Origin of the sequence: Nostoc commune NIES-4072, assembly GCF_003113895.1 — a bacterium.
Lineage (GTDB): Bacteria > Cyanobacteriota > Cyanobacteriia > Cyanobacteriales > Nostocaceae > Nostoc > Nostoc commune.
In genome coordinates this window covers 1-57,671 of the sequence record NZ_BDUD01000001.1, presented here as the reverse complement: position 1 = coordinate 57,671, position 57,671 = coordinate 1, and the positions used below count along the sequence as shown (strand labels likewise).

Sequence of the window (57,671 nt, the reverse complement as noted above, 5' to 3'; positions counted from 1 at the left end):
ACGGCAGATAACTGTCAGGTCTTCTTGTACCTGTGTTGCTAAAGCATCAAGGGTAGAGGCGTAAGCTGGAACAACTGAACTACCCTCGACTTGCTGTAACTGCAATTCTGCATCTAAATAGATGGTTTCTTTGGTAAGTTGGCTGTGAAATGCCACAGTGTTATCTATTGACTTTTGACAGTGAAAGTGATGTGGGTGTTCTTGAGTGAGGCGATTAATCATTAAACCAGCGATCGCACCTGCCACAGCTTTAGAATAATTGCAGGTTTGGTAGTACTTGCTCAACCGTTCCCCACGAACTAAAAGTTTAGCCTGACGGTAGTGGGCAAAATTATCATCAATTTGAAATACCTGCTGATCAGCCTGAGTGTTACCAAAACAGGAACCAAAAGCCATCATCCCTGGCTTGACTTCGTAGCGTCCACTTATCAGAGGGAAGTAGTAAGCCGCACTATTAGAGGCTTCGACTGTCTTAGTTTCCTGAAAGAAGTTGTCTAAAGACACAGATTCTATGATGCTTGTTTTTTATTTTCCTCATTTCCAATATATAGGGATGAGGAAGAAATAACTAATGCCCAATGACAAATGACTAATGACAAATGACTAATGACAAATGACTAATAATCAATTTCTCTCCACCCATGCATGGCTGCTAAACTTTTTGTAACCCATTCGATCACAACTGGGGGAGCTTCTGATATCAAAATGCTAGGATAAACTGCTGCACCCCAATCGGGATGCACTAGGACACGGCATTGATTTTTAATCACTGGATAGTTAAGCAAAGCTTTGACAACTGCTGTGTCATCGTGAGGAATTGCTCCGGGATGAGACAGTAAAGGATAGCCTGTACGAGGGTCGATTAGGTCAGTAAGATAGCCGCGATCGCGCAGATTAAATGCCAAATCGCAGCCAAATCTCATAAACTTTTCTCGCAAGCGTTCTTTCTCTGTCTCTACTTCTGCTGTCTTTTCGACTAGTTGATAACGTGATTGCTGTAAGACAATCACTACTCGTAAAAATGGTTGCCGTTTCCAATCTGGTAATATCCGTTCGCAGTTGGCACAGATATATTGACTGGGAGCATGAATTGAAATTTGAACCGCTTGTCCTGTTTCGCCAACTAAATTAATAGGACAGCTTTGCTCCGAAGTGTAAACCTTGGGATAGTTCACTAAATTGATTCGGTTTTGGCAAGTTTTTTAATTTAATCTCCGGTATAGATGATAGCTCTTAAAAGTTCAGAAAAATCATCAATTTATTAGAAAATTTTACTTTTTTTGGCAGCAATTGCTAATAATTTGATAATTTTAATCCGAATTTTATCCTTTATTAACCTGTTCTCATGGGATTTGTTGCGATCGCTGTAGGCATTTGCATACATTCAGCATCTGGTAGACAAGCGATGCATATAACGGGCTACGCCTACGCTCCTGAAATCTCTTCGATCAAAATACCAAAAAATAACCTCTATCTCAGAGAATTTACAGTAGGGTTACACAGTTAGCTATGCAACCCTACGATGATTCATATTCATCTGTGGTTAGTTGTTTTTTTCTGTACCTTAGCTTTGCTGGAACCGTTATAAGCTATGCAGTCTACTTTCGATAGCACTCAATCTCAATTAATTGAGTTTTAAAGAATTCACTGGCACTTCATCCCAAGAATTAACTGTCCGCAATCGCGCTACCCAACCTGCTGCCTTTTGCGTCTCGGTCAAATTATTCTCAAATGAATCATGACAATCTTTGGCTTGAGATTCATTACAAGTGGCAATACAGGCATGAATCATCCCAGACGGATCAATTTGCTCATTTACCCAAATAGTCATGGAATATTTCCTCGAAAACTGTAGCGAAAAAAGCTATTCGTCATTTTAGAATACTATTAGAGCCAATCAATTTTGGATTTTGGATTGCCGATTTTGGACTTTGGCATAAGCGCGGCTCAACTGAGCGATCGCCCAATGTCTCAGTCGAACTATTTTGGATTTATTTTGAATTGTAAATTGTTATCTCCTCTTTCGTAGCGACGGCGGTAGAGTAATTCTAACTGTCCACCATATTCTTGAATCCAGGCAATCTGGCGCTGGTAGAGTCCCCGGAAGGTGTTGGCAAATAATAGTGTAAAGATTGCCACTACCAACCCTGATGCTGTAGATACTAAAGCTTCACTAATTCCAGATGTTACACCTGCTGTTTTAGTACCTCCCACATCTCCGATATTTAAAGAGGCAAAGGAGTTAATTAATCCTAAAACAGTGCCGAGAAGTCCCAACAGGGGCGCAAGACCAATAATTGTCTCAAAAATATTTTGAGATCGCTTGAGTAAGGGGATTTCGGCTTGTGCTTCACTTTCTAATGCCAAACGAAATTCCTCTGGTGTCGGCTCCTCCAATTCTAAAGCTGCTAAAAAAATCCGAGCAATGGGTAAATCAGAATTTTTCTGCAATTTATCTAAAGCACTAACTACATTATCAAGGCGATAAAGCTGTAGCACCTCTCGCACTACCTTGTTTTGCCGATTATTTATCCTTACCCAAAAAATGATCCGTTCGATAATCAGCGCCACCCCTAACAAAGAGAACGCTAGCAGAGGCCACATGACTATGCCACCTGCTGTAAACAGATTACTAATTTCCATCTATTATTTTTTAACTCATCAACAACGCTAGGTTAACAGATCGTTGTTTGAGGGAAGTTGATATCATTTCCCAAAAGTAACTCTAAGTACAAGTTTTTAATTATACAAGCAAAAATTAATCTTCAACATCTGAATAGCGATTAACGACTGCACTCACCTCAAACAAGTTTTTGTCAAACTGTGAACCCAAATAGGAATACACGCAAAAATTAATTGCTGGGATTCCTAATTAAAGATTTTTAGTCCTAATGTAAAGAAATAGTTATTTTAAGGATGAAGTAGATTGTTGACAATTACAGGTACTTGTCTTTTTCGCAATAAGATAAACAGACATACCTGTTAAAACAATAAAACAGATAATACTTGTCCACCAAAATAAACTTTGTTTACTCAGTTGGCTCGGTTTTGTATTTGGTTTAGCAAAACTGTATACGTAATCAATAGCAAGAGGTAAAGACACTTCATCGAGTTCAACCCATTCCGTCAACACATCTCCATTTTTAAGATTAGCGTATAGGTATCCAGGCTTTATTTTATGCTCTCGAATAGTGAAAGTATAATTATCATTTAGTTTTACTACTAAGTCTAATTTACCTCCTATTTTTCGTTTCTCAGGTTTTAACTGCCGTGACTCTAACAAACCAATAACTTTTTCTTGTAATAACATATTTACTTTTTAATAAATTGTACAAAAACTTTTAATAACTCGTATTGGTAATTTTTATATTCACCCTCTTCCTCTGCTTCTGCCAGATTTGATTGTGGGGTTACTTTCCATATCTGCTCGATAATTTCGTCATCTGACTTTCCTTCCAATCTCAATATTTTCACTTGGTTTCTTTCTTTTTCTAATTTATCGGATTTTTTAATATTTTCAGCAGCATCTTCCAGTAATCTTTTGGGATTGTCTAACAGGTTTTCTACTTCAGGTGCGATTAATACCAAAGTCTCAGGAGTGTAAACGTTGTTTCCCCTTCTATCATTTTCATTACTAGAGTTGATGTTGTTTGGAACCTCTCCGGTAGTTCCTCTATAAAGGTGAGATATTTTATTTCTTGTTTTATAAATAATAATTGTGACCATCCAATCAACACTTAGTTTGTAATACATCTCTAACCATGTTCTGAGAGCAATTTCTTTATTGGCTTCCTTTCCAAAAATCCTTCGAGTTTTATCTAAGTCTTTCTCCCACACTGGCACTCTACTTACTAAACGGCCAATATGAGCTAAACGTTTTTCCATCAACTCACGAAGAATATCTACCCACCATTTGCCAAAGCGCTCATAAACAGTAGGTTTTCCATAGTCTCCAAGTTCATCACAGCAGATGTAGAATTCTTCCATTTGATCTACTGTAGCTAAGTGCAAGCCGTCAAAATCAGTTGGTGTTACACTGGCTAGTTCAATCTTTTCTTTTGTAATAGCGATCACTTCATTGGTATCGGCTGGTTTTCTTGGTTGCGCTAACAGTATTAATACAACATCTTCTAAAACTATTTTGCTATTCCCACCCTTTTCATCAGAATATATCCGCACGTCATGCTTAACACCTACATACCTGTTGTAGAAGGGAAAAGATTGGATTATTATGCTCATTTTTTGATTTTATCTGTGTTACGCAATATATATACTACAAATATAGTACATTAGTACGCCCACAAATTTACGGCTAATATCTAAACATATATTATAAAAAACTTGCCAAAAAGCGCATAAGTATACTTACTGAGATATTGCCCCAGCCCCAACTAAGCGCTTCAGAATGAATTTATGGGTTTCATCCCTGAAGCCTTCTAAAAGAATACTAATCAAGGCTTTGAGTCCACTTGAGTGGACTTTGGCTATGAGCCTCAGCATTTTGAAAAAGGTACGAGAGTAATTCATACTGCAATTAAGGAATGCCAAAGCCTTTGATGTAAGACTATCGCAGGTTGATATTACTCCTACTTTTTCTCTGCTATCCTCAGTTTGGCCGATCGCGATCGCGGATTTTTCCCAATCTCCTCTTCTTGAGCAATAATAGGTTTTTTTGTCAAGACCTTTAATAAAGGTGAATTTCTTAAACCATGTTTCACCGGACGGTCTTCTAAACTATGAAAACTGATAATTGCAATTCTGCCGCCAGGGACAAGGGCATTTGGGGCTTTATCCAAAAAGGTTTCTAGGGATTTTAACTCATCGTTGACGACAATTCGCAGAGCTTGAAAAACACGGGTAGCGGGGTGAATTCTCCCATAACGGTATTTCGGGGGAACTGAAGAAGCGATCGCATCAGCCAATTCTGTTGTCGTGTGCAACGGCCGCCGTTCTACAATCCGACGAGCAATGCGCCGCGATAATCTCTCCTCACCGTATTTAAAGAAAATATCAGCTAATTCTGCTTCATCCCAATTATTAATCACATCAGCAGCAGTTAGCGATCGCCCTCGATCCATTCGCATATCTAAATTTGCAGCTTGGCGAAAGCTGAAACCTCGTTCTGCTTGATCTAAATGGTAAGAACTTACCCCCAAATCGGCTAAAATACCATCGAAAGTGTTGGGGGGAAATTCGTAGTCAGCAAAATTGCAATGGATAAATTGTATGCGATCGCTAAACTCAGCTAATTCTTTCCTTGCTGCTGCTAAAGCATCTTCATCTTGGTCAACTGCCGTTACCCGTACATCTCCAGAAGCTTCTAAAATCAAGCGACTATGACCACCACCGCCTACCGTTACATCTAAATAATGTCCGCTTGGACGCACCGCCAAACCCTCAATTACCTCCCGACCCAACACGGGAATATGGGAAAAAGGAGATCCTTCTAAATTAAGCAGCGTTTCCGAATCTGATTTCATCTTTAAATTGGGGAATGAGGAATAGGATATAGGTCAAAGAAAAAGGACAGAGAGGCGAGCTTTCAAGACTGGGATGCTTAAAGATAGATTTGAAAACACGCTCTAGTCCCCAGCCTCCAAAATGATTTACGAGGTTAAGATAAAGCCGATCTTACAATAATTTTCTTGTTCATCAATCAATTAATATTGCTTTGTAGCTTGAATTATATTATGAAAATTTCATCGCTTTTTATTCTGACCTCACTCTCAGCTTTGGCAATTTTATCTCCACCTAAAATTACTTTATCTCAATCAAATCGTACACCGATATGTCAATATCTTGTATACGGACAGTGGGCTGAAATTAAAAAGCTTTTAGAAGTTAGTACTAATCCGAATGAATCGTGCAAGTTTGGAAATCAGGTAATTATTTTACTGCATACTGCCATTAATCAAGGTGATGTCAGTTTAGTAAAATCATTAATTGCTAAAGGTGCTGACATTAAAGCCAAAGACTCTGATGGGAACACAGCATTACACTTTGTGGGTGGTTCATTAGAATTAGCCAAGCTATTTATTGATCGGGGTGTGGATGTTAATTCTAAGAATAATTTGAATGGCACACCTTTACACAATCAGTATGGTAAACTATCTAAAGAGGTTGCAGAATTATTCATTGCTAAAGGTGCAAATGTTAATCTTAAAAGCGATGATCAATTCATCCCTTTACATCTGACAGCAAGCCACGGCAAGTTAGAAGTAGGGCAACTTTTACTCGATAAAGGTGCAGATATTAACGCCAGAACAAATCAAAATTTTACACCGCTACATTATGCGATCAATCGCCCAGATTTTGTTAAATTACTAATTGACCGTGGTGCTAAATTAAATATTATTAACGATAGAGGTCTAGGGGCAATCCATGAACCAGGCTTGCAGAAAGGAGTATTACAATTACTCCTAGCTAAGGGAGGAAATGCGAATTTAAGAAGTGCCGATGGAAAAACACCACTGCATTGTCACGTTATAACTCCAGAGTTGGTGAAAATTCTCATCGCTAAGGGGGCAAATGTGAACGCGAAAGATAATTTAGGCAGAACACCCTTACACTACGCGATAAAAGAGCCAGGAAAACTTTTGGTAGCCAAAGGTGCAAATATTAATGCTACGGATAATTCCGGTAAAACTCCTTTGCATACTGCGGTCATTGGAGAAAATCTGGATCTTGTCGAGTTTTTGCTGATGAAAAAAGCTAGAGTCAATATGCGAGATAAAGAGGGCAAAACCCCATTACAGCTAGCTTTAACAAAAGGCGATAGTAGGATGATTCAACTGCTGAAACGCTATGGTGGTAAAGTTTGAAAAAAATCGAGGGTCAAAAGTTCAAAGTCCAAAACTTTTAGATAAGTATTCCAAAATCATATTCAGGTATATGCGAATATATGGATGGGAATTCTAACCAATCACCAATTTTGACGCTTGACTCTTGTGAAAAAATTCCTGCACTTCAATTCGGTAGCATCTCAACCTCAATATAATAATTGAAGAAGTGCAACAAAATGAAACATCAACCAAAAGCCCTTTGCTGCCATCTTCTCTCCAACGTACCCCTGTAGGGGCAATGCCTGTATTGTCCCGGCGAAACTTATTTTGGCAGACATATTCAAGAATGCAGAGGGCAGAGGGCAGAAGGTTCTATTTAGAAGGAGATTCAGTCCCCTCCTGAATAGGAGCCACCAAATTAAAAATTTGGTGGAGGTCTTGAATCCAAGTTCGCTCCGGTCAAGGGCTTCAGTGCTGGAATCAGAATTTCCTTCTGCCTTTTGCCTACTGTCCTCTACCTTTCTTGATAAATTGGGTCTAGTTGGCATTTAGGCGGTTCAATTCAAAATTTTCACGAACGGAGAACACGAAATCTATGACCAGACTAGAAACCCGCACTGAACCAATGGTGCTAAACATGGGGCCACACCACCCCTCAATGCACGGGGTTCTGCGGCTAATCATGACTCTGGATGGCGAGGATGTCGTTGACTGTGAACCAGTTATCGGCTACCTGCACCGGGGAATGGAAAAAATCGCCGAGAACCGCACTAATGTAATGTACGTCCCCTACGTTAGTCGCTGGGACTACGCTGCGGGAATGTTCAACGAAGCCGTTACTGTTAACGCCCCAGAAAAACTTGCAGGTGTAGCTGTTCCCAAACGTGCTAGCTACATCCGCGTCATCATGCTGGAGTTGAACCGCATTGCTAACCACTTGCTGTGGTTTGGCCCCTTTTTGGCTGACGTAGGCGCACAAACTCCCTTCTTTTACCAGTTCCGCGAACGGGAGATGATTTATGATTTGTGGGAAGCTGCCACAGGTTATCGGATGGTGAATAATAACTACTTCCGTGTTGGTGGAGTAGCAGCCGATTTACCTTACGGTTGGGTAGATAAGTGTCTGGAATTTTGCGAGTACTTATTACCCAAAGTTGATGAGTACGAACGCTTAGTAACTGATAACCCCATCTTCCGGCGACGTGTTGAGGGTATTGGGACTATCACCCGTGAAGAAGCAATTAACTGGGGACTTTCTGGCCCCATGTTACGCGCATCTGGCGTGCAATGGGATTTACGGAAAGTTGACCATTACGAATGTTACGACGATTTCGACTGGGATGTGCAGTGGGAAACCGCCGGTGATTGCTTTGCCCGTTACGTAGTGCGGATGCGGGAAATGCGCGAATCTGTGAAGATTATTCGCCAAGCAATTAAAGGACTTCCTGGCGGCCCTTACGAAAATCTAGAAGCCAAGCGTTTAGCCGCAGGTAAAAAATCCGAGTGGGACGCATTTGATTACCAATTCATCGGCAAAAAAGTTTCGCCTACTTTCAAGATACCCAAGGGTGAAATCTACGCTCGTGTAGAAAGTGGCAAAGGTGAATTGGGAATTTATTTGGTTGGTGATGATAATGTTTTCCCAGCACGTTGGAAGATTCGCGCCGCAGATTTCAACAACCTTCAGATTGTCCCACATTTACTGCGGGGCATGAAGGTTGCAGATATTGTGGTGATTCTCGGTAGTGTTGACGTAATTATGGGGTCTGTAGATAGGTAGAGAATATCTATTTAAGTAGTTTTTAGAGCAGTTGTATTATGCAACTGCTCTTTTTTTTATAATTTTTGAATATGCGATAAATCTTTGAATACGTTATAAATCGCCGTCTCTACAAAGGATTGATTATTGTACAGACGGCGATTTATCGCGTCTCTAATCTAGCTAGAAAAATTTTTTACTCATATAACAGATGTACGAAATATTTATAGAGTTTTAAATAATGCCACGCATTTTTGACAACATAGATTTGCAACTGCTACCGATTTTACGAGAAACCCTCAAAATCTCTTATCGGGCAGATTTTTGTGTTGGCTACTTCAACCTCAGAGGTTGGCGAAGAATTGATGATTTAGTCGAACAGTATGTTGGTAGTGAAAATGCTTGTTGTCGTTTGCTGATTGGGATGCAAAGCTTACCCAGTGATGAAGTTCATGCAGCATTTACCCTTAGTAGTGGTGATGGAAGAATTGACAACAGTAGCATTGTGAGGTTTAAAAAACGCATGGCGTTGGAATTTCGCCAGCAGTTGACTATCGGTGCGCCGACTAATCAGGATGAAGCGGGGTTACGGCGGTTAAGTCATCAGTTAAGAACTCAGAAACTAATTATTAAGTTGTTTTTGCGCCATTCTCTGCACGCTAAGTTATATCTTGTGCATCGTCATGATCCCAATACTCCCATAGTGGGATTCTTGGGTAGTAGTAATTTAACCCTTCCCGGACTGGCGAAACAAGGGGAATTGAATGTTGATATTTTAGACCATGATGCTTGTAATAAACTGCAAAAGTGGTTTAGCGATCGCTGGCAAGATTACGGTTGTGTAGATATATCCCAAGAATTAGCGGAAATTATCGATCAGAGTTGGGCAAGAGATGAGTTAGTCTCACCTTACTACATCTACCTGAAGATAGCTTACCACTTATCCCATGAAGCGATCGCCGGACTTTCAGAATTTCGTATCCCCCGCGAATTTAACAACTTATTTGATTTCCAAAAAGCCGCCGTACAGCTAGCAGCACGTCATGTAACTAGGCGTGGCGGCGTATTAGTAGGTGATGTGGTCGGTTTGGGTAAAACTTTAGTTGGAACCGCCCTTGCCAAGATATTACAAGAAGATTGTTTTTTAGAAACACTAATTATTTGCCCAAAAAACCTAGTTTCAATGTGGCAAGAATATAAAGATAACTATCGGCTACTTGCCGAAATTATGCCAATTAGTCAAGTACAAAATAAATTACCAACACTCCGGCGTTACCGAGTTGTGTTAATTGATGAAAGTCACAATTTACGGAACCGCGAAGGTAAACGTTATCGAACAATAATAGAATATATTGCAGCTAACGAAAGTAAATGTATTTTATTATCTGCTACTCCTTACAATAAAAGTTATCTTGACCTTTCCGCCCAACTCCGGCTATTTGTGCCAGAAGACCAAGATTTGGGATTAAGACCAGAAGCTTTAATTAATGAACTTGGCGGCAGTTCTATAGGAGAATTAGAGTTTATTAGAAAGCATCAATGTTCTGTGCGTTCTTTAGCAGCCTTCGAGAAAAGCGAACATCCTGATGACTGGCGAGAATTGATGAAGCGTTACATGGTGCGACGGACTCGCTCGTTTATTAAAGATAATTATGCCCACACAGATGAAACCGGGCGTAAATATTTGGAATTTTCTGATGGGAGACGTTCTTATTTTCCTCAACGTCTACCTCGGAGTCTGAAGTTTCCTTTAGAAGTTTCTAGCACTGACTTTTATGCTCGTCTTTACTCTGAGTTAGTCGTAGAAGTAATTAATCAACTGAATTTACCTCGTTATGGGCTAGGAAATTACGTTATTGCGAAACACAAACAGCCGCCTACAGATATCGAGCAACGCTTTATTAATAGCTTATTTCGTGGCGGTAGAAGGTTAATGGGTTTTTCTCGCACTAATTTATTTAAACGTTTAGAAAGTAGCGGCGTTGCTTTTATTCAATCAATTGAACGCCATATATTACGGAATTTTATTTATTTATATGCTTTAGAACAGGGGTTTGATATCCCTATTGGAACTCAAGAAGCTGAATTATTAGATACAAATAATAATGATGAAGATGCCGATTCTGTAGCAGCAGCTTTGTTTGATACAGAAACCGAAGAAGATGATTCTGACCTAACCCCCCAACCTCCTTCCCTACTAGGGAATGGGGAGAATTCAAAGCCTCTCTCCTTGCAGGAGAGAGGTTTGGAGAGAGGTTTTCCAGATTCCGCAAAAAGCCAAGAAAAAGCTTTTCGTCAAAGAGCAGAATCAATTTACCAAGAATATAGAACTCGATATCAACGGCGATTTAAGTGGCTGCGGTCTACACTTTTTGATATTAAAAAGCTGAAACGGGATTTGCTAGAGGATGCCAAAGCACTTATTAATATACTGCAACAGTGTGGTGAGTGGAATCCTCAAAAAGATGAAAAACTTGCTGCTTTAATCAAACTATTAACAGAAATTCACCCCAAAGATAAAGTACTAATTTTCACACAGTTTGCTGATACAGTCCGCTACCTTGCAGACAATTTGCAGTTGAGTCATATTACTAATGTAGCATGGGTGACAGGTCAATCTAAAGACCCGACAGTGATGACAGGAAGATTTAGCCCTGTGAGTAATGGAAAACGAGAGCAAATTTCATCATCAGAAGAGTTGCGGATTTTAATCGCCACCGACGTTTTAAGTGAAGGTCATAATTTGCAAGATTGTGCAATTATCGTCAATTGGGATTTACCTTGGGCGATTATTCGCTTAATTCAACGTGCGGGAAGAGTAGACCGTATTGGACAAAATGCTGATAAAATTCTCTGTTATTCTTTTTTACCAGCCGAGGGAGTAGAACGGATTATTAATTTGCGGGGACGACTCCGCAAACGACTGCAAGAAAATGCTGAAGTGATGGGAACTGATGAAGCTTTTTTTGAAGATGATGATGCACGGGTAATTCTCGACCTCTACAACGAGAAATCTGGAGTTTTAGATGGTGAAGAAGATACAGAAGTTGATTTGACATCAGAAGCATTTCAAATTTGGAAAAAAGCCACAGATAGTAATCCGGGTTTGAAAAAAACGATTGAAGAAATGGAAAATGTAGTTTATTCTACCCGCGCCCATACTCCGCAACCTGTGCAACCAGAGGGAGTATTGCTTTATATGAAAACCACAGAAGGGAATGATTCTTTAATTTATGTTGACCGCGATGGAAATAGCGTTACTCAATCACAATTAGCAGTGCTTCGCGTGGCGGCGTGTGAAGAATCTACCCCAGCGATACCGAGAGATAAACAACATCACGAATTAGTAAACAAGGGTGCTGAATTGATTGCTGAAGAAGAGAAAAATGCAGGTGGTCAATTAGGGCGACCATCAGGTGCAAGGTTCCGCAGTTATGAACGGCTGAAAAGTTATGTTCAAGAAATGAAAGGAACACTATTTGTTAGCGAAGAACTTTTAAAAGCAATTGATGAGATTTACCGTTATCCTTTGCGACAGTCAGCCATAGATACTCTCAACCGTCAACTGAGAAGCGGTATTAATAATCAACAGTTAGCTGAGTTAGTGGTGGCGCTATGAATGGATGACCGTTTGTGTATTGTGACAGAAGAACTAGAGAAGCGAGAACCTCAAATTATTTGTTCATTAGGATTATTTTCTAATTCGTAATTTTTAATTAAGGTAATAGACGCGATGAATCGCCGTCTCTACAATAATTAACCCGTTTGTAGAGACGGCGATTTATCGCGTCTTATTTATCGCGTATTATTTATCGCGTTTTTATTATTCGCAACACACCCTACAAAGGTTTAAAGATATAATTAAATTATTTTAGGAGTAATTTTTATGGTTATATTATCATCTAATCTTTCTTTAACAGAGTTTCTGCAATTACCAGAAACTAAACCAGCTAATGAATATATTGATGCAAAAATTTACCAAAAACCAATGCCGCAGGGAAAACATAGCAGAATCCAAACTCGTTTATCAACCGAGATTAATCAGGTAAGCGAACCTGAGCAAAAAGCTTTAGCGTTAACTGAATTACGCTGCACATTTGAGCCCTATAGTAGGTTGGGTTAAGGCTTTGCGAAACCCAACAAAGCTTTGATATATCTTGGGTTTCGTTCCTCAACCCAACCTACGCCTTACGTAAAATACTTAAATAAGAAAGCAAACTGAGGTTTGAATAAGTAAAAGCTGATTTGACTTACGTAAAATACTTAAATAAGAAAGCAAACTGGGCTTTGAGAAAGCAAAAGCTAATTTGACTTGCGGAAAACACCAAAATGAATAAGTCAAAGCTGCTTTTGAGTAAGTCAAAGCCCAGTTTGCTTGCGGAAAACGCCAAAATGAATAAGTCAAAGCCCAGTTTGCTTGCGGAAAACGCCAAAATGAATAAGTCAAAGCTGCTTTTGAGTAAGTCAAAGCTTGTTTTGAGAAAGCATTTCAGTATTTTGAGAAAGTAAACGGGCATTTTGATAAAGTAATCAGCAAATATACTTGACAATTAAAAATCATGGTTGTACAAATAAAGCCGCCGCCTAGAAAAATCGGTAATGTTTCAGTAATATTTCTCAAGCGCAACAAAGATAAAGGATTTATAAAGTATAAAAAGCATGGTAAAAATTTAACTCCTATAAACAGGGTTTATTAAAGTCCGTTAGCGCAGACTTAATTTTTAAAGCCACAGAATTATTTTCTGAATGGCAAATTTACCATACTTGTTTTTTATTTTTTAAGCATGGTAAATTATGTCACTCAATTTTCAACGAACACGCGATTTACTTTCTAACTTTCAATTTAGTAATTTGTTTATAGAAGAATTAGGTTGGTCTAAACCTTCCAGACAAAAAGCTGTTACTTTAAAATTTGATAACAAAACCTATCAATACCAAAAAATTGCTGAACTTTCAGGTGTTGCAATCTTTGAAGTCACCGCAGCAGATGGGAACATACCAGAAGCTAAAGTTAGAGTTGCTATTCATCAAGAAATTACTAAACTGATAGCTGAAAATCTACTCATCTTTGTTACCGAAGAACGCACACGTAGTCTTTGGTATTGGGTGAAGCGAGAAGGAAGCAAAACCTTCGTTCGTGACCATTTATATGTGAAGGGTCAACCCGGAGACTTATTTTTAAGTAAGCTTGGTTCTTTAGTAATTGATATTACTGAATTAGAACATGGGGAACCGACTGTTGTCGAAATTGCTTATAAGCTACAACGAGGTTTCGATGTTGAGCCAGTAACTAAGAAGTTTTACAAGGAATTTCAAGAACAACATCAGAAGTTTTTGCTATTTGTAAAAGGAATTGATAATGAGACAGATAGACGTTGGTATACATCGGTAATTCTCAATCGCTTGATGTTTGTTTATTTTCTCCAGCGTAAGGGTTTTATTGATAATAAAGATTTAAATTATCTGCAAAATAAGCTTGAGCAAAGCAAACAGAAAAGTGAAAATCATTTTTATAGTGAATTTCTCAAGGCTTTGTTTTTTGAAAGCTTTGCTAAACCTGAGATTGAACGCGATTTATCTGTACAAGAATTGGTAGGTAAGATTAAATACCTGAATGGTGGACTATTTCTCAAGCATCATATTGAAGATAAATATGATATTTCTATAGTTGATGAGGCGTTTGAGCAAGTTCTAGATTTATTTGGGCGTTATTCTTGGAATCTAGATGATACGCCAGAAGGCAAAGATGACGAGATAAATCCAGATGTGTTGGGTTATATTTTTGAGAAATATATTAACCAAAAAGCTTTTGGAGCGTATTATACTAGACCCCAAATTACAGAATATCTTTGTGATAGAACTATCCACAAGTTAATCGTAGACGGCGTAAATGATGCGCTATCTGATCAGTATAAGCCATTTGAGGATATCAATGAACTTCTCATTAAGCTGGATACAAATGTTTGTCGTCTATTAATGGATGATATTCTTCCTAATTTATCAATTCTTGACCCAGCTTGCGGTTCTGGTGCTTTTCTTGTAGCGGCGATGAAAACGCTAATCCAAGTTTATAGTGCGGTGTTCGGCACAATTAAATTGATGGGTGATGACACTCTCAAAAAGAAGCTTGAAGATATAGAAAATTTACACCCGTCACTACCTTATTTTATCAAAAAGCGGATTGTTTCAGATAACCTCTATGGTATAGACATCATGGAGGAAGCAACGGAAATTGCTAAACTGCGCCTTTTTTTAGCTTTGGTTTCTTCTGCTAACGATGTGGAAGAGTTAGAGCCATTACCTAATATTGATTTTAATATTATGGCGGGTAATTCGCTGATTGGTTTAATGAAAGTTGATGATACTGCTTTTGATGCGGTGGGAAATTCACTACAAGGAAATCTATTACAGTCTTTAGCCGCAGATAATTACAAGAAAATTTTAGAAGAAAAGAATAAATCTGTTGATTTATATAAGAAGCACGCTTTTTTACCGAAAGAATTAACCGATACAGATACACCTCAAGATACTCGATTGAAACACCTCCGCAAAAATATTGAACAACTCAACAAAAAATCGCAAGAAAAGTTAAATCTTTTGCTATTGGATGAGTTTAGTAAGCGTTTGGGTATCAAGTATGAAGAAGTTCAGTTAACTGGGAAATCACAAAAGCGGGTTTTGAAGGTTGAGGATATTGCAGCCTTGAAGCCGTTTCACTGGGGTTATCATTTCGACAAGGTTTTAGAACGCGGCGGTTTTGATGCAATTATTACTAATCCGCCTTGGGAGATATTTAAGCCACAGGCTAAGGAGTTCTTTGCACAGCATAATGAACTGGTAACGAAGAACAAGATGGATATTAAGGATTTTGAGAAAGAACAGAATAAATTATTACAAAATCCTATAATTGCCAGTGCTTGGTTAGAATATCAAAGTCAATATCCTTATGTCAGTGCCTATTATCGTTCATCTGAACAGTATAAAAATCAGATTTCTATTGTGAATGGTAAAAAAGCAGGTACGGATATTAATCTTTATAAGTTGTTTACAGAACAATGTTTTAATCTTTTGCGTTCAAGTGGTGAGTGCGGAATTGTAATTCCTAGTGGGATTTACACTGATTTGGGGACTAAGCAATTGCGAGAGATGTTGTTTAGTCAAACTAAAATTACTGGACTTTTTTGCTTTGAGAATCGCAAGACAATTTTTGAAGAAGTTGATAGCCGTTTTAAATTTGTTGTCCTTACTTTTGTTAAAGGTAGTACAACAACTGAGTTTCCATCGGCATTTATGCGTCATGATGTGCATGAACTTGAAAAGTTTCCTAGTAAAGATAGTTTACAGATTAATGTTAATATGGTTTGTAAACTATCACCTTATACGTTGTCTGTAATGGAGTTTAAGAATGAAGTAGATATCCGTATAGCTGAGAAAATGACTCAGTTTCCTTTATTAGGTAAAAAGTTTGAGGATAAGTGGAATTTAATCTTTCATAATGAATTTCACATGACTAATGATAGCCATCTCTATTTTAAAGAGCAAAAACCAGAGATGCTTCCATTATATGAAGGTAAAATTTTTCATCAATTCACTCATCAATGGGGTAAACCTAAGTATTGGCTTAATGAAAGTGAAGCAGCTAAACAGTTGTTATCACTACGTCAAAGACATATAGATAAAATTAGTAAAAATCGTTATATTAAATTACCTGAGAATTTAGAAATAGCTCTTGATTATAAATCTTATAGATTAGCTTTCCGTGATATAGCTGCTAGCACTAATGAGCGTTCTATGATTATGACTATATTGCCAAAAAATGTTTTTTTTCCGCATACAGTTTCTCTAGAGCAAGTTTATGATGTTCGTGTCGAAGATGGAAAAATAAACCCTAATTACCAACTAATCAGCAATGCTGAAAAACTTTATATTTGTACAATAATGAATTCGTTTATTATAGATGCCTATTTAAGACGAAGTATTACTAATCATCTTTCATTCTTTTTCGTATATGCAACGCCAGTCCCCCGTTTAACAAAAAACGATCGCAACTTCAACGATATTGTACAACGCGCCGCCAAACTCATCTGCACGACACCAGAATTTGACGAACTCGCGCAAGAAGTTGGTCTAGGTTCCCATCAACAAGGCGTTACCGACGAAGCAGAACGCGCTAAACTACGGGCAGAACTCGATGGAATGGTAGCACACCTTTACGGTTTAACCGAAGATGAATTTAGCTACATCCTCACCACATTTCCGATTGTTAATGCAACCGTTAAAGAAGCAGCATTGTCAGCTTACCGTACTTTTGTCCCAATGTTTGGAAACTCAAAAATAGAACTTACGCAAAAGTAGACGCTGTAGGAGCAATTCATGATATTACTGTATTAAAGAATCTCAACATAGTCCGATATTAAAGAATCTCAACATAGTCCGATAACTACCAGCAATGCCTGTCCAACGATAAATTCAAGAGCATGTTGACTCGGCGGCTCAGTGCTAACATGGCCTTCGTTGACCACAATCCTCAATTAATGGAGATACCCATGAAAGAATTAATGAAACAGCCTTCATCTTGGCTACCAAATGGAATAAAACTTAATCTTTCTGATCAATTTCGTCCTTTTTCTTTTACTGAAGAATTACAATTTCGTTTAGAAGAACTATTAGAAAAAAATAAAGAAAATTTACTCAATCCAGATGAACAAGCAGAATTAGCTGGTTTATTGGAATTAGAAAAAATTTTCAGTTTTATCAACGCTAAACTTGCTTCTTAATTGTGGTGATCAACAATTTTGTTGGTTTAAATGTCCGTAAAAGGGCAAAATATTTGTGTGAATATTGTCACTCTCCAGAACGTTCAAATACAACACCTTTTACCATTGATCACATTATTCCTCAATCTTTAGGAGGATCAGACGATCTCAATAATTTGGCTTTAGCTTGTCATCGTTGTAATCAAAGACGGTATAATTTTACAACTGCAATTGATCCAGAAACACAAACAGAAGTTGCATTATTTAATCCAAGAAATCAAAATTGGTCAGAGCATTTTACCTGGACAAAAAATAAGTTAAAGATCATTGGCACAACTCCTATAGGTCGTGCAACTTGCAGTCGTTTTGATTTTAATGATCAAGACCACGATGATGGGTTTATTCTAAATTCCCGTCAACTTTGGTTAACAGCAGGTTGGCATCCACCTATTGGCGATCTATGTCAATAACAAAAGAAGCAGCACTGTTAGTTTACCGTAACTTTATCTCAATGTTTGAAAACTTAGAATTAGTCTGTAGTTAGTCTCTCGTTCCCATGCAAACCATAAAAACGAGGATTACTAACAGCGTGACAAATATCTGTAGCTATAAATACAAACTTAATTGTTACATTACTGCTTAAAGTATATTTATTGCCTCAAGTTATAGAAAAACCAAACATATTATTTGTAAATTTACAAAATTCTTAATTTTAAATTTATAATATTTAATTTTCTCTGGTACAAATTAAACAAAAAAGATTTCTTAATATTATTTTAAAATTAACCGGAGAAGTTGACTAGTATTATGTTCTGTTAAAATTGAATTGCTGCTATAAATACAAGAATGTATTTAAACAAGGTCTAATAAATTACTATATAAATCCGGTAGCATTTACTTAGTGGTAATTTTAGAACCGTGCAAATTCATCCTCACTCGGAATTGAACCATAGCCGCGATCGCCGTGAACAAGGTTTGCAAAATTTGCTCGATCGCCTTGTTAAAACAATGCAGCGCGATGAGTTAGTTCGGCAAACAACCAATCAACTCAGAGAATCGCTTCAGGTTGATCGGGTGGTGTTGTATTATTTTTACAGTCAGTGGCAAGGACAGGTGACTTTTGAATCTTTAAGTTCTAAAGAATTATCAATCCTTGGTTCCACTGGCCCAGATGATTGTTTTAACAACGAGTATGCTGCTTTATACTTAGCAGGACGAGTAAGAGCGATCGCTGATATTGAATTAGAGCCAATTCAGCCTTGTCATCGAGATTTTCTTCGCAATTTGCAGGTTCGTGCCAACTTGGTTGTACCAATTGTCACACCTAAAGGATTATGGGGATTGCTAGTAGCACATCACTGTCAAGGGCCTCATTATTGGTCGCCATCAGATATAGAAATGATGCAAACAGGGGCACAAACTCTAGCAACAGATCATAATATTCTGGAGAGTTAAGTCACTGTGTATTCAAATCGCCTACAGTAAAGTAGCAGAAATCCTCGCCAGCACTGATTTTTCTAGTTAAGGAGAAAAAACTGTGAAATTTGGTTACACGGTTATTTGGGTAGACGATGTAGTTAAAACCGTTGAGTTTTACGAAAAAGCCTTTGGTCTAGTTCGTCGTACCCTCGTGGATAACGGGCAATCTATCTGGGCCGAAATTGAAACCGGAAACACTACACTAGCTTTCTCCTCTAGTAGCGAAGCGAAGAAGTTATTTCCTGGTGGCTGCCATCCCAACGACGTTACACAACCACCAGCATCAATCCAAATATCATTTATTACTCTTGATGTTGGCAGCGCTTACATGAGAGCGATCGGAGCAGGCGCAAAAACACTAGATGCCCCTAAAAGTCAGCCTGGGGGACAAATGATTGCTCGTGTCCGCGATCCCAATGGTGTGCTAGTGTCATTGGTGAGTGGTTGATTAGGGCATCAAACAAGCAAAGCTATAATTACCGTAGCCTCTAGCAAGTTCCATACTTCTATGACTCATCTTTTGACACTGGAACTCAACGATCAGATTTTCACTGCAATTGCGCGACAGGCTGAGGCAATTGGCGTTCCTCCTGAACGGCTAGCTGCAACCCTTTTAGAGCAACAGTTTGGACAAGTTTTTAAATTGTTGTCTGAAGCAGAAAAGGAAACAGCACGAGCCAGATTTGAACGCCATTTTGGGGCACTTCATTTCGAAGACACTATTGATCTGAACAATGAAAGTATTGATATAGATTTGGCGAGAGAGTATGCGAATAACCACGAGGAAGGTTAATGCTCCTCGATACTTCTGGATTACTTTGTCTACACTAGGACTTACGCAAAAATTGCTAAAAAGCTTAATTTCTCGAACCGCCAAGACGCCAAGAGCGCCGAGAATTCGTAGAGTGTGCGTAAGTCCTATACACTATCAGACTGAGCCTTTGCATACTGAAGCCATTGCTGCCTATAAAAGAGCAACAATACGATTAACCCACAGCTATGTGATTGCTGAGTACGTCGCGTTAGCCACTGCAAGACGTTTTCCGCGTTCGTCCGCCCTTACTTTTGTGGTTGACTTGCTGGATAACCCAGATATAGAAACGGTTTGGGTGGATGAATTATTGCACCGGACAGCAGTCGATCTGCTAATAGAGCGGGAGGATAAAACTTACTCTCTATGTGATGCACTAAGCTTTGTGTTAATGCGCCAACGCGGGATTACAGAGGCATTGTCTACCGATCGGCACTTCGAGCAAGAAGGGTTTATCCGCTTACTGCAAGCAGCAGGCTAACACGACAAACTAAACAACAGGTTTCAAGTTTTACACTTCGGTTAAATTAGATTGTGTTGCTGGTAAGCATTTATTTTTTTTACTCCCCAGTATCAAATTTTATGGATTCAAATCCAGCATTGTGTGCAGCGATCGCCAACCACATTACCACCTCTCCACAGCAGCGAATTACTTTTGCCCAATTCATGGACATGGCATTATACCACCCTGAATACGGCTACTATTCCAGCGATGCAGTCAAAATAGGTTTTAAAGATAGTGATTTTTTCACCTCTCCCAACCTCTGTCCTGACTTTGGCGAGTTACTAGCAGAACAATTTTTGCAAATGTGGGAAATTTTAGGAAAACCTATACCATTTTCTTTGGTAGAAATGGGAGCAGGTCAAGGATTGCTAGCTTTGCATATCCTTGAATATCTTCAACTGCACTACCCAGATTTTTTTACCGCGCTGGAGTACATCATTGTTGAAAAGTCCCCAATTTTAAGACAAGAACAGCAGCAACGCTTGCAAGATTTCCCGGTGCGTTGGTGCAATTTAGAGGATATACCACCGAATGCGATCGCTGGTTGCTTTTTCTCTAACGAGTTAGTTGATGCTTTCCCCGTCCATCAATTTATCCTAGAAACGGGCGAACTCCGAGAAATTTATGTAACCACAGATAGTAATGAGAAAGAAACCTGCTCATCATTTGTAGAAGTCACAGGAGAACCTTCAACGCCCCAACTAGCTAAATATTTAGACTTAGTAGGAATCGATTTGACCCAAAGTGTATATCCAGATGGCTACCGTAGTGAAATTAATTTAGCGGCTGGTGACTGGTTGAGTATAGTAGCCGACCGCTTGCAACGCGGCTATGTGTTAACAATTGATTATGGCTACCCAGCCAGTCGTTATTATAATCCCAGGCGATCGCAAGGAACGCTACAGTGTTATTACCAGCATCGTTTCGATGATAATCCCTATATTAATATTGGGCGACAAGATATCACAGCCCATGTTGACTTTACGGCTTTGGAACGCTGGGGTGAGCGGTGTAATTTAGAAAAAGTTGGTTTTATCCAGCAGGGATTATTTTTGATGGCGTTGGGGTTAGGCGATCGGATTGCAGCCCTTTCTTCTCAACAGCAACCCCTCTCACAGTTACTACAGCGCCGGGACTCACTACACCAGCTTATAGATCCCACAGGACTCGGCGGCTTTGGAGTCTTAATTCAGAGCAAAGGTCTGGACAATACAGAAATTTTTCAACCACTACTCGGATTGACCCTGCCAGAGTAAACGTAAAGAAAGAAAAGTTAAAACTCTATTTAAGAATGCAGTATCAGTCTTATTTAGACTAGCATAACAGTGATTACTGTAAAGCTAAACACAATACCAAAGTAATAATTATGTCCACTCATGATCTGTTAATGCTAGTAACCTTACTTACTCCAGGGATTTTACTTTCAGTGATAATTATGATGACTTTTGCGGCTGGTGGTTAATCGCCAGAGACGTTAGTCACTAATCAGTGAATAGCTATCAGTATTTAAAGATAACTGTTCACTGATAACTGATATTAAAATCAAACGATGGAAACGCGATGTCTACAACAGGCTACGCCTACGCTGTACCAAAGGAACGTAAAAAATGAAGGTGGCATTTCTGGGAACTGGACTGATGGGACTACCAATGGCTCAAAGGTTATTAGCCGCAGATATACAGCTAGTTGCCTATAATCGCACCCCAGAAAAATTAGCACCACTACAAGCAGCTGGGGCTGAAATTGTTACACATCCCCGCCACGCCATTCGTGCTGCTGAGTGCGTAATCCTCATGCTGACTAATGCCTCGGCCATTTATAATGTGTTGCTTTCAGACACTGCTTGGCAAACTCTGGAAGGGCGCACAATCATCCAAATGGGAACAATTACTCCTACAGAAAGCCAGGAAATTAGGGATGCAGTTGTTGGTGGTGGTGGTGAGTATTTAGAAGCACCTGTATTAGGGAGTATCCCGGAAGCAAAGGCTGGCGAGTTGAGTATTATGGTAGGGGCCGAGCCAGAACAATATCAACGCCACTTAAAATTACTCCAAAATTTTGGGACAGAACCTTTACTTATTGGGCCAGTGGGATCTGCGGCGGCGCTCAAATTGGCACTAAATCAACTAATAGCTTCCCTGACAACTAGCTTTGCTTTGAGTCTGGCTTTTGTGCAGCGTCAGGGTGTCGATGTGGATGTGTTTATGCAAATATTGCGCGAGAGTCCACTCTACGCACCTACCTTTGACAAAAAGCTACAACGGATGTTGGATGGCAATTATGCTGAACCGAATTTTCCCACAAAACACTTGCTTAAAGATACAGAATTATTTATCTCGGAAGCGAAATCTCGGAGTTTGGATCTCAGCAGTATTAAAGGTGTTCGGCAAATCTTGCAAACAGCCGTGAAAATGTCATTTGCCGATGATGATTACTCATCACTATTTTCTGTAATAAAAGAATGGGGAGAGTGATTGAGGAATAAATTTTCGTAAGGTAGCACAGCTAGCTGTGCTACCCTACTTGAAAAATATTTTTGAGACACATTGAGGAAATCTCCCCACACCCCGGTATCCCTGATATGCTTTTTGAAAATGCTGAATCAAAAGGTTTTAACTGAATTGTTAATAAGGATATTACTGCCCAGTAGTAGTTGATTGAGGAAATGGTAAAGATTCAGGCTGAGGCTGAGGTTCTGGTTGAGGATTGAGAAATTCTTGCCAAGCCCTAATTTGCTCTTGCGCCGCACTATAAGCAGCACTACCGCGTGGAATCGATTTGGCAATCTCAATCCCTCTGCCAATATCAGACTGACCTTGAGAGCGTGCTATTTCTAACAATTGCTGACTCCACAGGTCAATAGCCTGATTCGCATCCATACGTAAGATGCTATTATTTGAAACCCGATCTGCCAGCCGAATTGCCTCAACCAATGCTTCTGGTGTGCCAGCTGCGCCCACTTCCTGCGCTTTTTTCCAGTTTTCCCTGGTGCGGATTTCCCTTTCCCAGCTATTTATCGCAGTTTGTGCTTCCCCAGAAAGCGCCCTTCCTGAGGAGGCAATTTGTTGAGCTGCGCTAATGGCGGCGGTGAGATTTCCACTCTGAGCCAGTTCTTGTGCCTGATCTAAGTAGGGTTGGTCTTGAATTCGCTGAATCTTTGCTACCCAATTACGAATTTTTTTCTGTGCTTCTGGATATAATGCACGACCTCTACGAATTTCGCTGGCTTGGGCGATCGCAGCTTGCAAGGAGTTAATATCATCGAATATTGCTATCTGTTCGGCGCGTTCTAAGTAAGGTTGGTCTTCAATTGTCTCCACTTGGGCACGCCAGCGACCCATTTCTTGCCTAGCTTCTGTGGCGCGGGGATTACTCGCAGGAATCAGCTGCACTTGAGCGATCGCTGCTGTTAAATTAGGCACTGTTCCCTGGCTAGCCAATGTTCTCGCTTTTTCTAGATTGGCAACATCTTCAATTTCCAACTGCCAACGAGCAATCAGTTGTTGTGCTTCGTTATACACTGGTCTGGATGGATCAATTTGTTGTGCTTGAGCGATCGCAGCCTCTAAACCAGAAACATTACCTATCCAAGCACTTCTTTTCGCGTCAGCTATAGCGATAAAGTCATCTGTTTCACCCTGTAGTTTCGCAATCTCTGGTATTTGTCTAGCAATATCTAGTGCTGCATCTGCATCCTGCTTGTCTAGTTTTGCCTGTGCCAATTCCAGCATTTTGCGTCCAAATACCGGAATCGCTTCCTGAGCTTTTTGATAAATGTAACTTTCTTGCCCAATGGACTGAGCTATCTTGATAGCTTCTAATAAATTATCGACAACTTTGCTATTTGCTAAATTTTCCGCTTTTCCTAACTTATCGCCATCTTCCCGCGCTGTGGCAATTAGACGATTCAATTGGTCGTATTTAGTACCTGCCCAGTACTGATTGTCTACGCGCAGCATTTTGGCGGATAACATAAATGCTGATTGCCATCGCCGTTCTTTAACTTCAGCGATCGCACCATTGTATGTGGCTTCTGCCTTTGACCAAATTGACTGCCATTTGTCAACTTGTTCATCAACTAATTTATAAGCTGCCACATCTTCGGGTATCTTACGAGCAGTAGCGATCGCTTCCTCTAAATTACCTGTTTGGAAACTTTCATCAGCTAGCTTCAAAATATCCCGTGACCATTCTTCGATGAAACGATCAATTTCTCCATGCAACGGGTGATTTTGCGGTAGTTGCTTCACCAGAGCGATCGCTTGCAATAAATCTTTCACTGTCTGTTTAGAAGCCGCCAACTGAGCGCAGTGTAACCGTACAGAAGCACTAGCTAGCGGCCAGAAAATCGAGGGACAATTAGGGGCGGCTGGCAACTTTAGCAACATTGCCATTGCTAAGAATCCTACACTGCCAGGAATCAACATTAGTAGTACCAGCCACAATGTCCAGCTTTTCATCCAGCGTGGCCATTTCCCAGTACTACTGAATTGGGCAGTTTCTTTTGAATTACTATTTATAGGTAATCCTTCCCTATGGTTTTTTTTTCGCCGCTTCACTGACTTGGAGTTAGAACCAGTAGCTGGGGAATCAAATGGCTGAGTTTCACCGAATTGTTCTGTTCGGGATAATCTTTTGTTTTGATCTGGCTCTCTTCCACTGGCTGAAGACCAACTGTCTGGAATATCCCGCTCTGTCATCTCTCACACCAAAATAATTGAATAGCGCTCTGTTTTAGGTTGATAATTCCATTGTTGACATAGTAACTTTCTCATCATTAAAAAGCTACTTTTTTGAATATCTCTCTCCAAAGAATATCATTATCAAACTAAAAAATTAGTGTTTTTTTATACTTTATCCTAAAACACTAGATTCAGCTTGTAAATCGGCAATTAGTTGAGCTAACTGATCGCTACTTGCCTGGTAAACGTTGCCGCAAAATTCGCAAGTTGCTTCAGCACCATCATCTTTAACAATCATATCTTGCAGTTCAGCTTCTCCCAAAATCTTCAGTGCCCCCAAAACGCGATCAAAAGAACAACCACAGTGGAAGCGCAGTATTTGCCGTTCGGGAAAGATTACCAGCCCCATGTCTCCCAACAAGTCATTAAAGATTTCAGGTAACGTCTTACCAGCTTGCAACAATGGCGTAAATCCTGCTAGACCAGCAACCCGTGATTCCAACGTTTCTACTAAAGCTTCGTCTCTAGCAGCTTTGGGCAATACTTGTATCAGTAACCCTCCAGCCGCCGTTACTCCACCTGCTCCTACAAACACACCTAAAACTAAAGCTGAAGGTGTTTGTTCGGAATTCACCAGATAATGAGCCACATCATCGCCAATTTCCCCAGAAACTAGTTCAACAGTACTAGAGTAAGGATAACCGTAACCAATATCCCGGACAACGTAGAGGTAGCCGTCACCCACTGCACCACCAACATCTAGCTTACCTTTAGCATTGGGAGGCAATTCCACCGATGGATTCCCGACATACCCGCGTACTGTACCATCTAAGCCGGCATCTACCAATATGCCACCTAAAGGCCCATCGCCCTTCACCCGGACGTTGACCCTTGACCCAGTACGCTTCATACTAGAAGCCATTAATAAGCCCGCCGCCATAGTTCTACCTAGTGCTGCCGTTGCCACATAGGAAAGCTTGTGACGTCCTCGTGCTTCTTCTGTTAAACGTGTGGTGATCACACCTACGGCACGAATTCCACCTTCGGCTGCTGTTGCACGAATTAACTGATCCGCCATGAATAACCTTACATTTCTTAACAAGTTCACTTTTTCTATTCTAAGTTCTCTGTTGCGAGAAAAGTGACCCTGCAATAATCAGTGATTGTATTTGCAATATTAGAAGTAGCAATGTCTCACCTTTAGGTAATCCTATAAAAATGCTGGGTAATTTTCAACAAAGCCAACTGCGGATCGAAATCGAAGCATCAACAGATGCAATTCGTGACAGTCTGCTGCATCCGGTGCAACTCGAAAAATGGCTCTTAGGGCAACGCTTTGCGCCAGGAATGCCAGAAGAACTGCTTCCAGGATTCCAGTTTACAACCTGGACTGGGCCAGTTGCGATTCATCATCAAGTAGATGTTGTCAAATCAAACTGTCTGCGCTTGGTACTTAGCGGAGGCATTGACGGGTTCCACGAATGGTACTGGGGAGAAGGTTGGGTACAGTCCCGCTTGGAAGGAGTTTCGCTTTTGCCCTTGAATTTGGGTCAAACTTTGAGTTTGTTGAGCTTGCGTCAGTTTTTGGCAACTCAAGGACGTTGATTTGAGTAAAGGGATTGGGGATTGGTTATTCTTTGCGTCCCCAGTCCCCAGTTTATGAACCAGAAATAATACCTACAATAATTTTTACCAACATAGATAAATCTTCTGGAACTTGATAACGTTTCTGGTCTTGAGTCACCTGACGATTTGCACGATGGTAAACTCCAAAACGCCAGTCCTCACCAGTCGTAACTGCACCATATAGAAGTTCAGATGTGGATTTAGTCCATTGATCAAGTGCTATTAATTCAACAGCGAGTTGAGTAAATCCTCTAACTAAATCAGATTGTTTGGCTTCGATTACTAATAAATTTTGAGGAGCTGCAATATAGTAGTCGAGAGTCCCTTTCAGATAATTGTTGACAGCAATAGAATATTCTATATTGAGTCTCTGATTAGTTAAAGCACATACTTCAAACAAAATTGGGCCAATTAAAGCTTCCCGTCTAGTAGTTTCATTAACTAAATCAATATAAGATAAATTACGGCGAAGTTGCTGCTGTAAAAATTGGATGTCTAAAATTTCTGATGATTCAGGTAATGTTATATTTTTCCTTTCAATAGTGCAATTTAATTCGGTCAGAATATCATCAATCGTGAAAGGCAATTCAAAATATCTGCTGAAAGTATAAGATTCACCAACTTGAAGAATGCGGCGGGAACTCATAAAAAACCTAAGCCAAATTTATCTTCCTATTTTAGTTCCTGGGCGATCGCCACATTAGCATCACTGCGATTCAGTCCCGCCTTAGCCCGTTATAGTCTAGCAACATCGCCCCCGTATTTCCCATCTGCTGATATTGGTTCATAGATGCGATCGCTTGTCACATTGCATTCAACTCAATAGCCATTCTCTTCAAAAATCAAATATGAGTTATAGAAATGTAATGTATTGAGTATTAAAATATCAAGTTTATATCCAGCTAGATTAATATAGAAATTATACCATTGCACGAGCAAAAAACATTTTACTTTTCTTAAAAAAAATTTTTTTGATTTTTTTAGCAAGAACCCTAATAATACTTTTATCGACACAAAAAATTTACAAATTATACTCTTTGTCTATTTGTAATTTTAAATGTGACGTGGCTTTAATCCAACAATCAAGCGAGAACTAAAATTATGACAAGCACATTATTTACTCCATTACTCACCAACGAAGAAGCTAACTTGTCTGGTGGTAAAATCAAAAGCGTCACAGGCGGCAGAGGCGGTAGAGGCGGCAGAGGTGGCGACTCTAATACTATATCGATTATCGTAATTGCCGGCATTATTAATAATAGCTATATTACTGGAGGAACTACAAATGGTGGAAATGGTGGAAATGGTGGAGGTGGTGGAAATGGTGGAAATGCTAAGGGATAGAAAATTCATCGCCATAAGTAAACCTGTGAAGTTTACTAGAAGGGAAATAAAAATAATAAACATCAATAGACGATTAACCTCGCCTTTGAAGAAATAAAGTGTCACGTTTTAAATAATTTACCCTGTCGCAGCAGGTTAAGTTATTTTTATATATGCCTCAATTTCTAATTTACCTACCAGCCATTAGCTAGTTATTGCTAAGTAGATAATCGTACATAGTTTTTTGTTACTTATCTACTTTTATTAAAGAAACTACTTTTGATTTTAGATGACTAAATTGTGTTACTTAACCCTGTGAGTGAAGCAGAGGTTTTAGACAAGCTACTATTTTATTGCCAAGGCAAATTAAAAATACAAGCCTCTCTAAATAAGTTATCTCACCAAGCCGGTGAGCATTTAGATTTTTAAAATCCTTCAATTATTTTTAATCTTCAAGCGATGGCTTTTGAACACAACATGTTGTGCCCCTACGATTATCTGTACCTCACCAAGTTGCAATCGCTGTAAGTGCCTTGCCTATAGGAATCCGAGTTGAATTTTGAAAAAATCTAATACCAATTTGAAAAAAGAATGCGACAAATAGACCATTTGTAGAGACGCGATTCATCGCGTCTTTACCCAAGGATGTGTTGCAATCATTAATTGAATTAGTATAAGTATTTGTGTTACACGGAACGTAATAACGCACCAGCACTTTGGGATGATACGTTACGCTACTGGCGTGACAAGCCTAAATTGATGCATTAGATAAAGAGGTAAAACTTTGATAATGCTTGGACTAACGTCATTATATATTTGCACTATTTTAGCTTTGACACGCTACTACGTGTATTTAAAAAACAAAATATGAGTCCTATATGTATTGACTATGTAAATATCAAGCTTATATACGGCTATACTTATTTAAGAAGCTGTCACATCTTTAATATTCAAGAGTGTTTTCGTTGCAACAAGGGTTACAAGCCATAAAAAGTGCAAGTTATACGCACGAGAGCTTATAGCAGTTAGCACATTTTAGTACTAGCATCAAATCTTTATAATTTATATCTATAATTTTATCTTTTCTTTATTCACTTTATAAAAATTTGTATTATGAGAATTAAAGATTTTTTGGAAGTAATTAATAATTAAGCAAACTTAGGAGTTTGTCTATCAAAATAAATTATATATTGCAAGCCTATAGATGTATATACTTACCTAAGTAACCACATTTTTTTATATAAAAATACTTATTTAACAAATAAAAATCACAGTTTGGAGTTGTATAAATTTATTTAAGCATGACTCGTATAAAAAGTTGTTTGATTTTATTAATTAAATCTTTAATCCTTTGCATTTTGGTTATTTTATCAGTATAAATATTTAATAGAATGAATTTTATAAACTTTTTGAAAAAATAAAAATAAGTTTTTAGAGAGCCATACTTGTATCAATATACATATTGAAGTATTCACGACTACATTTATTTTTAATTTAGATTTGTACTAAATGTTACTAAGTACGTGCATCCTGAAGACGTGTAATACATATTTCTTAAACAAATAATTGCTTGATATATTCAGCAAAGACCTTATAATACTTGTAGCGACACAAAAAAGTTACAAAATATACTTTTTGTATATTTATTACTTTTGAGTGACGTAAATTTCATCCCAATAATCAAGCGAGAACTAAAAATATGGAAAGCACATTATTTACTGCATTAAGCACCAACGAAGAAGCTAACTTGTCTGGTGGCGGCGATGCCAATGGCGGCGCTGGCGGCGGTGCCGGCGGCGGCGCTGGCGGCGCTGGCGGCGCTGGCGGCGCTTCTACTACCAATGGTGGCAATGTTTTCGGAAACAATGTAGTTCCTATTGGTAGCACTATTAATGGAGGAACTACTACTGGTGCTGCTGGTGGTGCTGGTGGTGCTGGTGGTCGTGGTGGTGATGCTCGTGGTGGTCGTGGTGGTCGTGGTGGAATTGGAATCGTCTAGACGTAAGTTACGTATAGAAAACTGATCGTTACACTATGGAATTTAGTAGAAGAGAAACAATAAGCTTAAGGCAGGATTAACGGTGTCTTTAGACAATCGAAGCTTTGCATTTAAAATAAGCTACCCTGTTGCAGCAGGTTAACTTACTCTGGCAGATGCCTAAATTGTTAATCGACTTAATTCTACCAGCCATTACCTACTTCTTCATGGGAATAAGCTTAACATAGGTTTATTGTTTTCCATCTACTTTTCTTAAACAACCTTAATGTTAAGGTTGCCCACCAACAACATTCGATAAGTTTTAGCAGCGCTTTTCCATAAAGATAACTGTTCACCTTTGAATAGTTAAGTAGTGAAACAAGCGCTGCTACTTGATGAATATTTATCATAGTCTAATAATTTTTAGATAACGAAAATCTTTTTACCTTACTGACTGCAAACGAATAGATAAACTAGGTTATTTGGTTGCAGTAAGTAAGGCTATTGCTTTCAAAGTTACTCGTAAAATCTATTATTTTTTCTCAGCCATCTCTGTACTTTAAGCAGTTTAAAAGTATTTTTTTAACTACATAGGTGCAGATAATACATAATAAAGAGCTTATAGAGGAATTTAGGGTGAAATTCATAAATTATCCCTAAATTATAGGTGTGGTATAGGTGTGGTTTTATAAAATCACCCATATCTAGTCTTTACTATCAAAGCGTAAGTCATAGTAAAGTAAACATACCAAAATTACCAATATTTTTCCATTGAGATATAAAATACAATCATTTTGGTAGATATTTACCCTCGTTACTTAAGTGAAAATAGCTTTATCAAAGTTCAAAACTGATAATTGGTAACTTAGGTTAACTATGAAAAGCACTCAAACATCCCCAATGTTTATCTCACTAACTAAAACCCAAGAAGCAAACTTATCTGGTGGTCAAAGTGGGGTTATAACAGGAGCAAACGGAGCAAACGGAGCAAACGGAGCAGACGGAGTAGGAGTGAAGGGAGCAGACGGAGCAGACGGAGCAAGTGTGCAAATCGGAGCAAGTGTGCGAATCGGATCAAGCAAGCGAATCACACCATCTAGAATCACACCATCTAATAGAGGAAGGCTAACAAATCAGGTGAGACTTACTTTAGAAAGGCTACTCTCGCGACTACGAAATATTTAACGATCAACCAGTTCTAATTTTAGATGAATCAAATGCGGGAATCGACCGTATGAGTGAAGCGTAAGTTTTAGACACGCTTTTGTTTTGCCGTCAAGAAAAACTACAACCCAGATCACTCACTATATTAGAGTCATCAATCGAGAGTAGTGGATTGTCGAAGCAGTACAATCCAATACTCTCGAATATTTATTTAAAAACTTATACTCAACTCTTTTGGCTCGATAATTTACAATATTGTTGGCTCACTAACGACTTCTACAACCAACAAGGGGGGTGGTTCGTTGATGTTGCACAACATAGTGAAGAAGATTGTGGAGCAAACTTTTTTTAATTTTCAGCCGTCAACACTTGCTCTACTGTCAATTCTAACTCCGCAAAAGTTTGAGATTGAATGCATTGAGTACCAACAAACTCTACTGGTTCGTATAATTCTTCAATCAATGTGAAAACAGTCACTTTGTTCGTTAATGGATCGACAATCCAATACTCTGGAATATTTAAAATGTTATACTCAACTCGCTTGGCTCGATAATCTACAATCTTTGTTGACTCACTGACGACTTCCACCACTAACAAAGGGGGTGGTTCGTTGAGTTCAATAACTGCCTCTGGGTTTCTCAACTCTCGCCATTGAGGTAATGGAATCACAACTACATCTGGAATCCTTGAAGTATCCCATCTGCCAGCACGGGGAGAACGAACACCGATAACCATTTGTTTAGAAGTCCAATCCCACTTTAGCCGGAGAATTTCTGCTCGGAAAGAAACATTGAGAAATTCTGTTACCGCCCCATGTTGTCCACTTCCTAGACTCATGGGAATTAATTCTCCATTGACCAATTCATAGCGCGTATCAGTGCCATTATCATAAGCTAGATACTCTTCAAAGGTTAGTTTTGGGGTGGTTATAGTCATTGCTTCCCCTGACAAATTTTTACCTTGGTTTGACGACTAACACCGAACAATTAGCCTCTTCCACAACTTGACTGCTAACAGAACCCTGGACAATTCGCTTCATCCCCATCAATCCCCGACTGCCAATTATAATCAAGTCAGTTTTGTAAATATTGGCAAGCCTAATAATTTCTTCGGCAGGCTCGCCAGTTACCAATTCTAATTCACTGCTGACTGATAACTTTTCCTGATAGGATTGCAACTGTTTTTCAATTTGAAAATAAGAAAATGTTGGCGACTCTTGCTGAGGACGATCAGCAGGTAGTTCCATCTCTGACTCTGGCGTAAGGAAAACATGACACAGAATAACCTTGGCATCTTTTGACAACGCTAAAGTATCTAAAGTCTCAATTACTCGTTCTCCCATTTCCGAACCGTCCAGAGCTACCAAAATATTCTTTAGCACCGCTCTCGTCTCCTAAAGAGTAGACCCCTTACATAAGTATGTAGCAAAACTTGTTAGCAGCTACACTAAATTATTTTTCCATCTGCCTACTTACTTTATATATTCGAGACTGTGCCATAGATCGGTTTCACTTCACTTTGACGCTAGTGAGTTGTAGCAACTGGCATCGAGAATATTTTTACCCGTTATTTGAAGAGGGTTATCTTTCTGTGAACTGTTTGCTGGCTGACTACGCAAGTAACTCCTTTCTTAATAGCCGATGGATTAGGCGGGCAATGCCTAACTTATAGACGCCCGCCAAAAAGGCTTAAATCAGTTATCAGTTATCAGTTATCAGTTATCAGGCGTATGGTGGGGGATTTAGACCCGCCACCAACGCATTCCACCTGGAGGTGGGGGACTTAAACCCAGGGATAAATAGATCACTGATAACTGTTTACTGTTCACTGTTCACTGTTAAAGCATGCTAGCAAATAATGTGCGTAGACGCAAAACGGCTTGCCGTCAGACATCGCCATCCAAACTTTTATCCATCACCTATTGAGTAACTTTTGCCAACAGTATTAGGAAAAAATTAACCATTTTAAATCACAACAACATTGTGGAACGCGTGGAAGCCACTTGACTTTCAGGCAGTGGAGGAAACGCGCCACGGGTGGTTTTAACCACCGTGAAAAATGATAATATTGTTGTGCGAGTAGGAATAATCATCTGCGCTAAGAAGTGTTTTGTAAGGAGTGACCCCTGACTTGCCTCGTACCTGCACAAATTGCAGCTCTGGGCAAACAAGTAATGGGAAAGCACGGAGCGCACCGAACTGGCAAGTGATGAACTCGGAAAGCATTCTAAGTAAGCGCAATTGCAATATCTCTCGTACTGGTAGTTGTTTTGAGCGTCTAGGGGGATATTTGACTATCCCTTTTAAGCTAAGTCTTAGAGAATCTGCGTGTCTTTAGACCGCAGAGTGTCAATCTTCTTGCTGAATTCGGCGTCGGACTGAATCAGCATGGGAAGGTAAGCCTTCTGCTGTTGCTAGCACATCAATGGCACTAGCGACATTTTGCAGCGCAGTTTGAGAATATTGAATAATACTAGAGTGTTTGAGGAAAGTTTCCACCCCTAATGCCGAAGCATAGCGGGCAGCACCAGAAGTTGGCAAGGTGTGGTTAGGGCCTGCCAAATAGTCTCCTACAGCTTCTGGTGTGGAGTAACCCAAAAAGATTGCCCCAGCATGACGAATTTGTGGTAAGAGTGCCCAAGGGTCTTTAATTTCTAATTCCAGGTGTTCGGGGGCAAATTCATTTGAGAGTTCTGCTGCTGCTTCGAGCGATTCCACAAGGACAATCAAGCCATAGTGAGCGATCGCTTTTTCTGTGTCTATTCGCCGTGGATGATCTACTAGCTGTCTTTCCAAGGCTAATTGCACGTTTTTTGCTAAAGCCGCATCTGTCGTCAACAAAATTGCTGCCGCCATTGGATCGTGTTCAGCTTGGGCTAGCAAGTCAGCAGCTACATGCACCGGATTTGCAGTTTCATCGGCAATCACCAGCACTTCGCTAGGGCCTGCCAAAGAGTCAATGCCAACGGTGCCATAGACAAGTTTTTTCGCTAGCGTGACATAAATGTTACCAGGGCCAGTAATCACATCCACTTTCGGAATCGTTTCTGTGCCATAAGCTAAAGCAGCGATCGCTTGTGCGCCCCCAATGCGATAAATTTCTTGCACTCCTGCTTCTTGGGCAGCTACCAAGACTGCTGGGTTAATTGCACCCCCTGGCCCTGGTGGTGTCACCATCACTACGTGAGGTACAGCAGCAACATGAGCCGGAATTGCATTCATCAGCACTGTACTGGGATAGGCGGCACGGCCACCAGGCACATACAACCCCGCCCGATCTACGGGGGTATAGCGTTTGCCCAGCACTACTTCATCGTCGCCAAAGTGTACCCAGCTTTTTGGGACTCGCTGACGATGAAACGCTTCAATTTGGCGGCAAGCTAGCCGAATCGCGCCCAACAACTCTTTTGACACCTGCTGATAGGCTGCATCTAGTTCCGAGCCTGTGACTCGGAGTTCTTCTGCTTTCAGGGTTTGTTTGTCAAATTCGGCTGTGTAATGCAATACAGCTTTGTCGCCTTGGCGCTTCACTGCTTGCAAAACTTCCCGCACCGTTGCTTCTTTGTGAAGCACCTGTTCGTCATGGGTGCGATCGCAGATCCGTTGTAGTTCTGCTCTAACGTCTGCCTGCTGAGTAATGATTCGCAGCATGGAGTAAGGACAATGCCAAAATTATAATATTCACACCTGAGATTTAGTATTGCTCTTGACCCACTGGGGTGTGCAAGCTGACTCTAATTCTCTTCTCTAGCTTAACCTGGATTTTTTTGATACTCTCAAGTCTGCCAGGATCTAGTTTGCTTGAGAAGGCCACTTAATTGCTCAGTCCAACTAGCCAAAACTTGGCTAGCGGCAGGAAGCAGGCGTGCCATTTCCCGCTACTCTTACGCCCTTACCCTCACTCCTTGTGGGTTGCGGGTGGTGTATTTACACATCCAATCCCCCATATTTACAGGGGGTAGGGTCTGAGTATTATTTTTCTTTTCCTAACTTTTAGCAGTTAAAAACTGTACAGGACGATAATATAGTATCGATTCTATACTTTTAAACCCCTGAAATTTAGCTATTTACAGTTCCTTGCCTTTGACAATACACCTGTTTTCAGGACAGATTGATTATATTGGCAATCACATTGCTTAACCAGGTGATGAGTTAGGGTTGACTATTTTACATGTACCTTATTTTAACGCATTTCCTTAATTGACGACACACCTAATTAAGGACTGGGATTCGGAAGCAAAGACTAAAGACAATCTTCCCCAATCTCCAGTACCAAATTTCCAATAATAGATTTTTTTTAGGAAATTATAACATTGGCAATTTGGATGCTATATTAGTAAGTCTAGTAGTGTGTGTACATATTAATAGTATTTTTGGAATTGACTGTGGCGAATACAAAGTCTGCTCTCAAGCGTGCCCAAATCGCAGAACGTAACCGACTGCGTAACAAAGCTTACAAATCAGCAGTCAAGACGCTGATGAAGAAATACGTTAATGCTGTAGCTGTCTATACAGCTAATCCTACCCCAGAATTAAAACAAGAAGCAGAGGCTCGCTTATCTGAGGCTTACGCCAAAATCGATAAAGCGACCAAGCGGGGTGTTCTTCACCCAAATAATGGGGCAAGGAAAAAGTCAAGATTGGCTCATAAACTAAAACCTGTGACACAAACAGCCCAGTAGCCATTGGTCATTTGTCCTCAGTCATTAGTCATTGGTAACAAAACCGACAAATGACGAAGGATAAACAACATAGACGCGCCAGAGGTGAAGCAGCGCGGTCTTCTCTCAAAGGGAGAGGCTAGCGCCAAGGGGGTTTCCCCCATGAGCGACTGCTGAACCCGTTGGCGCAGCCTCTCGTAGAGAAGGGCTTCTTGCAGGGTAGGACAAAAGATGCAACTGATAGACACGCACGTTCATCTCAACTTTGATAGCTTCCAGCCGGATTTAGCAACAGTGCGATCGCGGTGGCAAGAAGCAGGAGTAGTACGTTTAGTACATTCCTGTGTTCACCCAGAGGAGTTTTCCAGAATTCAATCCATAGCGCACGAGTTTCCCGAAATCAGCTTTGCCGTAGGATTACATCCTTTAGATGCTGATAAATGGAATCACGAGACAGCCGAGAAAATCAAAACTTTAGCGAGTTCTGACTCTCATGTGGTAGCAATTGGGGAAATGGGGCTGGATTTTTACAAAGCTGATAACTATCAGCATCAGCTAATGGTGTTTGAGTCACAGTTAGCGATCGCATCTGAACTCAACTTACCAGTGATTATCCACTGCCGCGACGCTGCGGTGGCCACCAGAGAAGTGTTGCAAAAATGGCGGGAACTCAAAGGAGAGAGAGTGCGGGGTGTCATGCATTGCTGGGGAGGAACGCCAGAAGAAACTCAATGGTTTCTCGATTTAGGCTTCTACATCAGCTTTAGCGGGACGGTAACGTTCAAAAACGCCAAAGCGATCCAATCCTCGGCGGCGATGGTGAGTAGCGATCGCCTATTGATTGAAACAGACTGCCCATTTCTCGCCCCAGTTCCGAAACGAGGCGAGAGGCGCAACGAGCCTGCCTACGTGCAATATGTAGCCGAGCAAGTAGCTAAACTGCGTCAGGAAACGGTAGAGGCGATCGCCCATCAAACCACCCAGAATGCCTGTGAATTATTTGGTCTGTCAATATAAACTGTGCAATAATTCTCTTTTATTCGGTTGTGCTAAAAAAAATAAAACTCTAGAGAGGGAAAATATGGTAATATTATTCCCTCAAAAACATTTTGCTTGCGCCATAATGATAAAGGAAGGAACCTGAAATTTCTGAGCCTAATTTTCCGTACTGTTATCGGCTTGGTCATCCTCCAATTCTCTACAAGCGGATGCTCTCCACACATGACTAAATGTACCAACCCAAGTTGAGCTAAATTACACAACCTCGGCTTGGTGTGTATCGAACCTATTCAAAATCGTTAAATGAAATTGCCTTGTGAGTATAATCCAGCAAAATGAAGTGATTCTGATTCAAAGCCGACAAGGTGCGGATCATTCCCTCAGTCTTAGGATATCTAGGATATCACTGAGAGTATAAATAGCCGGGTGGATATAAGACACACCGTCTAGAGCTGCGTCAGCAAATTAACGCGCTTTTTGGAGGGGAAATGAAGAAAGTAGATAAAACTCAGGAATATCTCAACTGTATATTCTTCTTAAATCAAGACTATAGTGGGTTTTTGGCGTCTGAGTCCCCGATTTTGGGCGATTACCCCCTTGTCCAAATTGCTCATTCCAGCTTTAATGGCTGCTGCCCACACCTGTAAATAGCAAGTGTGTAAGAAGGAGTTCCCAAACAGCTAAGGACACTAGCTAGCAGTGGGAAGCGTAAAACAGCAGTGTCCAAGGGAAAATTTTACCAGGTTGACAAAGGAAGAGGCATGACTAAAGAAACATACATGGAACCCGCCTTTCTGTTGCCCGACTTGATTGAAATCCAGCGTTCGAGCTTTCGCTGGTTTTTGGAAGAAGGGCTGATAGAAGAACTTAACTCCTTTAGTCCTATTACAGATTATACGGGCAAATTAGAACTGCACTTTTTGGGTCATAACTACAAACTCAAGGAGCCAAAGTACAGCGTCGAAGAAGCCAAACGGCGGGATAGTACTTATGCCGTCCAAATGTATGTTCCCACACGGTTGATTAATAAGGAAACCGGGGAAATCAAAGAGCAAGAGGTATTCATTGGTGATTTGCCTTTGATGACCGATCGCGGCACATTTATTATTAACGGAGCCGAGCGGGTAATTGTCAATCAAATTGTGCGATCGCCAGGCGTTTATTACAAATCAGAAATCGACAAAAACGGGCGACGTACTTATTCAGCTAGCTTAATTCCTAACCGGGGAGCATGGCTGAAATTTGAAACAGACCGTAACGATTTGGTGTGGGTACGCATCGACAAAACCCGCAAACTGTCAGCGCAGGTACTCCTAAAAGCTTTAGGGTTATCAGACAACGAAATCTTTGACGCCTTACGCCACCCAGAGTATTTCCAAAAAACCATCGAAAAAGAAGGGCAATTCTCTGAAGAAGAAGCTCTGATGGAGTTATATCGCAAACTCCGTCCTGGTGAACCACCCACAGTATTAGGTGGACAACAACTCCTAGATTCTCGTTTCTTTGACCCGAAACGTTATGACCTTGGTCGCGTCGGACGCTACAAACTCAACAAGAAATTGCGCCTTTCTGTCCCCGACACAATGCGCGTGTTGACTGCTGGCGATATCTTGGCAGCCGTAGATTACCTGATCAACCTAGAATATGATATTGGTAATATCGATGACATTGACCACTTAGGCAACCGTCGGGTGAGAAGCGTCGGTGAATTGCTGCAAAACCAAGTGCGGGTGGGCTTAAACCGCTTAGAGAGAATTATTCGGGAACGGATGACCGTATCCGATGCGGAAGTGCTAACTCCCGCTTCCTTGGTGAACCCCAAACCATTGGTAGCAGCAATCAAAGAATTCTTTGGTTCCAGCCAATTAAGTCAGTTCATGGATCAAACTAATCCTCTAGCAGAACTGACCCACAAACGCCGTCTAAGTGCCCTTGGCCCAGGTGGTTTAACCCGCGAACGCGCTGGTTTTGCCGTGCGGGATATTCACCCTAGTCACTATGGACGCATTTGCCCCATTGAGACACCAGAAGGCCCCAACGCCGGATTGATTGGCTCCTTAGCAACCCATGCGCGGGTTAACCTGTACGGCTTCCTTGAAACACCATTTAGACCTGTGGAAAATGGGCGAGTCAGATTTGATCTGCCTCCAGCCTATATGACAGCCGATGAAGAAGACGATCTGCGGGTTGCTCCGGGAGACATTCCTGTAGATGAAACCGGGCATATTATTGGGCCACTAGTGCCAGTCCGTTATCGTCAAGAATTTTCCACCACAACACCAGAACAGGTGGACTACGTAGCAGTATCTCCCGTACAGATTGTGTCGGTAGCAACCAGCATGATTCCCTTCTTGGAGCATGATGACGCTAACCGAGCGCTGATGGGATCGAACATGCAACGGCAAGCAGTACCCCTGCTTAAACCAGAACGCCCTCTGGTGGGTACTGGTTTGGAAGCCCAAGGAGCAAGAGACTCCGGGATGGTGGTTGTATCGCGTACTGATGGCGATGTCACTTACGTTGATGCTACAGAAATTCGCGTTCGTCCTAAAGCTAATACCCAAGAAATTAAGTACACCCTTTCCAAGTACCAACGTTCCAACCAAGACACCTGTTTAAATCAGAAACCTCTCGTCCGCATTGGTGAACGGGTTGTTGCTGGTCAGGTATTAGCTGATGGCTCCTCCACCGAAGGCGGTGAATTGGCGCTAGGACAAAATATCGTCGTTGCCTATATGCCTTGGGAAGGCTACAACTACGAGGACGCAATTTTAATCTCTGAAAGACTGGTGCAGGATGATGTCTATACCTCAATTCACATTGAAAAATATGAAATTGAAGCGAGACAAACCAAACTCGGGCCAGAAGAAATCACCAGAGAAATTCCCAACGTCGGGGAAGATGCCTTGCGTCAGTTGGATGAACAGGGAATCATTCGCATTGGGGCGTGGGTAGAAGCTGGAGATATCTTGGTGGGTAAGGTAACACCCAAAGGTGAATCTGACCAACCGCCAGAAGAAAAACTGTTGCGGGCGATTTTCGGTGAGAAAGCACGGGATGTGCGAGACAATTCTCTGCGAGTACCAAACGGTGAAAAAGGTCGCGTAGTTGATGTGCGCTTGTTTACTCGTGAACAAGGCGATGAACTGCCACCAGGAGCCAATATGGTAGTCCGGGTGTACGTTGCCCAAAAACGCAAAATCCAAGTTGGGGACAAAATGGCAGGACGCCACGGTAATAAAGGGATTATTTCTCGGATATTACCGGCGGAAGATATGCCTTATTTGCCCGATGGTTCACCAGTGGACATCGTACTTAACCCCTTGGGTGTACCCAGTCGGATGAACGTTGGACAAGTATTTGAATGTCTCTTGGGTTGGGCTGGTCAGACCTTGGGAGTGCGATTTAAAATTACTCCCTTTGATGAAATGTACGGGGAAGAGTCATCCCGCCGAATCGTACATGGCAAATTGCAAGAAGCACGAGACGAAACAGGGAAAGATTGGGTATATAACCCAGATAACCCAGGCAAAATCATGGTGTATGACGGTCGTACAGGCGAACCCTTTGACCGAGCAATTACCATCGGTGTGGCTTACATGCTGAAACTGGTGCATTTGGTGGATGATAAGATTCACGCCCGTTCTACAGGCCCATACTCACTGGTGACTCAGCAACCCTTGGGTGGTAAAGCACAACAAGGTGGTCAGAGATTTGGAGAAATGGAAGTGTGGGCATTGGAAGCCTTCGGTGCAGCTTACACCTTACAGGAATTGCTCACAGTTAAATCTGACGATATGCAAGGACGGAATGAAGCGTTAAATGCGATCGTTAAAGGTAAGGCAATTCCTCGACCCGGAACCCCAGAGTCCTTTAAAGTGCTAATGCGCGAGTTGCAATCATTGGGGTTAGACATTGCCGTACACAAGGTAGAAACCCAAACAGACGGCAGTTCCCTAGATGTAGAAGTCGATTTGATGGCAGACCAATCAGCCCGTCGCACACCTCCTCGACCAACTTATGAATCTCTTTCCCGCGAATCGCTGGAAGACGACGAATAAGGAGTGTTGAGTGCTGAGTGCTGAGTGCTGAGTATTAAAAAACTCAGTAATTGGCATTTAGCACTTGGATACCTCTTAATTCAAACCTTAAAACTAAATATACTCAAAACTCATAACTCGAAACTCAGCACTTAAGTATGAGACCTGCCCAAACTAATCAGTTTGACTACGTAAAAATCGGCTTGGCTTCCCCTGAACGGATTCGCCAGTGGGGCGAGAGAACATTGCCCAATGGTCAAGTAGTCGGTGAAGTTACCAAGCCAGAAACGATTAATTACCGAACTCTCAAGCCAGAAATGGATGGCTTGTTTTGTGAGCGCATCTTTGGCCCCGCTAAAGACTGGGAATGCCATTGTGGTAAGTACAAAAGAGTTCGTCATAGAGGTATTGTCTGTGAACGCTGTGGGGTAGAAGTCACTGAGTCACGGGTGCGTCGCCACCGCATGGGCTATATTAAACTCGCCGCACCAGTAGCTCACGTTTGGTATCTCAAGGGTATTCCTAGCTATATTTCCATCCTGTTGGATATGCCCTTGCGGGATGTCGAGCAGATTGTCTATTTCAACTCTTATGTTGTCCTGAGTCCAGGTAATGCCGAAACTTTAACTTACAAACAGCTACTGAGTGAAGACCAGTGGTTGGAAATAGAAGACCAAATTTATAGCGAAGATTCTGTGCTGCAAGGCGTAGAAGTAGGTATTGGGGCTGAAGCGCTGTTGCGTTTGCTTGCCGATATCAATTTGGAACAAGAAGCCGAAAGCCTACGCGAAGAAATTGGCAACGCCAAGGGACAAAAGCGGGCCAAGCTAATTAAGCGACTGCGGGTAATTGACAACTTCATCGCTACTGGTTCCAAACCAGAGTGGATGGTAATGGCAGTTATTCCCGTGATTCCGCCCGACTTGCGCCCAATGGTACAACTAGATGGCGGACGGTTTGCCACTAGCGATTTGAATGATTTGTATCGGCGGGTAATTAACCGCAACAATCGTTTGGCACGCTTGCAAGAAATTTTGGCGCCAGAAATTATTGTGCGGAACGAAAAGCGGATGCTGCAAGAAGCAGTGGATGCTTTGATTGACAATGGTCGTCGCGGACGCACTGTGGTAGGGGCAAATAACCGACCCCTGAAATCTTTGTCCGACATTATTGAGGGTAAGCAAGGACGTTTCCGACAAAACTTGTTAGGTAAACGAGTTGACTACTCTGGACGTTCTGTAATTGTGGTCGGGCCAAAGCTGAAAATTCACCAGTGCGGTTTGCCTAGAGAAATGGCAATTGAGCTATTTCAACCATTTGTGATTAACCGCCTGATTCGTAGCGGCATGGTAAATAACATCAAAGCTGCGAAAAAGCTGATATCCCGCAATGATCCCAGTGTTTGGGATGTACTGGAAGAGGTAATTGAAGGACACCCTGTAATGCTAAACCGGGCACCAACGTTGCACCGTTTGGGTATTCAATCTTTTGAACCAATTTTGGTAGAAGGTAGAGCGATTCAACTGCATCCTCTAGTGTGTCCAGCGTTTAACGCCGACTTTGACGGTGACCAAATGGCGGTACACGTTCCTCTGTCGTTAGAAAGTCAGGCTGAAGCGCGGTTGTTGATGTTAGCTTCTAACAATATTTTGTCACCAGCCACGGGTAGACCGATCATCACGCCTAGCCAAGATATGGTGTTGGGAGCCTATTATTTAACAGCAGAAAATCCGGGTGCGACAAAAGGAGCAGGAAATTACTTTTCTTCCCTAGAGGATGTAATTATGGCTTTCCAGCAAGATCAAATTGACTTGCACGCCTATATCTATGTGCGGTTTGACGGTGAAATAGAATCAGACCAACCGGATACAGAACCCCTGAAAGTGACGGAAAACGAGGATGGTACGCGCACATTACTCTATAAGTTCCGTCGAGTCAGACAAGACGCTAAAGGCAATGTACTTTCACAGTATATATACACAACTCCTGGCCGCGTTATTTACAACAATGCCATTCAGGAAGCACTTGCAAGCTAAAAGTGAGGAGTGAAAAGTTAAGAGTTAGGAGTTTGTAATTAATAACTCCTAACTCCTAACTCCTAATTATTAATTTAGGACTAATGATTAATGACTAACGAAAAAATGATTTTTCGCAATCGGGTGGTTGACAAAGGTCAACTGAGAAATTTAATTTCTTGGGCCTTTACGCATTATGGTACGGCGCGAACCGCAGTGATGGCGGACAAACTGAAAGATTTAGGATTTCGCTACGCTACCAAAGCAGGGGTTTCCATCAGTGTAGATGACTTGATGATACCACCAACTAAGCGATTGCTCTTAGAAGCAGCCGAGGAAGAAATTCGCGCTACTGAAACCCGTTATCAACGGGGAGAAATCACTGAAGTAGAACGCTTCCAAAAGGTAATCGATACTTGGAATGGTACTAGTGAAGCTTTGAAGGATGAAGTCGTCGTTCACTTCAAGAAGACTAATCCCCTCAACTCCGTATATATGATGGCATTCTCCGGGGCACGGGGTAACATCTCTCAAGTCCGGCAATTGGTGGGAATGCGGGGACTGATGGCAGATCCTCAAGGGGAAATTATCGATTTACCCATCAAAACCAACTTCCGGGAAGGACTGACTGTGACGGAATATATTATTTCGTCTTACGGTGCCAGAAAAGGTTTGGTGGATACTGCTTTGCGGACGGCTGACTCTGGTTATCTCACCCGCCGTTTGGTGGACGTATCCCAAGATGTGATTATTCGGGAATTTGACTGTGGTACCACCAGAGGAATTCCCATTCGACCAATGACAGAAGGTGCTAAAACCTTGATCCCTCTGGGAACCCGCTTGATGGGACGGGTAATTGGCGAAGATGTGCTGCATCCAGTGACAAAAGAAGTAATTGCACCACGCAATACCCCAGTTACTGAAGATTTGGCCAAGAAAATCGAAAAATCTGGGGTGGCAGAAGTTGTGCTGCGATCGCCCCTAACTTGTGAAGCTGCACGTTCTGTCTGTCAACACTGCTACGGCTGGAGTTTAGCCCACGCTAAGATGGTGGACTTGGGCGAAGCTGTAGGGATTATTGCCGCCCAAAGTATTGGTGAACCTGGTACTCAGCTAACCATGCGGACATTCCACACAGGTGGGGTGTTTACTGGAGAAGTGGCGCAACAAGTTCGTTCTAAAATCGATGGAACTGTTAAGCTTCCCCGCAAACTGAAGACCAGAACATATCGTACCCGCCACGGGGAAGATGCCTTATATGTTGAGGCTAATGGCATCATGCTTTTGGAGCCAACAAAAGTAGGTGATGTTACCCCAGAGAACCAAGAGGTTCATCTTACCCAAGGTTCAACACTATATGTATTTGATGGAAATAAGGTAAAACAAGGTCAGTTGTTGGCAGAGGTTGCCCTTGGTGGACGCACAACTCGGACTAATACAGAAAAAGCAGTTAAAGATGTAGCCTCTGACTTAGCAGGGGAAGTGCAATTTGCCGAAGTTGTTCCAGAACAAAAAACTGACCGTCAAGGTAATACCACAACCACAGCCGCACGCGGTGGCTTGATTTGGATTTTGTCTGGGGAAGTTTACAACTTACCACCTGGTGCAGAATTGGTAGTGAAAAATGGTGATGCGATCGCTTCTAACGGAGTTTTAGCAGAAACCAAGTTAACCAGTTTGCACGGCGGTGTGGTGCGCTTACCAGAAGCTACCCCAGGTAAGAGTACTAGAGAAATTGAAATTATCACTGCTTCTGTGGTACTAGATCAAGCAACGGTGACAGTCCAAAGTTCTCAAGGTCGCAATAATTACTTAGTCTCCACTGGTAACAACCAAGTATTTAACCTCAGAGCCACACCAGGCACAAAAGTGCAAAATGGTCAAGTGGTAGCTGAGTTAATTGATGACCGCTATCGGACAACCACTGGTGGATTCCTGAAATTCGCGGGTGTAGAAGTCCAGAAAAAAGGCAAAGCCAAGCTGGGTTATGAAGTCGTGCAGGGCGGTACTCTTTTGTGGATTCCCGAAGAAAGCCACGAAGTTAATAAAGATATCTCCTTGCTGTTGGTAGAAGACGGTCAGTTTGTAGAAGCTGGCACTGAGGTAGTAAAAGATATCTTCTGCCAAAACAGTGGTGTGATAGAAGTTACCCAGAAAAACGACATCCTGCGGGAAGTTGTGGTTAAGCCTGGGGAACTGCTGATGGTGGACGATCCAGAATCAGTTATCGGGCGAGATAACACCTTCATCCAACCAGGTGAGGAATTCCAAGGTAATGTCGCCACGGAATTGCGTTATATCCAGTATGTGGAGACACCAGAAGGGCCTGCCCTGTTGAGTCGTCCAGTTGTTGAGTTTGCCGTACCGGATAATCCAGATGTGCCATCGACTACATCTGTGAGCCAACAAACCGGGCGATCGATTCAGTTGCGGGCTGTGCAGCGACTACCTTACAAAGATTCAGAACGCGTCAAATCTGTTGAAGGCGTGGAACTGCTGCGAACCCAGCTAGTGCTAGAAATTGAGCAAGAAGGGGAACAAGACCATAATGCTTCGCCCCTTGCAGCAGATATTGAATTAGTAGAGGATACCGAAGACCCAGAAGTTCAACGTTTACAACTGGTAATTTTGGAATCCTTGGTAATTCGTCGAGACATTACCGCCGATGCCACCCAAGGTAGCACCCAAACCACACTTGAGGTACAAGATGGGCTTACTATCGCCCCTGGATCTGTGGTTGCACGTACTCAAATCTTATGTAAAGAAGGCGGGGAAGTGCGGGGCGTTCGACAAGGAACCGAAAACGTGCGTCGCTGTTTGGTATTGCGCGATGCTGACAGGTTGACCATTAATACTAGTACTCAGCCAAAAGTAAAAGTGGGTGACTTGCTAGTAGAAGGTACAGAAGTTGCTCCTGGAGTTTTTGCCCCAGAATCAGGACAAGTAGTGGATATCAAAAGTGCCACTGCTGCATCTGGTGAGGAATCAGCCTTGAGTACTAAAAACTACGTTGTTACTACCCGTATCGGTCGCCCTTATCGAGTCAGCCCTGGTGCTGTGTTGCAGATAGAAGACGGCGATTTGGTACAACGGGGTGATAACTTGGTGCTGCTAGTGTTTGAACGCGCCAAAACCGGAGATATTATTCAAGGTTTGCCCCGGATTGAGGAACTACTCGAAGCTCGTAAACCCAAAGAAGCGTGCATTTTATGTCGCCGAGGGGGTGAAGTTAAGGTAGTTTACGCTGAAAGTGGTGATGAAGCGATCGCTATCAAGGTCGTGGAATCAAATGGCGTGGTAACAGATTATCCTCTAGGCCCAGGACAAAATTTGATTGTGCCAGATGGATCGATTGTGTTAGCGGGACAACCATTAACCGATGGCCCATCCAATCCCCACGAAATTTTGGAAATTTTCTTTAGCCTGGGTTCTGAAGATGGAATCTATGCTTGTGCTAGCCATGCTTTGCAGAAGGTACAGTCATTCTTGGTGAATGAAGTGCAAATGGTGTATCAATCTCAAGGGATTGATATTTCCGATAAACACATTGAAGTGATTGTTCGCCAGATGACCAATAAAGTCAGGATTGATGATGGTGGTGACACCACAATGCTTCCTGGTGAATTGGTGGAACTGCGCCAAGTTGAGCAGGTGAACGAAGCTATGGCAATTACAGGCGGTGCTAGGGCACAATATACCCCAGTATTGTTGGGGATCACTAAAGCATCGTTGAACACCGATAGCTTTATCTCCGCCGCATCCTTCCAAGAGACAACACGGGTACTTACCGAAGCAGCTATTGAAGGCAAATCCGATTGGCTGCGCGGCTTAAAGGAAAACGTGATTATCGGGCGATTGATTCCGGCTGGGACTGGCTACAATACCTATGAAGAACCTGGTGCGATCGATGATTATGCTGCTGAAATTACCAGTAGTGTCTTAGATGAAGTTGATGATCCTCTGGATATGGTCTTAGATGACCGCACAGCTCGCACCTATAATTTAGATTCTCCCACTCTTGGGGAATCTGGTTTTGGTAGCAGACGTGCAGAAAGATCAGTTCTAGATGACGAAGATGAATTAATCGCCGATGAAGTCGCAGACGACGACGATTACGAGGAAGATGAGGAAGACGACGATGATTTCGACGATGAATAGAGACTTGAAATTTCCCATCTCTATTAAAAGTAGGACTTACGCAAAAATTGCTAAAAAGCTTAATTTCTCGAACCGCCAAGACGCCAAGAGCGCCGAGAATTCGTAGAGTGTGCGTAAGTCCTAAAAAGGTAAAAATTAATAAAGGCAAAAGAAAATCTTCTTTTGCCTTTTTATTTTGCTCTCTAAAAACACATTTTTAAATCCTCAATATTCTGGTTTCTACCTTTTGAGCTAGTAGTCAGTCAATTAGGGGGATTCAAAAGTAACGTCTTCATATAAATCTGCAACAGCACACCGAAAATCTACACTTGCCAAATGAATGATGTCTTGCTGTCCATAGGGATAAAGTACCCATTGTCTCTCTGAATTGCGGCGAAAACACTCAACATTTAATCGAGTTTGACTCACAAGTACATATTCCTGAAGTGACTCCATTTGTCGGTAGTCAGCAAATTTATCACCTCGGTCAAAGGCTTCTGTTGTTGGAGATAGCACTTCTACAATTAACGAAGGGTAACGCAGAAAGTTGTTAAAAGCTCTGTCTCGTTGGTCACAACTTACTATAACATCGGGGTAGTAATAGATATTAATCGACTCAATATGTGCTTTGGTGTCTGAGATATAAGTCTGACATCCACTCCCGCGCAAATGATTTCTCAACATTGAAGCAATATTAAGAGAAATAATTACATGGGCGTTACTTGCTCCTGCCATTGCATAAATCTGTCCCTGTCTATATTCATGCTTGATAGGGCTGGTTTCTTCTCCTTTGAGATAGTCTTCTGGGGAAATATAGCTAGAATTTGGAGTTGCAACCATCTGTAATGACCTTGTGTGATGCTTTGTATCTAGTTTAAAGTAAGCTTTACGGCTAAATCCGCATAAATCTAGCAATAGCTAGATGCTGTAATTCTCTCAAGAGCTATAATCTACATCTGTTGCACCGAGAGATTAACTTGTGGATGTCATATTAGAACGATCGCACCAATTAAAACAAGCTTTAGTTGATTTTGTCCTTGATGCTGAAGGCGAACTAGCACAAGCATTGGAAACTTATGCAGCAGCACAGTTGCGCCGTGGAAGTGGGGATAGTACACAGCAGGACTTAATTATCGATAGCTTTCTGACAGCCGGGAAAGTGGGTGATAAGTCTCCATTAGAGTTGTTTATCGAAAGCAATCCAGACTTAGAAGAAAGCGATCGCAACCTGATCAACAGTTGGCATCATAGTTTTATTGGCTTATTTGCCATAACGAATATTCTACCTGATGGCTTTGAATTGACGAACTGGTTGACAGATAAACACTACATCGTCAAGCCAAATAATACTCAAACATTACAGGCAATATCTCGGTTAAAAGTAGGAGAAATTTTACTAACTCGCATTTCTCCTGTTACCGATAGCTACTGGATGTTTTCTGGGCCCTACACAATAATGGGTAAATTAGGTAAACCAAAACTTGCTGTAGCAATTGGTAATTTCAAAGAAAACTATAAAAGTAATCTTTACAGCGATGCTCCAGACTTGCTAGAAGAAGCTTGGCAGTCAGTAGGACAATATCATCAGCAGTTTGTGGACTTTTTTGGCACTGATGAAATCACATTACCTGGATACCAGCTTAATAAAAAAATAGCTGAATTCCAAGAATTAATCACTGAAAAACGTTTTGCAGAAGCAGGAATTGATACTTCTAAATCCTTGGCTGAAGTAGCAGAAGCAGCTGGCATTGGAGACGATGAAATAAAAGCAGCCGCAGAAGAGTTTGGTGCTGATTCCAACGTAGTCTCTCAGATGTTTAATAGCAAAAGCAGTAATAGCAAAATGGTGATGCCAAAGGTTGATTTACCTGCGGAACTCAAGAAAGCAGAACAAGTAACAGCTCTTTCTCATCCTCGTTGGGGACAAATGTTTTTACCAACATATAGTAAGGTACAAGCAATTTTATCGGCAGAGGACTGGCAAAGTGTTCAAGGGGCTGAAAAACTAGTTCGCTATTACCTCGAAGATAAAAGTATTAATGCTTTTATTTGGCATCGGTTAGCGCAACAATATCCAACTAAATTAGAAAATGTCTTGCAAACAGTTCTGCAACGTCCAGAGTTTCGTCTTGAAAGCGACTTGGACGCACTTTTGCAAGAATTCAATAAACCTATTGAGCCAGAGTTACCAGAAATTGCTAGTGTTCCTATACATTTACACAACTTGTTTCAAGAAGCTTTAGGAGAAGTTAACAAATCTAAACCCAAGGGTAAAGGGCAAAAAAAACCAGCAAAGGGTTTTCAACTTTAATTGCATTCTCTGTCTTTTTCATGCAATCAAGTACATTTTTAGAACACCAACGCTTGATACAGAATCAAAAAGGCAGAGATAACACTTAAATACTGTAACGTAAAAAATTAAAATAAGAATGTCCTGAAATTGGGCTAGTACCGCAAGGCAAAAGTCAAAAGTCAAAAGTCAAAAAGCTTTCATTTTTGGCTTTCTGGTTGTAATCAAATGGTAGGTTTATTTCCTCCGACCTGTACTAGATATTTTACAATTGAAAATTATTGGTGTGCAGCGAAGCTATATGATTAATACATTTATTAATGAGAGGTATTACTTACCATGCCGAATAATCTCAGTACAATTCTGAAGAAAATTGTATTATTAGCTTTGAGAGTCTGTTAGTTTAAACTGAGTAGTTTGTAGGAGTGTACAGCTAGCTGTGTACTTGCAACACCGATTAGTACAATCAGTGTCAAAAACGACATTAAGACAGAGTATTTATTAGACTTGTTGGGTAATAAGCTCAAAAATCCTTGAAACCTGCTTGTGGTAAGCTTTTTCTTGATTTCTGACTAAAATTATTGAAACCTAGACTCCCTAAGCCTTTCAGCGATTTTAGTCACTATTTCCCGACAACTCTATTTTTAAAGATTCGTAGATAGCAGGTGAACAATCTCACCTACGATTTCCTCTGGACTTTCAAGCTTGACTAAAAATCGATTAAAGCCAGCATTCAAAGCCTTATGACTTGAGACTTCCCGTGTATAAGAAGTGATAGCGATCGCAGGCAACTGTCTTAAGGATAAGCAAGAATGCACTCGAATCTGCTCAATTAACCAATTTCCATCATGATCGGGCAATTTCACATTGCACAGCAGAATATCGGGATGAAGCGATTCTACCAAGGCAAGGGCTGCTTCTGCATCGCTTAAAGCAATCACCTCTGCACCATCTGCTTCCAAAACAAAGGTGAGCAAATCTGCAATATCTGGCTCATCCTCTACCAGTAAAATCAGGATTCCCATAAGGTGCTGGAGCGAATTTAACTCTGTTTCTTGATTGATTTTTTGCTCGGTTGCCATGCCGTCCTTTTATTGCCTGCTATAGTCTGCTATTTCTATTGCAACGCATGGGGCGGAATAGGTATTCACCCTAAATACACAAATTTGGGGTGAAAAGTTTTATTAATATGAAGAAGTTAATTCACGGATCACATTCACCGCTCTGTTAGGTAAGCGATCGCCCCGAATAATTTATCTATGACCGATATGCCTCTGAGTCGCGCCAAGTTGGTAAACAGTAAAGCTTTGTGACTCAGTTGATTAATATTTTTTGGTAACAGGTAATTAGAGAAAAGCTATTACCCATTACCCATGACTCATTACCGAGGTTCCGCTTGAGTTGAAACTGTTAATACTTGCGGTGGTGTAGCATCTGGCGGATAGAGAAAGTCAACTTCTACTAAAGAGCGATCGCCTGCTTTCATATTTAATAAAACTAAGGGTTCCCCTGGTTGACCTCTCTTTTGCACTAAATGCACAAACTGAGTTCTTGGCTGATTTTGCTCATCTTTGTAACGTATCCGCACTGTACCTCGAAAGAATACTTGACGGGCTGGTGTACTAAGAAAGCGCAACCCCGGTTTTCCCAATTGATCCTCCTTGAGTGGTGTTTGTATCGACACGCTTACAGTTTGAGGACTTCGAGTATTGTTATATAGCGGCAACTTGAGATTATATTGAATCCCATAGTTCCCATGAGCGCGATATGCGGTGTCAGGATAGCGCACCAGCATAGTAGCACTTTGAATTTGACCAGTTCCTAATGTGCCACCATGCAGGCTACTCAGAGGGTAGGAAAACATTTGACCAGGCTGGGGAATAGTCAAATACCTCGCTTTAGGATTATCTACTAATAAAGCTCTCCATCGTGAACCACCAGCCACTCCAGCAACACGCCCGTAAATTCTTGGTTTGCCAGTTTCTTCTAAGGGAGTGGGCGCTTTATCCCGTGGCCCAGCCAAATCACCATTATCTAGTAAATTTTGCCACTCTTCTAAAGTCGGCGTTCCCGCTTCGGGTTGTCGTAGGGATCGCTCACTACCATCGGGATTAACCCGTGCAAACATAGCTAGGCTAGCTGCATAGACAGTGCCATTACTTTGCAGTCGGATCAATGTAGACCGACCATTCAGGGGTGGTGTCAATCCCTGCACAGGAATTGGTAAATTTAGTAACATCCGACTTTGCCCTGGTGGAATCTCAATTTGGGCAGGAAAAATCTCTTGTCGCCGTCCTCTCAGTACATCAGACATGACGCGATCGCCTGGGCCAGCAAAAATTGTACCCAAAAGATTTTGACTAAAAGATGGTAGCTCAATAAATGGTGCATCCGGTTGACTCAAATAACTCGCCGCCTGCAAAATATTCACCTTTACTGCTTCTGAACCAGGGTTGTGCAAAATTATTCCTAGATAGAGCGAGCGCAAATTCTCTGCTGGTTCAGCTCTAGTAATATGATGGGCAAAAATATCAAATCGTCCTCGAAAGGGAAAATTCAAATGCGCCTTTGGCACTTTTTTCCCATTTGGTGGAAAGGTGGAGAGTAAAATTCCTTCTTTCAAAACCAATTCTGGACTATTGCTGTTAAACGTCGGTACTGTATCCAATTGTCCTGGTAAAGGACGCACTTCTTGTGGTTGCACGACTTCTTCAGGTGGTGGCGTGGCAGGAGTTAATTGAGCAATTGGGAAAATTAGTAACAATGGCAACATATACTTAGATATTCATTTCACCATACAGACATTAACCACTTGATGAAAGTGCCAGTTTGTTAATAATTAATACGGAATTTGCAAGAATCCCCATCAAATTTTCTTGATTGAGAACCAGAACATGGGCAAATATACAACGTACCGTGAGTTGTTTTTGGCTTAAGTACTCTGCGAAACACTATGCGAACACAGACAAATTTACCGCAGTTGGGGCTAATCTCAATTGCTGCTGCTCCCCTCACTAATCCTTCTAAATTAACTGCTGTTTGTAAAACAATTGTTTTACAGCTAAGTAAAGCGGTGTAAATAATTAAAGGTTTGTAGTGTTCGCGCAGCGTCTCGTAGAGAGGACTAAAGTCCTCAAATGAGGTCTAAAGCCCTGACTACAAAATAATCTCAAGAGTTTTTACATTACTTAATCTAATTTGATTTATTCTTGCCTAGTTACTTAGCAACTGCTTCCATACTTAATTATGTACGCCTTGCAGCCATGCCACAAAAGATGATGTAATCAGGTTGAATTGCATTGATTTTTTCCATTACCTGAGTACTGGCAAGTTGCACATCTACGGGTAACTAGGGTAAAAAACTTAAATCATCTGGTATCAGATCAAGTTTGGTAACTTCAAATAATAAATCATCAAAAGAATTCGACTGTTCATCTTTTAGGCAAATGTCAAAAGAAGTTAATAGAATTCTTTCCTTCATAACAAATATTATTTAGAATAGAAAAACCCTCCATAATAAATTTACAAGGAGCAGGTGAATGCCAGTAATTGCGGTCGTAGATTACGAGATGGGAAATTTGCACTCAGTCTGCAAAGGCTTGGAAAAAGCTGGAGCAACTCCTAATGTTACTTATTCTCCAAAGGAATTAGAGCAGGCAGATGCAATAGTTCTGCCGGGAGTGGGAGCATTTGATCCAGCAGTCCAACACCTGCGATCGCGTGGTTTGGAACAACCGATTAAAGAAGCGATCGCATCTGGTAAACCGTTCTTGGGAATTTGTTTAGGATTGCAAATTCTCTTTGAATCAAGTGCAGAAGGTACTCAACCAGGACTAGGAATTATCAAAGGAAAAGTGCGGCGGTTTCGCTCAGAACCTGACATCACTATTCCTCACATGGGTTGGAATCAACTGGAAGTTACTCAACCAAAAAGTATTTTGTGGGAGCATTTACCGTCCGATCCTTGGGTATATTTTGTCCATTCTTACTATGTTGACCCAATAGACCCGCTAATCCGTGCAGCAACTGTTACTCACGGTACTCAAACCGTCACAGCTGCGATCGCCCACGAAAACCTGATGGCAGTCCAATTTCACCCTGAAAAATCCTCTAACATTGGATTGCAAATCCTATCTAATTTTGTTGCTCAAGTCCGCGAAAAAATTCCTGCCTAATCCTATTTTTGTTATTTGTTGTTTGTCCTTTGTCTAAAACTTATGACTAATGACCAATGACTAATGACCAATGACTAATAATCAATGAGCCTGAGAATTTACGGGAATCGCCAGCTAAAAACTTTACCTGGAAAAGAAACTAGACCAACTAGTGCGCGGGTAAGAGAAGCAGTGTTTAATATTTGGCAGGGAGAAATTGCAGGTTGTCGCTGGCTAGATTTGTGCGCGGGTACTGGTTCAATGGGCGCAGAGGCTTTGTGTAGAGGAGCCAGCCTAGTAGTGGGAATTGAACAATCGAGCCGAGCCTGTGCCACCATCCAACAAAATTGGCAGCAGGTAGCGAATACCGAGCAAGAACTTCGGGTATTGCGGGGAGATATTTTCCAACAGTTAAAGACTTTATTAGGCAAGCAATTCGATAGAATTTACTTTGATCCACCTTATGCCAGTGGATTGTATCAGCCAGTTTTAGAAGCGATCGCTCACTATCAACTTTTAGATCCTAGCGGTGAAATCGCAGTTGAACACGCCTCACAAGGTTGGACACCGCCAGAGATTCTCGCTTGGGAAATTTGCCGCGAGAAAGTTTACGGCAACACATCACTTACTTTCTATAGAATTGTCCAGTGAGAAAAGAGGGGGCAGACAAAGGAGCAGCAGGAGAAAATTTTATTTTGTCTCCTCATCCCCCTCATATTCCCACTCAAAACTCAGCACATGGCTAAACCATAGCTATCCGCTAACAAAACTCAGCACTGCTTATCCCCCCAACTGATTGGGGCGCTTATATTGCTTATAGGCAGCGTAAAACAGTCCAGCAAGGGTGACGAAAACTAAACCAAGGACAATACCTGATAGTAGGGGTTCAACCACTGTAAATCTCCTCTTTGAAATTATTAAATATTCGTTGCCTGTTTTTGATTTTACCAAATTTCGTATGAATCCTGCGCCCTACAGCCTTTTTGGGGGGTGGCTGCCCACAAGAAAATAGTCTTCTGTGCTTGCAGACACAATCAAGAACTTTTAAGCTATGTGTAGGAAATGAAAACTTTTTAGCACACCTAGATTTTCACAGCAAACCTTTTGGATAACCAGATTACCAAACCTGAAATTTTGATTCAAAGGATCGTTTTATTGACGCTGGCTATACTGCTAGCAGTCTCTTTGGGCTTTTTTGGTGTTCAGTTGGTTCAAGCCTCCGATCCATACGTTAAGAGCGTTCTATCCTTAACAGGAAACCCAGTTCAAGGACACGCGATCTTTCAAATTAATTGTGCTGGCTGTCATGGCTTGGAAGCAGATGGGCGAGTAGGCCCCAGTTTGCAAGCTGTTTCAAAGCATAAGTCTCGATATGGACTGATTCGCCAAGTGATCAGTGGCGAAACTCCGCCAATGCCAAAATTCCAACCTAGCCCCCAAGAAATGGCGGATCTTTTGAATTATTTAGAGTCATTGTAAACGTTAGAATTTTTTATTGTGGGATACATAATAGGACTTTGGGATAGAGGTATAGTGAGCGTAGGCGCAGCCCTTCGTAGACATCGCTCTACCAAAAATATAATGGGAAAAGTCAGATTCAAATGAGACTCGCTATAAAGTGAGTATTTCTGGTTAACTAAAAAACCTTTGTTAGCAGAAGGTTATCTCAAAGCACCCTAGCTCAGTCTGATAATTTCGTCTTCTAACTTGCAGTAGCGACGAGAAGTGTTATTAGTTACTTGAGCGAGAGCATCCCAAATGTGTAAAAACATAATTTGTCATTGCAAGCGTAACGCAGTAAAGCAAAGCAATCGCAATTAACTTGTAACTATTTTGGTAAAATTGCAAAATTGGGATGCTCCCATTCACCTTTATCCTTTTTTTTCACATCTAGTCGTATTTACGTAGAATTTTTGATAAAAACTCATATAAGCTGTATATTTTAAAGTATGTTAAAGCCACTATTTAATTATTACGAAAGTGAAGTTAGCGTACGAAACTCGGTAAGATTAAAACAAAAGCTCCCAGTGAGTAGGCTACGGTTTAGCTTCTTTGACAGACCAGATATTCTTAAGATGCCCGAAAGCTAATGACTGAAGCGATCCAAATCGGTAATCGTACAATCACAGCTAGTGAACTGATTTCCTTACTGGCAAATTACCAAATGCTGCCACATTTGCAGCGCGAATTGATTATTGATGAGGCAATAGAACAAAACTCACGCTCTGCCAACGTAGCAATATGTACACCTGAGGAAGTAGCCCAAGCTAAACAGCAGTTTTACGCTGAAAAACAGTTCAAAAATGAAGAAGACATCCAGACTTGGATGGCAAATCAAGGGCTGACTCCCGAACAACTAGAAGTCATTATCACTCGTAAGCTTAAAATTGAAAAATTCAAGCAAGCTACCTGGGGTAATAAACTAGAATCCTACTTTTTTCAGTCCAAGACAAAACTAGATAAAGTAATTTATTCTCTACTGCGAACCCAGGATGTGGGAATAGCCCAAGAACTTTACTTCCGGATTCAGGCAAAAGAAAACTCTTTTGCTGACTTGGCCCGTGAATATTCACTGGGGCCAGAAGCCCAAACTGGAGGCTTAGTAGGCCCGATTGAACTGAATGCACTACATCCGATAATGGTGCAAATGCTATCTAGTAGTCAACCCGGTCAGATATTGCCCCCTACCCGCATCGCCGACTGGTTCGTGATTTTGCGGTTAGAAAAATTTATCCCAGCACAACTGGATGAATTTATGAAAGTGCGGCTACTCAATGAACTCTTTGAAACCTGGCTACAAGAACAGCAAAAGCAAATCATGTCTGCACCACTATCAGAGGCGGGGACGAAACAACACGGAGAGGGTGATCAACCTTTAACCTAAGTATGGGAGGTGACTTCTATGCTTGGTTGGTTTTAAAAGTGAAGATAGCGATCGCTTTGTTAGTTTTTCAGGCTAGACGAGCGATCGCTTTTGATATTGTTCATATAGTAGGTGGAATCCACCTCATTAATTTTTAAAAAGTGGAATCTCGCTTTTATCAAAATAAAATAAGGGTAGTTAGACTAAAGATTAGGGAACTTGCAGCAGAAAGAAGTTGGACAATCAAAGAGGTGGCTGAAGATGCTAAAGTAAATACAACACAGTGAAAACTGACGTTCGATATTCTGGGATGAATATAGTTGATCTTATAGCAATTCTTTAGAACTCTTGCATAAATATTTTGTGGTATAATTAAAAGTTATTTCAATTTTGGGACATTAAAATAGTAAGAGGTTATCATTTTCTTCTAGCAAGTATTATCTGGCGATCGCTAGTTAGGAAGATGGCAGCAAACATCATTTCAGTCATTGATTAATACTGAAATTATTTGATTAATTCGATTTTTTTATCCAATTTTTATCCGATTTATATGGCTAATTCGTGATTATAAATTCCCGCGATTAAATTCGATCTTAACCCAAAACGTCGATGACGATTAAAACTTGGTCTTCAATAATTAATTTAGGACGGCGGCCAGGCTTCTTCTTTTGAGCATCAGCTTTAACCACATCAACCATTAATTATCAACAGATTATGTCAAAAGGCAGTATATAGGAAATTTAGGAAAGATTCAGAATGGAATTGTTGTAGTAACAGCATATGGTATGTTCTGCGGAATGACCTTTCCATTACTGTTTGAAGTATACAAGCCTCGTGAAACTTTGAAGCCAGGAGATAAGTACCTGACCAAACCACAAATAGCAGCAATGCTTATGAAAAAGCTCAAGTCAATGGGCTTTAAATTCAATTTGGTATTGGCAGATAGTTTATATGGTGAGAGTGGGACTAATTTTATATCTGTGTTAGATGAAATGAGTCTCAATTATATAGTCGCAATTCGCTCAAATCATTATGTAGAGCTACTTCCAAAGCAGCGTACTCAATATTTAGATTGGCAGAGATTCAAAAGTGTCTTTTCTGATCTCAAGAGTGAAAAAAGATTTATTAGAGAGATAATTCACGGAAAACGTGGAGAACACAGATATTGGCAGATCACAACAGACATTGAAAAATTGCCAGGAAACTCTACTTGATTTTTATTTTTCCTCTGCCTAAAGTGACAAAAGCGTCCGAGGAAAGCGATCGCATTCCCAATGGATGTAAAGAAACATTTCTGTTTCTTAGAAGAGGGTTATTATCCTGTAAATTTAAATCCTGAATTTATAAAATCGAACCTTCAATAAAAGCTGCCCATGAATTATTTAATCTCTGTTTAACCTGATTTTTAATAAATGAATCATAAGTCTGATGAGGAAACTCCTAATATTTCGGATATAACTCTTTCGACTCATCAACTCTAGCTCATCAACAATTAGCAAAGCGTTGTCATAACGTCCATCAAGAATAGACTTTCTTAAATCCCAAATTTATTGAGTCATAAGTCATAGCAATTTATCCAATCCTAAATTCAGCATAAACGAAAACCCCCTAGCTGTTATAAGAGCTAGGGGGTTTTCGTTTGTATAAT

Annotated in this window: 45 protein-coding genes and 5 pseudogenes (1 of these 50 running past the window's edge); 30 read left to right on the top strand and 20 right to left on the bottom strand. The window is 41.0% G+C overall.

Annotation, left to right across the window (positions count from 1 at the left end):
* From CDC33_RS00245 to rsmH, 7 genes are all read right to left on the bottom strand, one after another.
* On the bottom strand, positions 1–504 hold the start of the coding sequence (locus tag CDC33_RS00245) for a heme-dependent oxidative N-demethylase family protein (protein ID WP_244919089.1). It extends 513 nt beyond the left edge of the window; the window shows 504 of its 1,017 coding nt (coding positions 1–504); its start codon is at positions 502–504; the stop codon falls past the left edge of the window.
* A gap of 113 nt (positions 505–617) precedes the next feature.
* Positions 618–1,175, bottom strand: coding sequence for a methylmalonic aciduria and homocystinuria type D protein (locus CDC33_RS00240; protein ID WP_181373842.1), 558 nt, complete (start codon positions 1,173–1,175; stop codon positions 618–620).
* A 449-nt stretch (positions 1,176–1,624) separates the two neighbouring features.
* Positions 1,625–1,831, bottom strand: a complete 207-nt coding sequence (locus CDC33_RS00235) for a glycogen debranching protein (RefSeq protein WP_100899470.1) — start codon at positions 1,829–1,831, stop codon at positions 1,625–1,627.
* Positions 1,832–1,980: 149 nt separating this feature from the next.
* Complete coding sequence (locus CDC33_RS00230; protein ID WP_109006773.1) at positions 1,981–2,643, bottom strand: MotA/TolQ/ExbB proton channel family protein; 663 nt, start codon at positions 2,641–2,643, stop codon at positions 1,981–1,983.
* 262 nt (positions 2,644–2,905) lie between these two features.
* On the bottom strand, positions 2,906–3,310 hold the full coding sequence (locus CDC33_RS00225; RefSeq protein WP_109006772.1) for a hypothetical protein: 405 nt from the start codon (positions 3,308–3,310) through the stop codon (positions 2,906–2,908).
* Between the two features lie 2 nt (positions 3,311–3,312).
* On the bottom strand, positions 3,313–4,239 hold the full coding sequence (locus CDC33_RS00220) for a hypothetical protein (RefSeq protein WP_109006771.1): 927 nt from the start codon (positions 4,237–4,239) through the stop codon (positions 3,313–3,315).
* Positions 4,240–4,586: 347 nt separating this feature from the next.
* Positions 4,587–5,480, bottom strand: a complete 894-nt coding sequence (gene rsmH / locus CDC33_RS00215; protein ID WP_109006770.1) for a 16S rRNA (cytosine(1402)-N(4))-methyltransferase RsmH — start codon at positions 5,478–5,480, stop codon at positions 4,587–4,589.
* Positions 5,481–5,690: 210 nt separating this feature from the next.
* On the opposite strand from rsmH, the gene CDC33_RS00210 reads away from it, so the two are divergent.
* The 4 genes and pseudogenes from CDC33_RS00210 to CDC33_RS00190 form a co-directional block, all read left to right on the top strand.
* Positions 5,691–6,821, top strand: a complete 1,131-nt coding sequence (locus CDC33_RS00210; RefSeq protein WP_109006769.1) for an ankyrin repeat domain-containing protein — start codon at positions 5,691–5,693, stop codon at positions 6,819–6,821.
* Positions 6,822–7,377: 556 nt separating this feature from the next.
* Positions 7,378–8,562, top strand: a complete 1,185-nt coding sequence (locus CDC33_RS00200; RefSeq protein WP_109006767.1) for an NAD(P)H-quinone oxidoreductase subunit H — start codon at positions 7,378–7,380, stop codon at positions 8,560–8,562.
* Positions 8,563–8,782: 220 nt separating this feature from the next.
* Positions 8,783–12,250 (top strand): annotated as a pseudogene (locus CDC33_RS00195) (helicase-related protein).
* 177 nt (positions 12,251–12,427) lie between these two features.
* Positions 12,428–12,640, top strand: a pseudogene (locus CDC33_RS00190) (Uma2 family endonuclease); the annotation flags it as partial.
* Between the two features lie 102 nt (positions 12,641–12,742).
* Here the strand turns inward: CDC33_RS00190 and CDC33_RS00185 are convergent.
* Positions 12,743–13,009, bottom strand: coding sequence for a hypothetical protein (locus CDC33_RS00185; RefSeq protein ID WP_109006766.1), 267 nt, complete (start codon positions 13,007–13,009; stop codon positions 12,743–12,745).
* Positions 13,010–13,335: 326 nt separating this feature from the next.
* On the opposite strand from CDC33_RS00185, the gene CDC33_RS00180 reads away from it, so the two are divergent.
* From CDC33_RS00180 to CDC33_RS00140, 9 genes are all read left to right on the top strand, one after another.
* A complete protein-coding gene (locus CDC33_RS00180; protein ID WP_109006765.1) occupies positions 13,336–16,896 on the top strand; it encodes an Eco57I restriction-modification methylase domain-containing protein in 3,561 nt (1,186 codons plus the stop codon).
* Between the two features lie 191 nt (positions 16,897–17,087).
* Positions 17,088–17,318 carry a hypothetical protein gene (locus tag CDC33_RS00175; protein ID WP_073644404.1) on the top strand — a complete coding sequence of 77 codons (231 nt, stop codon included), beginning with the start codon at positions 17,088–17,090 and terminating at the stop codon, positions 17,316–17,318.
* Between the two features lie 2 nt (positions 17,319–17,320).
* On the top strand, positions 17,321–17,767 hold the full coding sequence (locus CDC33_RS00170) for an HNH endonuclease (protein WP_109006764.1): 447 nt from the start codon (positions 17,321–17,323) through the stop codon (positions 17,765–17,767).
* 448 nt (positions 17,768–18,215) lie between these two features.
* The gene (locus CDC33_RS00165; RefSeq protein ID WP_109006763.1) at positions 18,216–18,752 is read left to right on the top strand and encodes a GAF domain-containing protein; all 537 of its coding nucleotides are present in this window, start codon (positions 18,216–18,218) and stop codon (positions 18,750–18,752) included.
* An 82-nt stretch (positions 18,753–18,834) separates the two neighbouring features.
* Positions 18,835–19,224 (top strand): VOC family protein, encoded by a 390-nt coding sequence (locus CDC33_RS00160; RefSeq protein ID WP_109006762.1) that lies wholly within the window; start codon positions 18,835–18,837, stop codon positions 19,222–19,224.
* A 60-nt stretch (positions 19,225–19,284) separates the two neighbouring features.
* Complete coding sequence (locus tag CDC33_RS00155; protein WP_109006761.1) at positions 19,285–19,569, top strand: hypothetical protein; 285 nt, start codon at positions 19,285–19,287, stop codon at positions 19,567–19,569.
* A complete protein-coding gene (locus tag CDC33_RS00150; protein WP_244919087.1) occupies positions 19,544–20,068 on the top strand; it encodes a type II toxin-antitoxin system VapC family toxin in 525 nt (174 codons plus the stop codon). The genes CDC33_RS00155 and CDC33_RS00150 overlap by 26 nt, the downstream gene beginning before the upstream one ends.
* 101 nt (positions 20,069–20,169) lie before the next feature.
* Positions 20,170–21,348, top strand: a complete 1,179-nt coding sequence (locus tag CDC33_RS00145; protein ID WP_109006760.1) for a class I SAM-dependent methyltransferase — start codon at positions 20,170–20,172, stop codon at positions 21,346–21,348.
* A 351-nt stretch (positions 21,349–21,699) separates the two neighbouring features.
* Positions 21,700–22,566, top strand: a complete 867-nt coding sequence (locus CDC33_RS00140; protein WP_109006759.1) for an NAD(P)-dependent oxidoreductase — start codon at positions 21,700–21,702, stop codon at positions 22,564–22,566.
* 162 nt (positions 22,567–22,728) lie between these two features.
* Here the strand turns inward: CDC33_RS00140 and CDC33_RS00135 are convergent, their stop codons facing one another.
* Together CDC33_RS00135 and hslO are read right to left on the bottom strand one after the other, a co-directional pair.
* Entirely contained in the window at positions 22,729–24,792 is a 2,064-nt protein-coding gene (locus CDC33_RS00135) for a type 2 periplasmic-binding domain-containing protein (RefSeq protein WP_109006758.1), read from the bottom strand.
* A 154-nt stretch (positions 24,793–24,946) separates the two neighbouring features.
* Positions 24,947–25,852 (bottom strand): Hsp33 family molecular chaperone HslO, encoded by a 906-nt coding sequence (gene hslO / locus CDC33_RS00130; protein WP_109006757.1) that lies wholly within the window; start codon positions 25,850–25,852, stop codon positions 24,947–24,949.
* A 140-nt stretch (positions 25,853–25,992) separates the two neighbouring features.
* Here hslO and CDC33_RS00125 point away from each other — a divergent pair, with 140 nt between their 5' ends.
* The gene (locus CDC33_RS00125) at positions 25,993–26,379 is read left to right on the top strand and encodes a hypothetical protein (protein ID WP_109006756.1); all 387 of its coding nucleotides are present in this window, start codon (positions 25,993–25,995) and stop codon (positions 26,377–26,379) included.
* 52 nt (positions 26,380–26,431) lie between these two features.
* Here the strand turns inward: CDC33_RS00125 and CDC33_RS00120 are convergent, their stop codons facing one another.
* Positions 26,432–27,046, bottom strand: a complete 615-nt coding sequence (locus tag CDC33_RS00120) for a hypothetical protein (protein ID WP_109006755.1) — start codon at positions 27,044–27,046, stop codon at positions 26,432–26,434.
* Between the two features lie 455 nt (positions 27,047–27,501).
* On the opposite strand from CDC33_RS00120, the gene CDC33_RS00115 reads away from it, so the two are divergent.
* The 3 genes from CDC33_RS00115 to CDC33_RS38135 all read left to right on the top strand — a co-directional run bounded on the left by CDC33_RS00115 (position 27,502) and on the right by CDC33_RS38135 (position 30,886).
* The gene (locus CDC33_RS00115) at positions 27,502–27,744 is read left to right on the top strand and encodes a hypothetical protein (protein WP_109006754.1); all 243 of its coding nucleotides are present in this window, start codon (positions 27,502–27,504) and stop codon (positions 27,742–27,744) included.
* A gap of 1,678 nt (positions 27,745–29,422) precedes the next feature.
* Positions 29,423–29,722 (top strand): hypothetical protein, encoded by a 300-nt coding sequence (locus tag CDC33_RS00110; protein ID WP_109006753.1) that lies wholly within the window; start codon positions 29,423–29,425, stop codon positions 29,720–29,722.
* Between the two features lie 855 nt (positions 29,723–30,577).
* Entirely contained in the window at positions 30,578–30,886 is a 309-nt protein-coding gene (locus CDC33_RS38135; RefSeq protein ID WP_181373841.1) for a hypothetical protein, read from the top strand.
* 327 nt (positions 30,887–31,213) lie between these two features.
* On the opposite strand, the gene CDC33_RS00105 is transcribed toward CDC33_RS38135, so the two are convergent.
* From CDC33_RS00105 to hisD, 3 genes are all read right to left on the bottom strand, one after another.
* Complete coding sequence (locus tag CDC33_RS00105; protein WP_109006752.1) at positions 31,214–31,801, bottom strand: Uma2 family endonuclease; 588 nt, start codon at positions 31,799–31,801, stop codon at positions 31,214–31,216.
* 19 nt (positions 31,802–31,820) lie between these two features.
* Positions 31,821–32,246: a universal stress protein gene (locus tag CDC33_RS00100; RefSeq protein ID WP_109006751.1), complete on the bottom strand. Its 426-nt coding sequence runs from the start codon at positions 32,244–32,246 to the stop codon at positions 31,821–31,823.
* Positions 32,247–33,213: 967 nt separating this feature from the next.
* Complete coding sequence (gene hisD / locus CDC33_RS00095) at positions 33,214–34,515, bottom strand: histidinol dehydrogenase (protein ID WP_109006750.1); 1,302 nt, start codon at positions 34,513–34,515, stop codon at positions 33,214–33,216.
* A 734-nt stretch (positions 34,516–35,249) separates the two neighbouring features.
* Here hisD and rpsT point away from each other — a divergent pair.
* From rpsT to CDC33_RS00070, 5 genes are all read left to right on the top strand, one after another.
* Positions 35,250–35,546 carry a 30S ribosomal protein S20 gene (gene rpsT / locus CDC33_RS00090; RefSeq protein ID WP_181373840.1) on the top strand — a complete coding sequence of 99 codons (297 nt, stop codon included), beginning with the start codon at positions 35,250–35,252 and terminating at the stop codon, positions 35,544–35,546.
* Positions 35,547–35,756: 210 nt separating this feature from the next.
* Positions 35,757–36,542, top strand: coding sequence for a TatD family hydrolase (locus CDC33_RS00085; RefSeq protein WP_109006748.1), 786 nt, complete (start codon positions 35,757–35,759; stop codon positions 36,540–36,542).
* Positions 36,543–37,285: 743 nt separating this feature from the next.
* Complete coding sequence (gene rpoB, locus CDC33_RS00080; RefSeq protein WP_109006747.1) at positions 37,286–40,585, top strand: DNA-directed RNA polymerase subunit beta; 3,300 nt, start codon at positions 37,286–37,288, stop codon at positions 40,583–40,585.
* Between the two features lie 137 nt (positions 40,586–40,722).
* Positions 40,723–42,600 (top strand): DNA-directed RNA polymerase subunit gamma, encoded by a 1,878-nt coding sequence (locus tag CDC33_RS41535; RefSeq protein ID WP_109006746.1) that lies wholly within the window; start codon positions 40,723–40,725, stop codon positions 42,598–42,600.
* A gap of 90 nt (positions 42,601–42,690) precedes the next feature.
* A complete protein-coding gene (locus CDC33_RS00070; RefSeq protein ID WP_109006745.1) occupies positions 42,691–46,737 on the top strand; it encodes a DNA-directed RNA polymerase subunit beta'' in 4,047 nt (1,348 codons plus the stop codon).
* A 246-nt stretch (positions 46,738–46,983) separates the two neighbouring features.
* On the opposite strand, the gene CDC33_RS00065 is transcribed toward CDC33_RS00070, so the two are convergent.
* On the bottom strand, positions 46,984–47,556 hold the full coding sequence (locus tag CDC33_RS00065) for a Uma2 family endonuclease (protein ID WP_109006744.1): 573 nt from the start codon (positions 47,554–47,556) through the stop codon (positions 46,984–46,986).
* 139 nt (positions 47,557–47,695) lie between these two features.
* Between CDC33_RS00065 and CDC33_RS00060 the strand changes: the two genes are divergently transcribed.
* Positions 47,696–49,027 carry a hypothetical protein gene (locus CDC33_RS00060; RefSeq protein ID WP_109006743.1) on the top strand — a complete coding sequence of 444 codons (1,332 nt, stop codon included), beginning with the start codon at positions 47,696–47,698 and terminating at the stop codon, positions 49,025–49,027.
* A 623-nt stretch (positions 49,028–49,650) separates the two neighbouring features.
* Here the strand turns inward: CDC33_RS00060 and CDC33_RS00055 are convergent.
* Together CDC33_RS00055 and CDC33_RS00050 are read right to left on the bottom strand one after the other, a co-directional pair.
* Positions 49,651–50,088, bottom strand: a complete 438-nt coding sequence (locus CDC33_RS00055) for a response regulator (RefSeq protein ID WP_109006742.1) — start codon at positions 50,086–50,088, stop codon at positions 49,651–49,653.
* Between the two features lie 299 nt (positions 50,089–50,387).
* Complete coding sequence (locus CDC33_RS00050; protein ID WP_109006741.1) at positions 50,388–51,779, bottom strand: DUF3370 domain-containing protein; 1,392 nt, start codon at positions 51,777–51,779, stop codon at positions 50,388–50,390.
* A 180-nt stretch (positions 51,780–51,959) separates the two neighbouring features.
* On the opposite strand from CDC33_RS00050, the gene CDC33_RS41075 reads away from it, so the two are divergent.
* Positions 51,960–52,085, top strand: a complete 126-nt coding sequence (locus CDC33_RS41075; protein WP_280524384.1) for a hypothetical protein — start codon at positions 51,960–51,962, stop codon at positions 52,083–52,085.
* A gap of 168 nt (positions 52,086–52,253) precedes the next feature.
* Here the strand turns inward: CDC33_RS41075 and CDC33_RS41840 are convergent.
* A pseudogene (locus CDC33_RS41840) lies at positions 52,254–52,487 on the bottom strand (peptidase C15); the annotation flags it as partial.
* Positions 52,488–52,545: 58 nt separating this feature from the next.
* Here CDC33_RS41840 and hisH point away from each other — a divergent pair.
* Entirely contained in the window at positions 52,546–53,181 is a 636-nt protein-coding gene (hisH, locus tag CDC33_RS00045; RefSeq protein WP_109006740.1) for an imidazole glycerol phosphate synthase subunit HisH, read from the top strand.
* 84 nt (positions 53,182–53,265) lie between these two features.
* Positions 53,266–53,811, top strand: coding sequence for a 16S rRNA (guanine(966)-N(2))-methyltransferase RsmD (gene rsmD / locus CDC33_RS00040; RefSeq protein ID WP_109006739.1), 546 nt, complete (start codon positions 53,266–53,268; stop codon positions 53,809–53,811).
* A gap of 129 nt (positions 53,812–53,940) precedes the next feature.
* Here rsmD and petG read toward each other — a convergent pair whose 3' ends face one another.
* The gene (gene petG / locus CDC33_RS00035; RefSeq protein WP_063721252.1) at positions 53,941–54,054 is read right to left on the bottom strand and encodes a cytochrome b6-f complex subunit V; all 114 of its coding nucleotides are present in this window, start codon (positions 54,052–54,054) and stop codon (positions 53,941–53,943) included.
* Positions 54,055–54,264: 210 nt separating this feature from the next.
* Between petG and CDC33_RS00030 the strand changes: the two genes are divergently transcribed.
* The 3 genes from CDC33_RS00030 to CDC33_RS41070 all read left to right on the top strand — a co-directional run bounded on the left by CDC33_RS00030 (position 54,265) and on the right by CDC33_RS41070 (position 56,181).
* Positions 54,265–54,639: a c-type cytochrome gene (locus CDC33_RS00030; RefSeq protein ID WP_109006738.1), complete on the top strand. Its 375-nt coding sequence runs from the start codon at positions 54,265–54,267 to the stop codon at positions 54,637–54,639.
* Positions 54,640–55,249: 610 nt separating this feature from the next.
* Entirely contained in the window at positions 55,250–56,044 is a 795-nt protein-coding gene (locus CDC33_RS00025; protein ID WP_109006737.1) for a peptidylprolyl isomerase, read from the top strand.
* Between the two features lie 2 nt (positions 56,045–56,046).
* On the top strand, positions 56,047–56,181 hold the full coding sequence (locus CDC33_RS41070; protein WP_280524383.1) for a hypothetical protein: 135 nt from the start codon (positions 56,047–56,049) through the stop codon (positions 56,179–56,181).
* A 450-nt stretch (positions 56,182–56,631) separates the two neighbouring features.
* Here the strand turns inward: CDC33_RS41070 and CDC33_RS00015 are convergent.
* Positions 56,632–56,721 (bottom strand): annotated as a pseudogene (locus CDC33_RS00015) (IS5/IS1182 family transposase); the annotation flags it as partial.
* Between the two features lie 6 nt (positions 56,722–56,727).
* Here CDC33_RS00015 and CDC33_RS00010 point away from each other — a divergent pair.
* Positions 56,728–57,234, top strand: a pseudogene (locus CDC33_RS00010) (transposase); the annotation flags it as partial.
* Positions 57,235–57,671 lie beyond the last annotated feature (437 nt).

Coding starts and splice junctions, on each gene's coding strand:
- CDC33_RS00235 (WP_100899470.1), bottom strand. CDS start 1,831: ATGACTATTTGGGTAAATGAGCAAATTGATCCGTCTGGGATGATTCAT.
- CDC33_RS00230 (WP_109006773.1), bottom strand. CDS start 2,643: ATGGAAATTAGTAATCTGTTTACAGCAGGTGGCATAGTCATGTGGCCT.
- CDC33_RS00225 (WP_109006772.1), bottom strand. CDS start 3,310: ATGTTATTACAAGAAAAAGTTATTGGTTTGTTAGAGTCACGGCAGTTA.
- CDC33_RS00220 (WP_109006771.1), bottom strand. CDS start 4,239: ATGAGCATAATAATCCAATCTTTTCCCTTCTACAACAGGTATGTAGGT.
- rsmH (WP_109006770.1), bottom strand. CDS start 5,480: ATGAAATCAGATTCGGAAACGCTGCTTAATTTAGAAGGATCTCCTTTT.
- CDC33_RS00210 (WP_109006769.1), top strand. CDS start 5,691: ATGAAAATTTCATCGCTTTTTATTCTGACCTCACTCTCAGCTTTGGCA.
- CDC33_RS00200 (WP_109006767.1), top strand. CDS start 7,378: ATGACCAGACTAGAAACCCGCACTGAACCAATGGTGCTAAACATGGGG.
- CDC33_RS00180 (WP_109006765.1), top strand. CDS start 13,336: ATGTCACTCAATTTTCAACGAACACGCGATTTACTTTCTAACTTTCAA.
- CDC33_RS00175 (WP_073644404.1), top strand. CDS start 17,088: ATGAAAGAATTAATGAAACAGCCTTCATCTTGGCTACCAAATGGAATA.
- CDC33_RS00155 (WP_109006761.1), top strand. CDS start 19,285: ATGACTCATCTTTTGACACTGGAACTCAACGATCAGATTTTCACTGCA.
- CDC33_RS00150 (WP_244919087.1), top strand. CDS start 19,544: ATGCGAATAACCACGAGGAAGGTTAATGCTCCTCGATACTTCTGGATT.
- CDC33_RS00145 (WP_109006760.1), top strand. CDS start 20,170: ATGGATTCAAATCCAGCATTGTGTGCAGCGATCGCCAACCACATTACC.
- CDC33_RS00140 (WP_109006759.1), top strand. CDS start 21,700: ATGAAGGTGGCATTTCTGGGAACTGGACTGATGGGACTACCAATGGCT.
- CDC33_RS00135 (WP_109006758.1), bottom strand. CDS start 24,792: ATGACAGAGCGGGATATTCCAGACAGTTGGTCTTCAGCCAGTGGAAGA.
- hslO (WP_109006757.1), bottom strand. CDS start 25,852: ATGGCGGATCAGTTAATTCGTGCAACAGCAGCCGAAGGTGGAATTCGT.
- CDC33_RS00125 (WP_109006756.1), top strand. CDS start 25,993: ATGCTGGGTAATTTTCAACAAAGCCAACTGCGGATCGAAATCGAAGCA.
- CDC33_RS00120 (WP_109006755.1), bottom strand. CDS start 27,046: ATGAGTTCCCGCCGCATTCTTCAAGTTGGTGAATCTTATACTTTCAGC.
- CDC33_RS00115 (WP_109006754.1), top strand. CDS start 27,502: ATGACAAGCACATTATTTACTCCATTACTCACCAACGAAGAAGCTAAC.
- CDC33_RS00110 (WP_109006753.1), top strand. CDS start 29,423: ATGGAAAGCACATTATTTACTGCATTAAGCACCAACGAAGAAGCTAAC.
- CDC33_RS38135 (WP_181373841.1), top strand. CDS start 30,578: ATGAAAAGCACTCAAACATCCCCAATGTTTATCTCACTAACTAAAACC.
- CDC33_RS00105 (WP_109006752.1), bottom strand. CDS start 31,801: ATGACTATAACCACCCCAAAACTAACCTTTGAAGAGTATCTAGCTTAT.
- hisD (WP_109006750.1), bottom strand. CDS start 34,515: ATGCTGCGAATCATTACTCAGCAGGCAGACGTTAGAGCAGAACTACAA.
- CDC33_RS00085 (WP_109006748.1), top strand. CDS start 35,757: ATGCAACTGATAGACACGCACGTTCATCTCAACTTTGATAGCTTCCAG.
- rpoB (WP_109006747.1), top strand. CDS start 37,286: ATGACTAAAGAAACATACATGGAACCCGCCTTTCTGTTGCCCGACTTG.
- CDC33_RS41535 (WP_109006746.1), top strand. CDS start 40,723: ATGAGACCTGCCCAAACTAATCAGTTTGACTACGTAAAAATCGGCTTG.
- CDC33_RS00070 (WP_109006745.1), top strand. CDS start 42,691: ATGACTAACGAAAAAATGATTTTTCGCAATCGGGTGGTTGACAAAGGT.
- CDC33_RS00065 (WP_109006744.1), bottom strand. CDS start 47,556: ATGGTTGCAACTCCAAATTCTAGCTATATTTCCCCAGAAGACTATCTC.
- CDC33_RS00055 (WP_109006742.1), bottom strand. CDS start 50,088: ATGGCAACCGAGCAAAAAATCAATCAAGAAACAGAGTTAAATTCGCTC.
- CDC33_RS00050 (WP_109006741.1), bottom strand. CDS start 51,779: ATGTTGCCATTGTTACTAATTTTCCCAATTGCTCAATTAACTCCTGCC.
- CDC33_RS41075 (WP_280524384.1), top strand. CDS start 51,960: ATGCGAACACAGACAAATTTACCGCAGTTGGGGCTAATCTCAATTGCT.
- hisH (WP_109006740.1), top strand. CDS start 52,546: ATGCCAGTAATTGCGGTCGTAGATTACGAGATGGGAAATTTGCACTCA.
- rsmD (WP_109006739.1), top strand. CDS start 53,266: ATGAGCCTGAGAATTTACGGGAATCGCCAGCTAAAAACTTTACCTGGA.
- CDC33_RS00025 (WP_109006737.1), top strand. CDS start 55,250: ATGACTGAAGCGATCCAAATCGGTAATCGTACAATCACAGCTAGTGAA.
- CDC33_RS41070 (WP_280524383.1), top strand. CDS start 56,047: ATGGGAGGTGACTTCTATGCTTGGTTGGTTTTAAAAGTGAAGATAGCG.